The organism is Paraburkholderia mimosarum LMG 23256 = NBRC 106338 (assembly GCF_000739815.1).
Taxonomy (GTDB): Bacteria; Pseudomonadota; Gammaproteobacteria; order Burkholderiales; family Burkholderiaceae; genus Paraburkholderia; species Paraburkholderia mimosarum.
The window spans coordinates 1-43,616 of sequence record NZ_BBJJ01000058.1 but is presented as its reverse complement, the minus strand read 5'-3'; the positions used below and the strand labels follow the sequence as shown (position 1 = coordinate 43,616).

Below are 43,616 nucleotides of genomic sequence, written 5' to 3'. Positions count from 1 at the left end.
CACATGGAGATGAATAAGTCAACCAATCCGTTATCCGAATCATTCGATCTGTAAACCGCATTCGACCAACATGTCAGGTCTTCGTCGTGCGCGGACATCTGGAGATCGGGTGCGAGAAAGGGAGCGTAACTAATGCCTGGTTGTGCTGATCGAGCCCGTCAGGTTGATGGTGGATGTCTTGATCGACCAGGCCTGATTCTGATCGAAACGCACAGCCGGCCGCTCGTGCGTCAGCGGTGTTGTCCCGATAGAACAGTAAATGTAAAGCGAAGGACCTAAAAAAACTCGTTTCACGGTGCGAGCGCGTCAGACTAGATTCGATCACACCCATCCCGATCTCGTGCACCACGAAGACATGCCATGCCCAATCTCGACGTCCTTTTCAGTTCCTGCAAGCTGAACGGCCTCAGCCTGGCGAATCGCATCGTCATGGCGCCGATGACACGCTCCAGGTCTCCGGGCGGTGTGCCGACCGCGGAGGTCGCCAGCTACTATCGGCGCCGCGCCGAGAATGGCGTCGGTCTCATCATTACAGAGGCGGCCGGGATCGACCGTCCGGCTGCGCTGAACGAGCCTGATATGCCGCGCTTTCATGGCGAAGCGGCGCTCGCGCGCTGGAAGAACGTAGTGAACGAGGTGCACGGGGCAGGTGGGCGCATCGTGCCGCAGTTGGTTCATGTGGGACACAAGCTCTCTAACCTCACCCCGTTTTGGAAACCATCCGCACCTTACGAAAGCCCCTCGGGAATTTCCGTGGTGGGCGAGCGCATCAGTCAGCCGATGAGTGACGCTGATGTGGCTCATGCCATCGACGCCTTCGCGCGCGCAGCGTCGGATGCCGAGCGGCTCAAAAGACTTCAGTGCCCGACTTGCAGAAACGCCGAAGGCGCTGGAACAGTGGCTTGCCGTGCTCGTCGAAGCGGGCGCGGACGCTTTCCATCTCTCGCAGCCAAAATTCTGGCAGCCGGCCTTCCCCGAGATCGATGGTGAACTGAACCTTGCCGGCTGGGCAAAGAAGCTCACAGGTGTCACCGCGATAACCGTCGGCGCTGTCGGTCTGTCGGGTGACGTCTACGAATCCTTCGGGGGCAAGATCGCGCAACGGACGCCGCTCGACGAACTGCTCAAGCGGCTGGAGCGCGACGAGTTCGATCTGGTGGCGGTCGGACGCCCGTTGCTGCAGGACCCCGCCTGGCTCGAGAAGGTACGGCAAAATCGCGTCGAGCAGATTGCCGACTTCACGCCCGGCGCGTTTGCCACCATGAGTTAATCATCACTGTGGGCGCGCCCAGGGTGACGATTGCCAAGGAGCTCGACCAGCCGTGTCTCGCATTCTGAAAACGAGTACCCGCGCCGGTGCGAGATCATGAACGTGAGGGGGCGCATGTGCCATGCGCGCCGTTGGAGTTCGACAAGAGTTCCCTTCGCGAGATCTTCCTCAACCATATGGCGCGGCATGTGCCCCCAGCACAAGCCTCCCCTGAGCAGATCATGCTTCGCGCCGAGGTCATTCACCCACCACTGGCGCTCGCTGGCGACCCCCTGTTGCGTCTTTTCGGCATCGGGCTGATTGTCGGTTACGACGAGCTGGATGTGCCGGCCAAATTCTTCCCGCGGGATCTGCCCCGCGATTGCGGCCAGCGGATGCGATGGCGCACAGACGGTCACCATGTGGGCGTCACATAAATGCTGCCTTTCCATGGTGGCTGGGCTCAACTCCGACACGTCCGTGATCGTCACCGCCAACGCACACGTGCCTTCGATCACCAGACGCTCGCCGCCCTGCATGGTCGTCATGCGCAGATTGATTGCCACCGTCGGAAAGTCCGCCTGCAGGGTGCGCAGGCATTCGATGAGGTGCGCACGCGGAAAGTAGGTATCCACGGCAATCGAGACCTGTGGGACCCCGGCTTCAGCAATCGAAACCGCGCGCATCTTCATTTCCTCGGTGCGCGAAATCACCCCACGAGCATCGGGCAGGAGGCTGCGGCCCGCGGCCGTAAGCGTCGCTTTGCGGGTGTTGCGCTCGAACAGCACTACATCGAAGGCACTCTCGAGCGCGTTGATCGCGTGACTGATCGCCGACTGTGCGCGCCTCAGCTCCCGTGCAGCCCCGGAAAAGCTTCCTTGGTCACACACGGCGACGAAGGCCCGCAGTTGATTGATGGTGACGTTGTCGAGCATAGGTATCTAAAGAGTAGATCGCAGACATACATCTTTCGTCAATTGGCTTCATGAATCAAGAGATCCACAATCTTCCTTGTCGACTTTTGTTTCGAAGGATGCATGCCATGAACAGACTCAATGGAAAGACCGCCGTGATCACAGGTGGCGGCACGGGTATCGGCCGCGCCGCCGCCAGGCGTTTCATCGAGGAGGGCGCCTTCGTCTTCATCTTCGGCCGCCGGCAGAAATCGCTCGACGCCGCTATGGCCGACCTCGGGCCGAACGCCCGCGCAGTGAACGGCTCGGTCTCCAACCTGGCCGACCTCGACCGGCTCTACACGGCGGTCAAGGCCGAGCGCGGAAGCCTCGACATCGTCTTCGCCAATGCTGGGACGGGAAGCCCGCTTCCTCTCGGCCAGATCACCGCTGCGCACATTGATGACACCTTCGACACCAATGTGAAGGGGACGATCTTTACGGTCCAGCAGGCGCTGCCGCTGATGGGAAGAGGCGGATCGATCATCCTGACCGGATCGAGCGCCGGCACCACGGGAGCCCCTGGATTCTCGGCCTACAGCGCGAGCAAGGCAGCGGTGCGCAACCTCGCCCGGACCTGGGCGGAGGACCTGAAGGGCACCGGCATCCGGGTCAACGTGCTGTCGCCCGGGGCGACGGCGACCGAACTAGCCAGGGAGGCGCTGGGCGAAGAGGGCCAGAAGGCCTACGGTGCGATGACGCCGCTTCAGCGTATGGCCGAACCGGCGGAGATCGGGGCGGTCGCCGCCTTTCTCGCGTCGTCGGACAGCAGCTTCATGACCGCCAGCGAGGTCGCCGTTGACGGTGGCCTGGCACAACTCTGAGGAGAAAGATCAAATGACACAATCGCTACAGGGCAAAACAGCGCTCGTTACCGGGGCATCACGGGGCATTGGCCGCGCCATCGCAGAACGTCTTGCAAAGGACGGTGCGACTGTCGCGCTCACGTACAACGCCAGCAAATCCAGCGCCCAGGAGGCGATCGCGGCCATCGAGAAAGCGGGGGGCACCGCGTTCGCGATCCATGCGGATCTCGTTGATCCGGTGACCGTCCCGGCCTTGTTCGAGAGACTCGACGACGAGTTCACCAAGCGCAACGGAAGCAAAGCCCTCGACATTCTGGTCAACAACGCTGGCAATTCCGGCTGGGTTGGCTTCAAGGACGCGACGCCGGAGAGTTGGGACACCCTGATGGCGGTCTACGCCCGCGCGCCCTTCTTCATCATTCAGGCCGCTCTCGATCGTCTCGCCGATGGTGGACGCATCATCAACATTTCTTCCGCTGCCGCCACGAAGCCCGTGACGGCGGCGCCCGTCTACTCGATGGCGAAAGCGGCCATCAACACCCTGACCCATACGCTCGCAATCGAGCTGGGGCCGCGTGGCATCACCGCGAACGCCGTAGCGCCGGGATTCACGCGGACGGATGCGAACGCCGATTTTCGGCAGAATCCCGAACTCGTCAAGGCGGCCGAGGCCCAAATCGCACTGGGCCGCTTTGGCGAGCCTTCGGAAATCGCCGCCGTCGTGGCGTTCCTGGCCTCCGATGACGGCCATTGGGTGACCGGCCAAACGATTGAAGCGAGCGGCGGTTACAAGCTCTGACCGCGCCGGGAAACGAAGGAGAAACCTATGAACTACGCCATCGTTGGCTTCGGCAAGATCGGCCACGCGCTTGCCAAGGCGTTCGCCCGCAACGGCATCGAAGTGGCCGTTGCAACTACGCGCGACCCCGAGAGCTTTGCAGCCGATGCGGCCGCGATCGGACCTACGATCATTCCCAAAACCCTGGCGGAAGCCGTCAAGGCGGACATCATCTTTTTGGCAGTCCGTTTCGAGTCGCACCCGGAGGTCGCAAAAGCACTGCACAACTGGAAGGGGAAGACCGTCATCGACGCGATGAACACGCAGGCCCCGCTCGAGCAACTGGGCGGTCGCCCGTCCTCTGCTTTCATCGCGAAGGTGTTCACCGGAGCCAGAGTGGTGAAAGGCTTCAACCATCTGGTCGCTGCCGTCCTTGGCCAGGACCCGGCCGTACACGGTGGCAGGAGGGTGGTGTTCCTGGCGAGCGACGATGACGACGCTGCAGCGGAGATTGGTACGCTTGCGGAAAAGCTCGGTTTCGCGCACATCCAACTCGGCAGGCTTTCTGAAGGCGGACTCCTGGTGCATGCGCGCGGGAAAAGCTGGGGTCACCTGATCTTCAAGGACTTGATCGCGTTCGACCGATGAATGGTAGTGTTCGCGGTGCGGCTGGGTGGCGCGAAGCGTACCAAACGCGCGCGGGCGGTGTTTATGCGGGTTCTTCGATGGCGAGCTCGAAGCCTTCGTCGAGCCAGCCCGTTATGCCGCCGATCATCAACTTTACGGGTCTCCCGAGCTGCGCGAGGCGAATCGCACCGCGCGTCGCGCCATTGCAATGCGGCCCGGCACAGTACGTCACGAATAACGTCTCGGCGGGATAAGCGGCGAGTTTCGATGCAACGATCTTGCCATGTGGCAGGTTGACTGCGCCCGGTAGGTGGCCGCTCGCATAGAGCGCAGGGCTGCGCACGTCGAGTAGCACGAAGTCCGCGGGCTCTGGGCCTGTGATTGCGGAATGGACGTCGGCGCAGTCGGTTTCGAAGTGCAGCGATGCGGTGAAATGCGCGAGTGCATCGGTGCTTTCGGCAGCGGGAACGGTGAATACCGGCGACATGATCTGGCTCCTGAGTGTCGTTTAACAGAGTCCTTATTGTGCGAGGCATGCCGCACGCCATGCCACCGGCGCGATTGCCAATATCCGGTAACATCGCGCCATGAACGAATCGACCACACATCTAGTTGCGGCGCTTGCCTACGACAAGCTTTGCACCTTTGAATTCGGCTGCGTGACGGAGTTCTTCGCACTCGAGCGGCCGGAACTGGGCGTCGACTGGTATCGCTTCGCGGTGTGCGCAGCGGAGCGGGGACCCCTGCGGGCAGCGGGTGGAATCACGCTGCAAGCGCCCTATACGCTCGCCATGCTCGACCGGGCGCAAACCATCGTCATACCGGGCTGGCGCGATCCGGACGAGAGCCCGCCCGCGCCGCTGCTCAGGAAGCTGCGCGCCGCTTACGCGCGCGGGGCGCGTCTGTGCTCGATCTGTTCTGGCGTATTCGTGCTCGCGGCTGCGGGCGTGCTTGACGGCAAGCGTGCAACGACCCACTGGCGCTATGCGGAGCGCTTGCAACAGCGCTATCCAGACGTTCGCGTTGAGCCGTACGCGCTCTATGTCGATGAGGGGCAGATTCTGACTTCGGCGGGGTCCGCCGCCGGGCTCGATATGCTGCTGCACCTCGTGCGGCGCGATCATGGGGGCGCGGTGGCCAACCGCGTGGCGCAGCGGCTCGTGGTTGCGCCGCATCGAGAGGGTGGTCAGGCGCAATTCGTGCCGCGTCCCATGCCGCGCGACGAAGGCAGCCGCCTCGCGCGGCTGATGGATTGGGTGCGCGCGAATCCGCGCCGCGCGCACAGTATCGAATCGCTGGCGGCCAGGGCGGCGATGAGTCCACGCACGCTGCAACGCCAGTTTCGCGAGGCGACCGGCATGGGGCCGTATGAATGGGTCCTGCGCGAACGCGTGGCCGTGGCGCGCGATCTGCTGGAGTCTCGGCCGCGCCTTACCATCGCACGTGTGGCCGAGCTTGCGGGCTTTGGGTCCGAGGAATCGATGCGGCGGCACTTCAGGCGGATTGCACTCACCAGCCCAACGGCGTATCGGGCGAAGTTCGGCAGCAGCGACGGTTGAGGAGCGGCCTGCGGATCGCACCGCGGGTCGAAAAAAAAGCTTGACCTGGAGTGCACTCGAAGTCTCAACATCCTTCACGTCGATGAGGAGAAGCGCATGAAGATTGGCGAACTGGCCGCGCTCACGGGCCTTTCGGCCCACACGATCCGCTATTACGAGCGCATCGGGCTGATTCCCTATGCCGTGCGCGACGAGACGGGCCAGCGCGCCTACGACCGCTCGGTGCTCGACTGGATCGGTTTCCTGGGACGCCTGAAAACCACGGGCATGCCGATCCAGGGCATGCTGCGCTACGCGCAACTGCGCGCGGCGGGCCCGGCAACCGAGCGCGAGCGTGGCGAATTGCTGGCTGCGCATCGCGACGCGGTGCGTGCGCAAGTGGCCGAACTGGAGGCGTGTCTTCTCGTCCTCGACAAAAAGATCGAAGGTTATGTCCACGCCATGCAAAGGAACGAGAATGCACGAAACGACGAAAGCGGCCAGCGCCGCCCAGCAGGAAAGCCGCCTCGCAAGAGGCCGGCGCATGTTGTCGGCGATTGACGGCCGCGCCGGCGAGAACGTGATTCAGTCGCTTGCCGACATTGCGCCGGATTTCGCCCAGTATTTGCTCGAGTTTGGCTTTGGCGACATCTACGCGAGGCCCGGCCTCGACTTGCGCTCGCGCGAAATCGCCACCATCGCGGCGCTCACGGCCATCGGCCACGCGCAGCCGCAGCTCAAGGTGCATCTTGCCGCAGGCCTGAATGTGGGGCTCACGCGCGAGGAGATCGTCGAGACGATCATGCAGATGGCCCTGTACGCGGGATTTCCCGCTGCGCTCAACGGCCTGTTCGCGGCGCGCGAGGTGTTCGCCCGCGAGCCCTGAAGCCTGGGCGCGCGGCAGATACGTGTCCTCCATCAGGAAACGCAAAACGCCTGCTGTCACGATTGAGGTCACGCGTGAGGCGACGATTGGGAGGAGCGCCAGCGCCCGGCGCTCCGTATCGGCTCGGTGCGGTGCAATGCGCCTCAGTGCCCGGCGATCTGGCCGCCGTCCACGTGGAGGATCTCGCCCGTCACGAACGGTGCCGAATCGAGGTAGAGGATGGCGTTCACGATATCGCTCATCTCGCCCATATGGCCCATCGGATGCAGCGCGCCAAGCGCCGCATGGGTTTCGGGCGCGTGCATCGGCGACTTGATGATGCCGGGAGAAACCGCGTTTGCACGAATGCCGCGCTTTGCGTACTCGATGGCAAGCGAGCGCGTTGCGGCCGCGAGACCGCCCTTGGTCAGCGAGGCCAGCACCGACGGCACGCCGTCGATCGCGTGATCGACGAGCGTCGTCGTGATCGTGACGACGTGTCCGCTCTGCTGCTTTTCCATTTCGGCAATGGCGAGCTGCGTGATATGGAAGAAACCGCCGAGATTGATGCCCGTGATCGTGGCGTAGTCTTCCGCCGTGTATTGCGTGAACGGCTTTGCCACGAAGATGCCAGCGTTGTTGACGAGAGTATCGACGCGGCCAAAGCGCGACACGGCCGTCTCGATCACACGGCGAGCCGTGGCCGGGTCGGCGATGTCGCCGGCCACGGCCACGAGATTTTCATCGTCGGTCTGCTTGATGTTGCGCGACGTCGCGACCACGTTGTAGCCCAGTGTGCGGAATGCCCTGGCAGTTTCCGCGCCGATGCCTTGCGATGCGCCCGTGACGACGACGACTTTGGATGAGTTGCTCATATCGAACCTCGAAGTAAGTTGGACCTGCGATCTGATCGGGCTGCTTGCTGCACCGATGACGGTCAATCTACGCATCCGCGCTCCGGTTTTGAATACCAGGCGCGGACAAACAGTTGTGACGCGAGGGAACAAGTCGAGCGCCATGACGCCTGGAAGTCAGAAGAGCGCCAGTTCGGGGATCGAAGCTCCTTTGCCTGCGTGCGCGGCGCGCACGAAACGCTCGATATTGGCCGTCGATGACGAGGGGAATTCAAATGGCGGCCATGCGAGCCTTGAGCCGTGGCGACATGTAATCGAGAAACGCGCGCAGCTTCAACGGCAGGGGCGCTTGTCCGGCATGCACGAGACTGACGGGCAGCGGCGCCGCTTCGAATGCGTCGAGCACGACGCGAAGCTCGTTGGCACGCACGGCGTCCGCAACCTGGTAGGAGAGCACACGTATCAGCCCCACGCCGAGAATCGCGGCGTTGATGGCGGCGTCCGCCGTATTGACGGCGAGTCGCGAATGAACCGGCACGGACTGCGCCGACTTCCCGGAGCCGAAAGACCACGCGCGCACGGACGCCAGGGCCTCGAAGGCAATGCACGGGTGACCGGCGACATCCGCGGGGACGGCGGGGGTGCCATGCGCCGCGAGATAGGCGGGGCTTGCGCAGATGACCCGGCGGACCGCGCCGACTCGCGTCGCGACCAGCGTGCTATCGGGCAACTCGCCAATGCGGATCGCGACGTCCGCGTGCTCATCCATCAGGTGAACTACACGATCGGTAAGCACGAGATTGATGTCGATCTCGGGATAGTGCGCGAGAAACTCCGCGATCACCGGCACCGCATGCAAGCGGCCAAACGCGATGGGCGCGGTGACCACGAGTTCTCCCCTGGGCGCGGCGTATTCGCCCGTTGCGGCGCGCTCGGCTTCACCGATGTCTTCGAGAATGCGCCGGCAGGCGGCCACGTAAGCGCTCCCGGCCTCCGTCAATGAAAGCTTTCGGGTCGTGCGGTGAAAGAGGCGCGTCTTGAGGTGCGATTCCAGTTCTCCCACCTTGCGGCTGACCGTTGCGAGCGGCATGTCGAGGCGCCGTGCGGCAGCCGAGAGACTGCCCGCATCGGCGACCGAAACGAGGACGGCCATGGCTTCCAGGCGGTTCATGGACCCTGCCGGATAGTGGAAGAATGAATCTCGATCGTGGGCGATTCTCCTGGTAAATGCAAGCGCGTAACGCTTAGATGCGGTACGTCGTTAGCGACGCAACTGCTCCTCGACCGTTTTCGCCATCGGCGACTCGATGTCGCCCGTATGCTTCGTCTGCACCGGCTCGATCAGCACGATCCAGCATTCGTCCTGGGCCACCGGGTTGTGCAGCGTGCCGCGAGGCACCACGTGCATCGAACCTGCCGGCAATTCGACCGCACGACCGTGTTCGTATTCGATTTTCAGATGGCCGCGAACGACGAAGAACAATTCATCTTCGTGCGCATGATCGTGCCACACGAACTGGCCGCGCACTTTCGCGATCTTTACGTATTGATCGTTGACCTGGGCCACGACTTTCGGTGACCAATATTCGTTCACGTCGCTGAATGCGGCTTCGAGATTGAATGATTCGGCAAATGGATTCATCGCTGCACCCTTCTCCACAGGTTAGTTCGCGCGCCATAGTCGACGTGCATCATCTACGGCCACAGATTCACCCCCATGGTCAACGATGCTGCGCCAAGCGGGTAGCACGCGCGACGCCATGGAGGACTGCGACCAGGCCGAGGCTACGCGCAACGGCCGCGCGCGTCTTGAACGATCGTGATGGCGCGCCGATTCGCACTTGGCGTTCGGACACGGTCCCGCCGGCCTTGCGAACGGCCACTCAAAATCCGCGACCGCGCATTTTCCGCCAGGATGGATGTGCCCCACGCGGGAAGCGTGCCGCATGAACGATTCACGTCGGCGCGAATGCGTGGAACGGTTGTTGCCAAAGCCGTCACAGGAGCGCAAGCATGAATGCAAACGATATGAAAAATTGGATCGTCGCGATGTTGGTGGGGGGCATCGCTGTCTGCGCGACGTTCGCGAACGCACAAACCGGCACCGGTGCGTCTGACGCTGCATCCGCGCAGGCCGAGCCGGCCGCGGCGGCTTCGCAGGCGAGCCGCCCGGATAGTGCGCTGGTGCGTGATGTCCGCCGGGCCTTCACGCGCACGACCGGGCTCAATTCGTCGAACATTCACGTCACGGCACGCGACGGCGTCGTGACGTTGACGGGATCGGTGCCGCGTGAATCGCAAATTCAGCGGGCCGGCGACGCAGCACAGTCGGTCCGCGGAGTCACGGAAGTGTCGAACAAACTCACGCTGCGAACGAGTCGGGGCAGCGGGCCTTGAGCGAGCGGGCTCGCTGATGGCAAACAGGATTCACGGCGCTCGCGCGAGGCGCAGGATCAAGCCGCCGTGTTTCGAAGGATCCCGGTGGCGCGCGCGCCGTTCAGGATGCGCAGCCAGCGCGCGGGCGCGATGCCGAAGGTCTTCGTGAAGTGGCGCGTCATGTGGCTCTGGTCGGTGAACCCCGCGCTGGCCGCGACCTGGGCGAGCGCCACGCCGCGCAGCATCATCGCGCGCGCGGCGTCGAGCCGCCGCTGTGTCAGGTAGCGATAGGGGCTCGTGCCGTAGAACACGCGAAAGTCGCGCGACAGGCTCCAGCGGTCGCGTCCCACGGCAAGCTCGAGCGATTCGAGCGAGACCGCTTGATGGCATTGCGCGTCGAGGTACTCGCGGGCGCGTCGCACGCTTGCGAAGTCCCCTGTCGAGCGCGCCGGCGCCGTGCCCGCGACCGCGGCGAGCGCGTGCGCCAGTTCCGCGAGCGCGTCGCCCTGCTCGAAAGGATCGAGGCCTTGCGAGATCTGCTGCAACAGCGCATCGGTTGCCGCCCACAGACGCGGGTCACCCGTCACGCCGCCCTCGATGAACGGGAGCGCGCGCCCGCCCAGCACCTCCTGGAACAACGCGGGCTGCACATAGATCATGCGGTAGCGAAAACCTTCGCCGGTTCCCGCGTGGCCGTCGTGCGGCTCGTCGGGGTGCAGCACCATCGTCTGGCCGGGCAGGCTGTGGGTCGTGCTGCGCCGGTAATTGAAGCTCTGGACGCCGGCCAGCGTGCGGCCGATCGCATAGGTGTCGTGGCGATGCATCGCATACGCCTTGCCCTGGAAGAAGGCTTCGATTCGTTCGACGCCTTCAACGGGTTCGGCTCGCAGCAGCCAGTCGTTGCGGTGCTGGGGATCGATCGGATTCATGGCAGTGGACTCGGTGCGGCGCCGCGCGGCAGGAGCCGGCTGCGGCGGCTCCGGGATTGTGGCACAGCCGCGTCGCGCCCGCCGGCATCGCGTGGGGCGATATGGCCGATGCAATCGCTTGCGGGCGCTGAACGTCGTTCTGCCCGAGTGGCCAAGCGACTGCAAGTGCTAGCATCACGTTAGCGAAATTCTTCGGTAGACAGGCCGGGCCGGTGAGCGAACGCATGGAAGAGGCGATCATGCGCGGGGCGTCCTCGATGCCCGGCACATCGGCGGGTCACCTTCAGCAATCGGCGAGTGGCGACCGCCTGCCGTTATTCGCCGCACGGCGGCACGGAGGCAAACGATGGAGAACGGCAGACCGCCGCCGCGGCGGGTGACGTACGAGAGGGGGATCAGGATGGGCGGCGCCGGATGGTTCGGGCGATTGCTGGCTGCGGCTGTGGGCGTGATCGCGCTCGTGGCAGCCGCGATGCTTTCGATCGTGCTGCTCGCCGTGCTGTTCGGGCTGGGTACGGTCGTCGCCGGCTATGTTTGGTGGAAGCTGCGCGCCCTGCGTCGGGAGGCCCGTGCGTTCGGTGACGACGGCCGGACCATCGACGTCGAGGTGGTTCACAAAGACATGCCCAGCGACGACTCCGCGAAGCGCTGACGGTCGATCCCACGTGCGGATGCAGTCTTCGCCTTGGCGGCTCGGCACCGTCGAACCGCCATTTTCCGCGCCAAAACAGGGTTGCCACGGAGCATGAATGTGAACGCTGCGAACTGCAAGATCGGCGCGATCCTGGCGATGATCGTCATAAGTAGTGGCTCGAACCATGCGAACGCCCAAACGAGCATGAACACATGGGCCGGGGCGACGGCGCAAACGGTGGCCTACTCGACGTCGCGCCTCCAGAACAGGCCCGACAGTGCGGTGACTCGCGATGTCCGCAGCGCCCTCTGGCGCACACCGAACCTGGATGCATCGGGGATTCGGGTCAGGGCTCGTCTGGGAACGGTTACCCTCACAGGCTGGGTGCCCGAGCGCAGGCAAATCTCGCTGGCTGGCCACGCGGCAAGATCCGTGCGCGGAGTCAGGTCGGTGTCGAACCAGTTGCTATTGCGTAACAGCCGTTAAACGACGCCACGTTCGCGACGATGCCGCAGCCGATTCAGGATCTGCGGCGGCCCGCGCCGAAAACACCTCTGCGGCCAGGATCGTATTTCGGACTCCCGAGCGATTGGTTGGCCGCGTCATGTGGCTTTTTCATTACCGTCGTATTTTTTCGCACCAAATGAGTGCGGTCTCTGCGATTGCGTGCGCTACGAATCCGCCCGTTCTGGCCGGACTTGTGGGCCACGGCTTTTCCCTTTCACGAATGTAATAAAAAACCCGCAAGACACCCGGCGATTTGTATGAAGAAATAAATAGTATTGCCGATAACCCGATTACAAGCAGTGCTGCGTTTCGCGCTACGCGATGGCTCGTCGCTGCAAACAGGTGCCGCCTTCGGAGGTTCAGAGCGAAGGATGGGTTGCATGCGCTCATCAACGAGAAGTGTTGAATCTGCTTTTCCGTTCTGGTTCTTTCATCCTCACCAAAGCGAACTATGAATCTCGGCAATATGAAACTCGGCACCAAGCTGATCAGTGCTTTCATCCTGGTTTCGGTCATCAGCGCCATCGTAAGCGGAATCGGTCTGCACAACATGGCGCAGATCAGCGCGAATGCGGACAAGACCTACCGGCAGGATCTTGTCGGGCTGAACCTGATCCAGCAGGCTAACGCCGACGTGCTGCGGGTCGGCACCTATCTGCGCAACGCTGTTCTGGCGACGACCGCCGAGCAGCGCGCCGGCTCGCTGGGGCAAGCCGACAAGGCGCTCGCTTCCGCACGCGAACACCTCGATCAGGCGGAGCCGCTCGTCTATACCGACAAAGGGAAGGCTACGTTCGCGGATCTCGATCAGGGCTGGCAGGATTACATTCAGGCCTTCAACGAAATGAAAGGGAAGATCAATGCTTCCGGGCCACAGGATCGCGATAGCCTGACCGAATACATGCTGGGCGAATACCACCGCAAGGGTTTCAAGACGCTCGTGCTGATGGGCAACCTGGTCGCGCTCAAACAGGGCGACGCGCAAGCAACCGCCCAAGCCAACGACGCCGTATACGACGAAGGGCGCAATCTGATGCTGGTGCTCGTGGCGTTGTCCGTGTCGATCGGGTTGGGTATCGGCATCTGGATGATGCGCAGCGTAACGCGGCAACTGGGTTCGGAGCCGGCGACGGCCGCTGCCGTGGCCAGGAGCGTGGCCGCCGGCGACCTGAACATTCGCATCGACCTGCGGCCCGGCGACACGAACAGCCTCATGGCATCGCTGAAAACCATGTGCGATGCGCTGATTCGGGTCGTGTCGGACGTGCGCGAGAATGCCGAGGGCGTCGCGGCTGCGAGCGCGCAGATCGCCCAAGGCAACCTCGATCTGTCGAGCCGCACGGAGGAACAGGCGGCGTCGCTCGAAGAAACGGCTTCCAGCATGGAAGAACTGACGGCCGCGGTCCGCCACAACACGGACAATGCAAGGCAGGCGGCCACGCTGGCGGGTACGGCCTCGGGCGTCGCGGAACGTGGCGGCGAAATCGTGGGTCGCGTGGTCGGCACAATGCGGGAAATCTCGACGAGTTCGACCAGAATGTCCGAGATCATCGGTGTCATCGAGGGCATCGCTTTTCAAACCAACATCCTCGCGCTGAACGCAGCAGTCGAGGCCGCGCGCGCAGGCGAACAGGGACGCGGCTTCGCTGTCGTCGCGGGTGAAGTCCGCACGCTCGCGCAGCGCAGCGCTACCGCCGCGAAGGAAATCAAGGAGTTGATCTCCGACTCCGTCAGCCGGGTGGGAGCGGGCTCGGCGCTCGTCGAAGAAGCCGGCGGCGCCATCAAGGAGATCGTGCAGTCGGTGAAACGCGTGACCGACATCGTGGGCGAAATTTCATCGGCGTCAGGCGAGCAAAGCACGGGTATCGAGCAGGTCAATCAGGCGGTCAATCAGATGGACCAGGTCACGCAGCAGAACGCGGCACTGGTCGAAGAAGCTTCGGCGGCAGCCCAGACGATGGCCCAGCAAGCAGAAAGCCTGCGCAAAGCCGTCGCTTTTTTCAGCGTCAACGGCGAGAAGGCAAGCTCATCGCGCGCGACAACGCCGGCGGCGGATTCGTACCGTCCCGTTTCCTCTCGTGCAACGCCGGCAAAGGTTGAGAAGATGCCAGCCGCGTCTTCGAACAGAATTCCGGTGGTCGTTGCAACAGCGGAAACGTCGGACTGGCAGACGTTTTGAACGGTTCCGGCTGATCGATGTAACGATCGATGCCGTAGCCGCGCATCAGAGCAGAAGGCTTCGAGCGGACGGCGATCCGCGATACTCGGAACAGCCAGCGACGTGTGATTGTGGACGGAGACGCCCGTACCCGCAGATCGAGCGGGTTCGAGGAAATAGCGCGATGCCCGACTGCGGGTGGCATGCAGCGCGCTAAAGGTTGTCTCGCCGTCTCCACAACACGGAGCTGCGGCCGGGTTGCCTCGTGTAGATCCCGAATGCAGCGTGTGAATTCCAGTTGGGTGGCGGTGAGATTCGATTAACGGTATCTCGTGAGATCGTAACCAACACTATGGGATCAAACGCTTCGCTCAATGTTTCCAAAATGGTTGTGAAGTCATTGGAGTCCGCCGGAATCGATCACGTGTTCCTTGTCCCGGGAAAGCTGATCTACCCGCTGCTGGATGCAATCGACGATACGCCTTCGATTCGCGGAATCGTCGGCGCTCATGAGACGGGGAGTGCTTTCATGGCTGACGGCTATGCCCGCGCGAGCCGGAAGTTCGGTGTTTGCGCCGGAATCTCCGGCCCGGGCACCATGAATTTCGTGCCCGGCATGGCAGCCGCCCAGGCAGACCGGATACCCATGCTCTATATCGCGGGAGGAATTTCGTCGCGAGCGGAGGGGAAGGGGGCATTCCAGGATGCCACGGCGGGCGGAATATTCGAAAGCGGTGTGGTCAGCAGTCTGGTGAAGGACGTCATCGAACTGAAGAACAAGGACAATGTCCAGGCCGAGATGCGCCGTGCAACGGATGGATTGAACTGGATGCGTCGCGGTCAGTCGTTCATGAGTATTCCTGTCGATATTCAGAAGCAGGAAGTACTTTCCAGCCAGGACGTCGCGCGCCAACCCTACGATCAGGGTGAATTCAACGCGTGTGAAGTACCCGCGAACCGCGCCGCTTTGGAGGCCCTGTGTGATCGGTATCTGCTCCAGTCGAAGAAGGTCGCGTTTCTGATTGGCAGTCGCGGCAACGATGCGGAAACGGCAAAGGTTCTTCTCGAGGTCGCCGAAAAATTCCGGGTGCCGGTCGCAACGACACTGTCGGGAAAGGGAGCGTTTCCGGAAGATCATGTCCTTGCGCTGGGCGTGTATGGATTCTCGAGCCATTCTCGCGCGGCGCGCGTCATCAATTCGGACGAACTCGACGTTCTCGTCGTGTTCGGTAGCGATCTTAACCAGCGCGACAGCATGAACTGGAGCCGGGAGCTGACGGAGGGGAAGGAACTGCTCATCTTCGATGACAGCTTCGACCTGCCGGCGATGGGGCACATCGAGCGTCAAAGAATCTTCTCCGGAATACGCGCGAGCTTCCGCTTGCTGGCGAAGCACGCGGACACCCACCCCGTGGACCTGGCCGCACTGGCAACAAGAAGGGCATGGGCTGCCGAGGTCCACCGGCTCCCGCTCTACGACCACCAGTTCGAGCAACTGGCGGCACGCGTTTCCGACGACGATCCGTCGCTCTATCCCGGCGACGTAGTGAAGCGCTTGTGCCGGCTGCTGCCGAAGAACAGCAACATCGTGGTGGATTCGGGAGCCCACCGTATCTACATGGCCCACTACTGGCTCTCATCCGGTATGGGCAACTATTTTTCGTCGAGTTCCCTTGCGCCGATGGGATGGGCGATCGCAGCCGGAATCGGCGTCAAGCTCGCTGCCCCGGAACGTCCTTGTGTCGTCGTGACCGGCGACGGATGCATGATGATGCACGGAATGGAAATTCAAACCGCGGCCCGCTACCGCGTGAAGATCATCTACGTGGTACTAAATAACTCCGCGCACGGTGCAATCCATATCGACGCGATCAGCAACGGTTCGATCTCCGAGCAGTTCACCCGCCTCCCTCGTCATAGCTGGACGGCGTTTGCTTCCTCACTCGGCGTGACGGCGCGCAGGGTCGAGCGTCTCGATGACCTCGATGATGTCCTCGAAGAGGCGTCGCAACGCGACGGCCCGTTCCTGATCGAGGTGATGACCGGGGTCTTTCCCACACCGAATCGCTACTACGCCGAAGCTGCGGCCTCTTTTTGACAGTGACACCCCGCGCAGCCGCAATTGCGCTCGGATTCCTCGACGGCGATGAATACGACCGCCTCGTCGATCCTGCTGTGCTCGCCGCGGGTGACGCGTCAAAGCGTTGATTCGGCCCGCGCCGAGCTGTGACGGGTGAATCCGCGCGCTTCGTTCGATCTGACAAACTCGGGAATCGACAGTACGACCAGCCGCTGGAATGGCGGCTCTGCACGACAGATGACCGGCAGCACAAGGCCGAGAGCACCAGTTCGACGAGTTCTGCACGGTACTCCTCCGTCCGCGCGAAACCGGCCAATTTCCGCCTCTCGCCTGAGTCGTAGGGTGGCTACTCGAACGGCCGGTTCAGTTCGAACTTTGCCAATCAGGGATCGTGCGTGGCAACATGGGAAGCGATCGGTCAAGACGCGCGAATTGCTCTGCCTGTCGTAGGCATCGCCAGCGGTCCCCATCGACTGTTGCACACCGGCTTCGCGGCAGCGCCGCCCGGTTGAATCCGCCCTGACTCCCCTGGTCCGAGTGCAGGATGACGCCTTCATGGCTTCGCTGCAGCAACGCCATGTCCAGTGCGCGCAGCATCAGTTCGGGTACAAATGGATCGACATTACCAGCCGAAAGGTAGCGAAAGTTATGAGCTTCCGCAGCTAGATCGACGTTCTGAGGCAACACCAGCGGCGTATAAGCTATAAAAAATAAAAAACGGGCGCATCTTGTCATCGCGCCCGTTTCATCGCTTATCGCGCCATATAACCGGTGCCGGTGTCAGACTGTCTTATTGCCAGTCTCATCAGTGCGAGTGCCCGTCCGTTGGCCTTCCACGCGCTCCACCTCGACCTCAGTACCGCGGACTGTATCGTCTATGGTTTCTGTGCGATGGCTTGATTCCTTACCCACAACAACCTCTTCGACAACTCGGGCGGTCTTGGCCACGACCGCCTGCTCGGCAGTTTCGCGAATCTCCACAGCCCCTTCCTTCAGGTCGGACGCTGTCGCGGGACGATCCACTGCTCTGCGTTCGACCGTCGCGTGCTCTTCGCGCAGATCCACCGACTCACTAACCGGTGTTTCCCGCACCCGCGAATAGACGCGCACTCCTCCTGTGTTCACTTCGCGCTTGCCAACCTCCAGCGATTCTTCAACCACTGGGAACGCCTTGCGCTCGGCTGCCACCTCTTCGTCGGTGTACGGCGGTGCATTACGATCATATCCGGCGTAACCGGCGTTGCGCCAGGCGGCGACGCGCGAGTCGATGTCCACAGCACCGGCGGCTTCCAAGGTGCTTCGGATCTTGTCAGCCGACAACTCGTCGGCGACATCCACAGATAACAAAGCGCCGCCGCGACGTACCGCTTCCTGGTAATGACCCGTTTCCTCCGGCTGATCGTCGTCGCCGAAGATCCGCTTGAAGAAGTGTTCGATGCGGCCAACCACGCCCTCGTGGTCGTGACGGTGTGGTGCGCCCGGCGTCGCGCCTACCGCCGACGTGTCGAGGTCCGCGGCCGTACCACCGCTTGTTCCAGTATCTGCGTCACGCGCATACACGTTGATGTCGGAGGGTGCAACGCCTTCGGATTCAAGCCGGCTTTTTGCGTTCTGCGCCTGAAGGTACGAGTCGAAAACAGCAACGAGAGTTTGAGTCATCCCAGATCTCCAAGAGTTCGAATATCGGACTGCGCATGCCGTCATCGCGCATGCACGGCCTCTTGCGCAACAGTCGTTCCAGGCATCACTAACTATCTTTATGCTCTGCCTGCCAGTCTCCGTCCTGCCCTTCCCGACGCTCGACCACCAGTTCTTCGGCACTTAGGGTTACGGCACGAACCACCTGCTGCACTGATTCGGTAGTCGTCACGTGCACCTCTTCTTTCAACATCAATTGCATTCTTACTACCGGCACATACTCGAAGACCGGGATGATCAGTGTGTCGCCTTCCTGACGCGGTGGCTCGCGCTCGTCCACAGCACGGTTAATGCTCACGCGTCGCACTTCGACATGCTGTTCACGCAGCGTCACCCCGAGCGGTTGTTCCTTCTGGTGAATCACCTTCCGGACCCGTACGCCGCCGGTGTCGACCTTCCTAATCGCGACCTCGAGCTCTTCCTGCACGGCGGCTACCTGATCGGCGGGGGCCGACCGCGCCGCAGGCTCATCAGCGTCTCGCTCGGGGTCAGTGGACTCAGGAGAGTTCATGTTTGTCTCCGAAACTGAACACGCTTCCGGGCGCAAGGCGCATGCCGTTGTCGTCGATCGCTTGAGGCGGCAACCGTTCTCTCGACACGACCTTCTTGCCATCGTATTGCAGCCGAATACACCAACTGCCCGGCGCCGCGCTACGACAGCAGGTACTGACGCCATAGAAGGCGAAGAAAAAGGCGATCGCGGCGCTGATGCCGGGTGCGGCGCTTACGCCCCCGCAGAACAGGGATCGGACGTCTTCTTGAGGTCAGCGCCTCGCGCCACGGTGACGCGTCGCCCCCCGTAGGCGACGTACGGAAGCCTGACTGCGCAAGCGAGCCGCTCGGCCCTATGCCGCACGCTTCGATATCTGCCGATTGGCAGGTCGCAGCCCGATGCTGTCCGCCGGAACGCAACCCGTGGAATGCCGCTTGCGGTTGTCCGGTCGCCGGATTTCCCGGCGAAATCCTTAGCACAGCAAATATGGAGATCGACCATGCGACTTCTAGCAACGCAGGATGGACTGCCACGCGTTTCGTGGGGCGCGGTGTTTACGGGCGTCGTTATCTCGCTCGTGATTTATCTGGTGATGAGCGTACTCGGTACTGCAATCGGTGCATCGCTGCTCAGTCCTTTGTCCCAGCCAGATCCCACCCGCGGATTCGGCGTTGAGTCAGGCGTCTGGCTGATTCTGACAACCGTTACCGCGGTGTTCGGCGGAGCCTATTTTGCGGGTCGATGCGCGCCCGTACTTGGCTGGTTGCATGGCCTTCTGGCATGGGCTGTCATGATTCTCTTTGTTGTTTTTCAAATGGCGACACTGATTGGCGGCGCAGTCAGCGTTGCGGGCAACGTGGCGTCGGCCGGCGCGACAGCAGGCGCCGCCGCGAGTCAGTCCGGTGCGAAGGATCACACAGTCACTTCCCTGACGCAACAGGCGCGAAGCGCTATCGCATCCGCCACAGCTGCGGCATCCAGTCCGCAAGCAGAAGCAGACGCGCGACAGGCGGCTGACACCGCGGCACGGGTTGTGGCCCGTGCAAGCTGGTTCTCCGTGGCCGCACTGGTCGTTGGGGCCATCATCGCACTCGTTGCAGGAGGCCTCGGGTTCCGGCACCAGCCGGCGGTTGAAAGCGGCGTCGCCGCACGATCGACGGACGCAGCAGGGGGGGCGCGCTTCACCGATGAGCCGGACGACGCGATGCGGCGACGGGCGCGCTAGCCGGGGCTCTGGCCAGTTTCGCACCGGCGTAGAACGGACACGCGGAGACGGGCCGCCTCGGATTCCTGTTTACGGACAGACCGCCGTGCCCGTACAAGACCGTTCTTCGCGCCACTTCCCGTAGCCTTTATGGCGCGATTTGTCAAAAGCCGACGTCGCATGAGAGTCGGCGACTAGCGTCGGAGGAACGCCCGATGCTGCTGCTTCAAAAGTGAAAAGCCCTCATTGGGCTTGCCCTGGCCGGCTCGCATTGGCCGGGCACCGATACGGAGCCGTGCCAAGAAATCGATCGCGGATGGAGGCCACATGAACTCGAGCTACCCGACCTGGTATCAGTCGCTTTGTGCTACGGCGTGCCGCGCCGTATCCTCGGGCCTCGTGGCGGGGCTGTGCGCAGCCGGCACGGCCGCCGCGCGATCGGTCAACGAAGGTAGCACCGCATTTGCGCCATTGAATGCGGTCACCCATTGCCTGTGGCCGCGCAGCGCATTCCGGCAAGAGCGCTTCAGCTTGCGCCACACCGTGACCGGTTTTGCCATCCACGAGGTGTCCGCGATCTTCTGGGGGATGTTGTTTGAGACGCTGATCGACCGCATGCCCGACGCGCGCCAGAGGCAGCAGCCGTTCGCGACCGCAACGGCGGCGGCAGCAACAGCGGCGACCGCGTATGCGGTCGACTACAAGGTCGTGCCGCGGCGCCTCACGCCGGGGTTCGAAGCGCACCTTTCCGGCAAATCGCTGGCCGCCGTTTACGTGGCGCTGGGCGCCGGACTGTTTGCGGTCGCAATGCTGCGGCGGCCGGCGTGCTAGCGGGTCGCCCAATCATTGACGCGCTCTCTTCATTGGCTTTCCGCAGGGCAATGGGAAGCGACCGCCACCTTGGCGACAACATTCCGAAGAACATTACGCCGAAGACGGAGAGGCCGAAGTCGACCGAGCCACAAGAGCCACTGGGAGGCATGCGCCGACGGGCCCGTATAGAGTCGAAAAGAGACATTCGGCAAATCCGCTTTCGATTTTTTGCTGCGGTCTCCGGCAGTGGACAGGCAAGTGGAAAATGACGACTGCGGAGAGGCTTGGGCGACTTCTGCGGGACGCCGAAGCCAGGCTACCCGGTTCAGATATGCTGGATTCTTGTGTCGCGCATATGGGACTCCGCAGGTCCGGAGCAACCTAGTCAATGTGAAACACTTTGTCCATCATTGCCCAATGCTCGCCCTGTTTTCGCGACTCAAGGGGCACTTGACATGGGGCGGTCAATTTCCACCACCTTTGTGTTTCTGGATCGGCCGCAATCGCGGCCATATCCGCCTCGAAGTCTGCCCCGACGTATTCCCAGTATCCGAAAAGAAGATTTTCCGGCTCCTTGAGAAATATCGAGTAATTGGTGATATTGGAACGCCGGATCCGCTCGACAATCGCTGGCCACGGAGCCGCGTGCAGCGCCTTGTATTCGTCGATCTTCTCGGGCTTGATGTGGATGACCATTCCCATTCGTTGCATTGAGTGTTCTCCGTGTCTCGCTTGCGTACTCGAGTGGCGATCTGTCGGGTGCGCATATTTGTCGTGCTTAGGCTGCGGCCTTCGTAGCGGCGTATTCGTCCCCAACCATCATCTTGACTACCGATTCGCCGTCGGTTTCACTCACCCGCTTTTCTCCCACGGCCTCGCCACGTCGAAGAACGAAGATGCGATCCGACACACTGAAAATATCGAGCAGATTGTGCGAGATCAGAATGACCGAGACACCTTTTTTCTTCAGCCCAAGAATCAGTTCCATCACCTTTCGCTGCTCTGGCACACCCAAAGCAGCCGTGGGCTCGTCCATGATCAGCACCCGCGCATTCCAGTAAATCGCGCGTCCGATTGCGATCGCCTGGCGCTGGCCGCCAGAGAGCATCTTGACCGGACCGTGGATCTTCTTCTCCGGAATGACGATGTCGAGCTGATCCAGCACCTCGCGTGCGACGCCAGCCATGCGCGCGCGGTCGATGGTACTGACGCCAAAGCGACGGTTCACCGGCTCACGTCCCAGAAAGATGTTGCTGCCCACATCGAGGTTGTCAGCAAGCGCAAGATCCTGGTAAATCGTTTCAATGCCTCTCGCGCGAGCGTCGTGAGGGTCGCGCATGTCGAGAGGTTGACCGTCGAAAAGCACCTCGCCTTCACTCGGTTGATAAACGCCCGAGATGATCTTGATCAACGTCGACTTACCTGCACCGTTGTCACCACACAATGCGACGACCTCGCCGGGGTAGACTTTCATCGACACTCTTTTGAGCGCCTCGACGCCTCCGAAGCGGATTGATACGTTGCGCACTTCAAGTAGCGGTTGGTTCATAATCAGACTCCGAGACGTTCCTTGTACTGGTCGATCAGCACCGACACGATGATCACGACGCCAACTGCGATGAACTGCCAGAATGCATCGACGTTGATGAATACCAGACCAAACTCGATCACAGCGATGATCAGGGCGCCGATCAACGTGCCGATCAGGTTGCCGGTACCGCCAAACAGGCTTGCGCCTCCGATTACGACCGCGGCAATGGAGTTGAGCAGCATCGGTTCGCCAGCCGTGGCCGATCCGGCAGAGAATCGAGCCGTATAGACGATGCCGCCTACTGCCGCGAACGCGGCCGCAAGCATATAGATCACGATCTTGTGCCGACGTACGTTAATGCCTGCTCTGGCAGCAGACTGCTCATTGCCACCAACCGCATAGGTATATTGGCCGAAGCGGGTGCGCGAAAGGATGAAGTGCATGACGGCCAGCAGGATCACCGTGACAATGACGGGATTCCACCCGGAGCCGAGCCATTGCAGGCCCGGGTTGTCCACTGATACAGTCATGCCGCTGCCTGCAGCGAGGAAGCCGGCACCGCGGGCAATACCGTACATCCCAAGCGTCCCAATAAATGCCGGGACACGATATCGCGCAACGAGCGTGCCGTTAATAGCGCCTGGAATGACTGATACAGCAATGGTCAGCGGCACAGAGAGGCCGAGCGCCCACGGGGATGAGCCTCCGAGCAAAGTGAACTGGGCAGCGCACACCGCTGCAAGGCCCATGACGAATCCGACGGACAGATCGATGCCCGCAGTGATGATCACGAACGTCTGACCAATCGCGAGAAGCATCGGTGCGCTTGCCGCAAGTGCTATCGACTGCAGGTTGTAGGCATTGAAAACGAAGGACCTCTGCTGGATCACCTGCGACCAGATTTCAAAGAAGAGGCAGAGCACAGCCAGGAATAGCCAGGGCCAGAAACGGCCAACCAGGGCCTTGTAGTCGATCGTCCTGGGAGCGGACGATGTGCCTGTCGCTCGTGGCTGACCAGAAAGTAAAGAGGCCTTTTGCATTGCAATGTCTCCAGATAGCTCTTGCAAATCACCGACGGCGGTTTCGAGCCGCCGCTGGCAAAAATCAGTTGGAGTAGATGTATTGCTTGACGTCAGTGTTGTCGATGTTCGACTTGTCCATGACGACGAAACCGGTGCTTTTCTCCTTCGGGACCGGCTTTCCGCGGATTGCGTCGACTGCATACTTGACGCCGTAGTAACCCATGTCGGCTGGCCGCTGGGCAATTGCGTAGTCGACCAGGCCGCTCTTAATATCCTTGTCGATGCCCGGTACGGCGTCGAACACGATCAGCTTGACTTTGCCGCTCTTCCCGGCCATGTGGATCGCCTGCGCCACACCTTTGCCGGAAAAGGTATTCGTGCCGAATACGCCGGATAGACCAGGCTCGCGCGCCATCACACCCGATACATCCGAAACAGCCTTGTTCGCGTCGTCTTCGCTATACAGCGTCGGCAGCACCTTGATGTTCGGATACTTCTTCATTTCTTCCTGGAAGCCCTGCACCCGCGCATCGGTGCTCGAGACGCCAGGTTTGAGGCTTTCGCAGAAGACAGTGCCCTTTTCACCGATCGCCTTCGCCAGCGTTCGCGCTGCAATACGGCCGCCTTCCTTATTGTCAGACGCCACGAACGAAAGCGGGAAATCCGCGTTTCCGCTGCCCGTCTGATACCGGCCGGTGCCGACGTAGGTGTCGACAGTGATGACCTTGATTCCCGCGTTCTTTGCTTCCGTCAGGGGCTCGATCAGTTGCTGTGCATCCACGGGAGAAACCAGGATCGCATCCGGACGCTTGGCAATGAATGCCTTGAGAATCGGCACCTGCTCCGTTGTGTTCCAGCTTTTCGGAAGCTGGAAAAGCAGCTGGGTGTTGTCCTCCGCCGCCGCCTTCTGGGCACCGCGGTACATCGTGAAATAGAAGGGATCGACCACTCCGGGCAACAGGGCCACAACGGGGTGCTCCTTGTCTGCATGGGCCGGGGGTGCGGCAAGCGCCGAGAGCATAAGCGCGCCCATTACTGCACTGATCAAACGACGGCGTGTACGCACGGGATGTGTTGTACACAGCGGTTTCGTCAAGCTGTCCATGTCTGTCTCCTGTCTCTTTCCGGGTTTGAAAGCTCAGCGGGGTGCCGGGTTTTCCGGCGAAACGTTTAGCGAAACGTTTCGTTGAATCTAAGACCTCTTGTGCACGAAGTCAATTAACCTCGGGTAAACATGAACAGATCGGAGCGAAAAGCGGCTAGTAGGACGCCGAATTTTTGACTTGCGTGGTGGAAACCCGGATGTCTCTCTCGACCCGTGCTTGCTATAAATCACTCAAACGAAACGTTTCGCTAAACGTTTCGCCAGCTAACGAAATTGACGGAGACGCGACTCATGTACACGAGGCAGGCGATGCATGAACTGGATATCGAAGACACGTTGGCCAGCGAGCAGCTGAAGGAGCTCGACGAGAATGGATTTTTCGTCGTCGAAGATGTGCTGAGCCCGGACGAGTGCCGTTCGATGGCCCGCGAATTTGAGCGGCTCCATGAAGCCGAGCGCCTCACGGGCGGACATGAAGTTCACGTCGAGCCCGGCGCGCGGCGCGTGTCTAACATCTTCAACAAGACGTCAGTGTTCGACAAGTGCCTGGAACTGCAGCCGGTGCTGGCCGCAGCACATAAGCTGCTGGGGGAGATCAAGGTGCACGGCGCCAATCTCCGCGATCCGGTGCAAGGGTTCGGTCACCAGCAATTGCACGTCGACGTGCCAAAGTACTTCGAAGATGACTGGTGGGTCGTTAATGCCGTCATCCTGTTTGACGACATGACGCTGGATAACGGCCCGACACGGGTTGTGCCCGGGTCGCACAAATGGGCACCGATTAACGTGCCTGTTGTCAACCAGGGCGACTGGGAGCCAGGCCCCATTTCCGAAGCAGATCGCAAACGGATTCCCGCCGATCTGGACGCGCCGTATCCAGGTGAGGTCTATCTGACCGGTCGGGCTGGCACCGTTTTCATCATGAACGCGTCGGGCTGGCACAGCGGTACACTCAAAAAGAACGACGCAAACCGCCGGGTACTGCATCTAACGTATACTCGGCGCGACCTCCCGCAGCAGCTCGTCCAGATCGACCATCTCACCCCGGAACTGTACGAGCGGATGTCACCTGCACAGCGGTTCCTGCTCGAAATCGAGCCGCCCCGCACGGCGGACGGCATCTTGCGGCAGCCGAAGCGCGAGCATGCGGGATGGTGGAACTGAACGGGCAGGAAGCTCGGGGCACAACTGCGCAGCGGGAAAATCATGGCAACAATGAAGGATGTCGCACGTCTTGCGGAAGTAAGTCTGGCGACCGTCTCGGCGGTCCTGTCGGGATCGACCTACGTGAGTCCCGACCTCACGGAGCGAGTGCGCGTCGCTGTCAAGGCGTTGGGTTACGCTCCGAACACAGTCGCAAGCAGCCTGAAAAAGGGGACCACCAAGCTATTGGGCTTGGTCGTCCCTGACATCACTAACCCATTCTTCACCGAGTTCGTGCATTCCATTCAGAAACGCGCTCATGTCCAAGGCTACTCTGTACTGTTATTCGACAGCGATCGGGATGTTGAGCACGAGCTCGCCTATCTTCGCATGCTCCGCGCCCATCTGGCCGTCGGCACGATCCTCTGTGCATCGGCACCGGAAGAAGCCTACGAAAAGGTTTGTTCCGAGATCGGCATCATGCCTGTCGTAGCGGTCGACCACGTGGTGTGCCCCAACGAATGGGATTCGGTTGCTCTCGATAACGTTGCCGCAGCACGCCTTGCAGTTCAGCACATCCTGGAATTTGGCCATCGGCGCGTCGCAATCATCTCCGGTCCGCAGAACCTTCTGCCTGGTCGTGATCGCTTGCGCGGCTTCACCCAGGCGCTCGCAGCCGCGAATCTGCCGGTCAATCCCGACTACGTGAGACAGGGTGCATTCGGTGAGCACGACGCCTATACCGCAGCGCTTGAGCTAATGGATCTCCCGGAGCCGCCGTCAGCCATCTTCGTGGCCAATAATCAGATGCTGATTGGCACGATGCGCGCATTGGCGGAAAAGCGTTTGGCGTGTCCCAAGGACATATCAGTCACCGCGATCGACGATTTTCCATGGGCGAACGCTTTCTCCCCCGCACTGACCACAGTCCGGCAGCCCGTTGACGCGATGGCCGAAGCGGCGCTCAACATGCTGCTCGAGCGCATCAGGGGAGACGAGCGAAGCCCTCGGCATATGGTCTTTCCGCCGGAACTGGTCGTGCGTCAATCGTGTAGCAGTCCAGCGGCGTTCGGCGAAACGGAAAGTCAGGGGGCCGGCCGGACTGCAAGCGCGACGGCACGCGACAGTTCCAACAAAAAGTCGCGCGTGAAGAAAACGGATTTAGCGGGAACGGAAGAAAACATCGTTCTTCCGACGGCTGCCCGCTGACTGTCATACATATTCACGCCTGGCACTCCAGTCAAAGCTGACGGCTGAGTTTGATCAGCGCATTACATATGCGATATCCAGATGATTAGGATGCCAAATTGGTAATGTCATCATTTAACTCTCGAGTCAATCGACGCACTAATGGTAAAAGGAGCCGTCATGAAGGTTGATGCACATCAGCACTTCTGGACGACTGCGCGAAGCGACTATGGCTGGCTCACCCCTGATCTCGCTCCACTATGGCGAGACTTTTTGCCATCGGACCTTGCGCCACTTGCGCCACTTGCGCAGGCGAGCAAGTTCTCCGGCATGGTGACAGAGGCGCCACCGGGTTATGCCGACGATGCTTTCTCGCCCTACTTCGCTTTCCTGCTCTCGCGATCTGGCGCTCAGCGCCTGATGTGGGGGAGCGACTGGCCGGTCCTGAATCTGAACGGCGATTACGTGTCGTGGCACGCATGCGTCGAACGACTGTCCTCCAGTCTCGTCGAGGAAGACCGGGCGGCAATCTTTGGCGAAACAGCCCGCTCGTTTTACCGGCTGTGAGATCACGCCCACGCCGGTGAGACTGGAATCAGCGGGCAGCGTGCTATGCGCAATCCCTCGGTCAAGGATCATCTGCACTTGCCTTGCGTTCAGCGCGGCGAATCGAATGCGAAGGAGACAAAATGGAAATCCAGAAACGACTGTTCCGGCCAGCAAATGGCGGTGCTTTCCCCAACCCGATCGGCTTCGGAGGCGCGCCTCTCGGCAACCTCTTTTCAGTCGTGCCCGACCAGCTTGCTGAGGAGACGATACGGGCCGCGTGGGACAGCGGAGTCAGATATTTCGACACGGCACCCTTCTATGGCACCGGCCTGTCAGAGCGGCGTATGGGGCAGATACTCCGTGAGATGCCGCGCGATGACTTTGTTCTGTCGACGAAAGTCGGCAGACGGCTCATCCGTGATGAATCGGTGCCGTCGACGCAGCATGGCTACGTCCATGGCCTGCCTTTTCGCGTCGAGTACGACTACTCATCCGACGGTGCGTTTCGTTCCATTGAGGATAGCCTGAACCGCCTGGGCGTTGACCGGCTCGACGTCGTGTACATCCACGATATAGCCGAAGACACGCACGGCCCCGATTGGGAAAGGCAATACCGCACTGCTATCAACGGCGCAGCCCGGGCGCTTTCCGATATGCGCGCACAAGGCTTGATCCAGTCGTGGGGCCTTGGCGTCAACCGGGTTGAACCGTGTGTCAGGGCTCTGGCTGACTCGGACCCCGACATCTTCCTGCTCGCGGGGCGTTACACCTTGCTGGATACAACGGCCCTGAACAGTCTGATCCCCGCGTGTATGCGGTGCGACGCGAAACTGGTGATCGGCGGCCCCTATAACTCCGGGCTCCTTGCTGGTGGCACAACGTTTGAATACAGCACCGCGCCAAGGGAAATGGTTGAAAAGGCATCCCGGATGGCAGTGCGCTGCGCTGAGTTTGGCGTGAGCCTCAAGGCCGCAGCGTTGCAATTCTGCAGCGCCCCCGAGCCTGTTTGCGCGGTAATTGCAGGGGCACGAAATCCTGACGAAGTTCATGAGAATGTGAAACAGATGTCCGTGCGCATCCCACGAGGTCTCTGGCAAGCGTTGAAACACGATGGCCTGATCCCGGAGCACGCGCCCGAACCCACGCCGCGATAGACGCATCGGCGCGCGCCGCACTACAAGTATCAGACGATCGGAGGCAGTATGAAGACCTCAACAGCAGACGCAGATGTCACCGTGCGACTGCATCCCGATGACGATGTGATCATCGCGCTGCAGCAGCTTGTGGGTGGCACAACGGTGGACGGTGGCCGCGTAACCGTCCGGGGGCTGGTGGCCCCTGGTCACAAGGTCGCCTCACGTGCCATCCAGCAAGGCGAGCCGGTTCGACGGTACGGGCAGATCATCGGCTTTGCCTCGTGCGACATCGCATGCGGCGACCACGTCCACACGCATAACCTGTCGATGGGCAGCTTCGACCGCGACTATGCGTTTGGAAAGGACGCAAAGCCAGCGCCCGTCGCGAGCCGTGCGAGCTTCATGGGTATCGTCCGTCCTGATGGACGCGTCGCGACGCGCAACTACATCGGCATTCTTACGTCAGTGAACTGCTCTGCGACCGTCGCACGTGCCATTGCAGACCACTTCAAACCTGGAGTGCTACGCGACTATCCAAACGTGGACGGGGTCGTCGCACTCACGCATGGCCAGGGTTGCGCGATCGACTCACAAGGAGAAGGCCTGGCACTGATCCGTCGAACGCTCGGTGGGTACGCACGACATCCTAATTTCGCGGCGGTGCTCATCGTCGGACTCGGGTGCGAGACCAACCAGATTGGGGGCCTGCTCGAAAGTCAGGGTCTTGAGGCGGGCAACACGCTGAAGGTCATGACCATTCAGGCTACCGGTGGCACGTCGCGCACAGTGGCGGCTGGCATCGACGCTGTGCAGGCGCTGCTGCCAGAGGCCAATCGCGTGAAGCGGGAGGCAGTCGACGCAAGTAATCTCGTGGTTGGTTTGCAGTGCGGCGGGTCCGACGGCTATTCGGGTATCTCGGCGAATCCGGCGCTTGGTGCTGCGGTCGACCGTCTTGTTGCCCACGGCGGCGTTGCCATTCTGTCCGAGACACCGGAAATATACGGCGCGGAGCACCTGCTCACCCGCCGCGCCATTTCACGCGCGGTCGGAGAAAAGCTGATCGAGCGCATTCACTGGTGGGAAACTTATTGTGCACGCATGGGCGCAGACCTGAATAACAACCCGTCGGCGGGTAATAAGGCAGGTGGCCTGACGACAATTCTCGAGAAGTCGTTGGGCGCTGTGGCCAAAGGCGGCACGACGAACCTGATTGCTGTTTATCGCTATGCGGAGCCGGTATCGGCACACGGTCTGGTTTTCATGGACACCCCGGGCTATGACCCCGTCTCGGCAACCGGCCAGGTAGCAGGCGGAGCCAACCTGATCTGCTTTACAACGGGGCGCGGCTCTGCATACGGCTGCGCGCCTTCGCCCTCGCTGAAACTGGGCACCAACAGCGAACTATGGCGCAGACAGGAAGAAGATATCGACCTGAACTGCGGAGAGATCCTCGACGGAACGAGGAGCGTCGACGAAATGGGCCAGGAGATTTTCGAGCTCATGCTGGCAACCGCATCGGGTATGCGATCAAAGAGTGAGCTTCACGGCTACGGACAAAATGAGTTCGTACCCTGGCAGATCGGCGCGATCACCTGACCTTCACACAGAGACATCATGAATGCATCAACCCAGCCCAACTGGCTGCCGTTTGATCTGGACTCAGCGCGCCTCGTCGGCCGCATGTGGCGACATACCGAAGCGGGAGAAGGCCCATGTGTGATCGCTATCCGTAGGGGAGAGGTCTTTGACATTACGGAGTCCGCAACGACGATGGCGGACCTGCTCGATCGCGCTGACCGCGTGCAAATCGCCAGCCAGGCGCCAGGGGAAGCTCTTGGGCCCGTCACAGAACTCCTGACGCAGACCCGCGCGGCCCGCGCTTGCGGCAAGCAATATATTCTCGCGCCATGCGACCTGCAGGCTATCAAGGCATGCGGCGTTACCTTCGCAGTTAGTCTCATCGAACGCGTGATCGAGGAAGAGGCTGGCGGCGACCGCGACAAAGCGGCTAGTGTGCGAGAAAACATCACCGCACTGATCGGCACGGATCTGTCGAAAATCTGCCCAGGTTCTGATGCCGCGGCAAGACTGAAGGAAGAGTTGTTGCGCCGTGGCGCGTGGTCGCAATACATGGAAGTCGGTCTTGGGCCGGACGCTGAGGTCTTCACCAAGTCGCAACCGATGTCGGCCGTGGGCTTCGGTGCCCCAATCGGATTGTTGGCTTCGTCGGGCTGGAACAACCCCGAGCCTGAAATCGTTCTGGCCGTCGACAGCAGGGGCGAGCCAGTAGGCGCCACGCTTGGTAACGACGTCAACCTGCGCGATATCGAAGGACGCTCTGCGTTGCTGCTCGGCAAATGCAAGGACAACAACGCCTCCTGCGCGATCGGCCCATTCATCCGCCTCTTCGATGGCGACTTCACTCTGGACACTGTTCGACAGACGAGCGTGTCTCTGCGCGTGGAAGGCGCTGATGATGATTTCGTGCTGGAAGGTGTGAGTCACATGAGTCAGATCAGCCGCGACCCGGCAGATCTCGTCGCGCAAACCCATGGCGATCACCACCAGTATCCAGATGGATTCATGCTCTTTCTCGGCACGATGTTTTCGCCGATCATGGATCGTGATGCCCCGGGATCGGGCTTTACCCACCACCTCGGTGACCTCGTGACAATCTCGGCTCCGCCCCTTGGTGCTCTGGTCAACACCGTCGGTTTATGCACGGAAATCGCTCCGTGGACCTTCGGTGTTCGTGCGCTGTATCGCAATCTCAGCAGCCGGGGACTAACAGGTCTTTGACCGGCATCGTAGCGCCCGTCGGCCTTCACATTGGCACCCGATTATTCTGGGAGCACAGACATGACTCGATTTGATAATTTCATTGGTGGGGAGTGGGCAACATCCATTGCATACTCCCGCAATATCAACCCATCCGATACAGACGACGTGGTCGGTGAATTCGCCCAGGCTGACGCGAAGCAAATGCACGCCGCAATCGGCGCGGCCCGGCAAGCGTTTCCGAAGTGGTCGCAAACGACGCCCCAGCAACGTTTTGATGTTCTCGATCAGGCGGGTACGACCATCCTCGCCCGCAAGCAGGAACTCGGGAACTTGCTCGCGCGCGAAGAGGGCAAGACGTTAGCGGAAGCCGTCGGTGAGGTAACGCGCGCAGGACAGATCTTCAAATTTTTCGCCGGCGAGGCCCTGCGTGTCGGCGGTGAAATCCTCCCGTCAGTGCGCCCCGGCTTGACCGTGGAAGTGACGCGCGAGCCCGTCGGCGTAGTTGGTTTTGTCACACCATGGAATTTTCCTATCGCAATACCGGCGTGGAAAATGGCGCCGGCTCTCGCTTTCGGCAATTGCGTCAGGTTCGCCACACCGGGTGGCAGGCCGGCTTCACAAACCGCTCAAGGATGCATCTCAGTTAGAGATGTCTCGAACGCGTCGTGATGCCGCACGCATTCGTTGGCACTTCTGTTTTTCCAACCATTTCAGCGATTCCTGCACGACCTCGGTAGGAACGTCATTGAATGACGCGCCGCGAAGCAGCGCCTCGCTTGCTGCAATGTCGTTGAACTGCCCCAGCTTGTTCTGCACGGACGTCAACTCCTTGATGGTACGGCCGTGCCCACCTTTGATGATGGGTTGAAAAAACTCGAGCAGGTACCTCAGCTTTTTGCCGGCTTTTCTAACGTCGTGGAGACCTTCCTCATCGGCCGACTCGCTACGTGCTGCGCGTTTGCATCGCTTTTGAAGCGTGCGCTGCGCGAGGCGGACGCGCTTCTCGGCGAACGCCCGAATGGGTCGATCGCTGCAACTCGACTGCAGTGTGGTCTGCGCGCGAAGGAGGGCATCGTTCAGAAACGCCTCGACATCGTCGCTCTTGATCATCGTCTGGCTGTGCGCCACCGCCTGCGCACGTTTCTCGCGTGCTGCGGCCACAAGGAGTTCGACCGAGGCGCCGGACTCCTGGGCGGTTCGGAGTAGATCGCCTGCAATGTCCCAATCGCGCGTGCAGCCAGCCACCTCCGCAAGACGCTTGAATTCTGCCGTGGCTTGCACGGTTGCTTCCTCTCCGATGTAAGGGGAGTACGCCCAATACAACGCGCGAAGCTTTCTGAAAGCGACTCGAAGCTGATGAAACCCTTCCGGGTCGCGCTCCGTGGAGAGGTCTCGCGCTCTTTGCACTGCTTCGGCAGCCACCGGCGCTGCCAGAGACGAGAACGTGCTGGCGATGGAGCTTGCTTTTGAGAGTGACGAACCAGCCGTCCGGCGTTTGACCTTGAAGAGAGTGTTCGGCTTTGGTAACGACCAGTCACCATCCATATCCATTGAAGCCTCGAGGCGGACAGAAAATAGACGTCCCCAGACGTTACCACATCGAACTTCGAACGTCGAAATTGTGACACGTTGATGAAAGACTTCAAGATGCCGCCGGCTATCCCCGCTTCATAGCACCACCAGTTTGTGCTGTTCTGTATTAGGATACGAAGCTACGTCCAGTTACCGCCCGATACGCTGCCACGTCGTGCGCGCCCCGAGAATATCTGGGGCACAAGTAGGAGTCCGGTTTGAAGAAGCGCGCCACCGTCATCTGCCGCAGAGGTAAGCGAATCCTCCTTGTCGCACGTAGTCAATCGAAGTGGGCGTTGCCAGGCGGGATCCTCAAGCGCGGAGAAGATCGCACGGACGCCGCGCTTCGGGAACTCAAAGAAGAAACCCAACTAGCCGGGAAGTCAGCCAAACACCTCTTTGACTTCCATGGGAAGCAGAAGCACCATCACGTGTTTTCCTGCGAAATCTCACAACGCGCCAAAGCTCGTCCAGGTAACGAAATCTCCAGGTGTCGCTGGGTCCACCTGGACGACATTCCTCGCCTCATCACAAGCGGCCCCACGACAGATATCGTGAAGCTGATTAGTCAGCGACGCAGGAAGTAGCCCAGGTACGAGCTACATATCCGATGTCCTGCGTACTACCCATTAGCGTGTTGCACGCTTGCCGGATCGACGTTCCCGGCGAAGCGATGGAAGACGGCGAACCAGATTTTTGAAAGAAGTACACGCGTGCCAGGATACCGGGTGAGGCCTTGCGCCACTACTGCCGCAGCAATGCGCAGTCGATTAAGCTGGAAGGCAAGAAGGAGTTGTGGCTCGGACAGGTCACTGGCGCTATCGACTCGACGTAAATGATGCACGGCATGACCTCGCGTTACCGTGCACTACGGATGTTGCGGATGTTCAAGGAAAAAGCGGAGCATTTCACCACTCGCATCCGGCCCGCTCGTGTCCGTATAACTCCCGCGCGCACTGCCGCCTGCCCAGGCGTGCGGCGCGCCGTGAATGGTCCACAACTCGGCATCCACGCCGTCGCGGGAAACCAGCCGCGCTACCGTGCAGTCACGCCGGCCAGCCCCGCTACGACGCTCTTCGTCGACGCCATCGTGTTGTCGTTCGAAGCCGCGTACGATTCGGGCGGCATTCGACGGGTGAACCGTGGCATCGGCATCACCATGAAAAACGATCATGGGCCGTTGCGGCACAAACGAATGGCGTTGCGCGCGTCGCGCCTCTGCGGGATGCGTGCCGCCTTTCATCGCGGCAAGCGCAGTGGGTAAGTCATGCGCGCAATGCGCAGCGAGACCGGAATGTACGCCGGCCGCGGCGTACAGTTCGGGATACTCGCTAATCATGATTGCCGCCATTGCACCGCCCGCGGATAGGCCCGCCACGTACACACGTGAAGGGTCGACATTGTGCGCGGCAATAATCTCCCGCGTGATTCCCGCGATCAGGGACGGCTCGCCGCGTTCGCGCGACTGATCACTCGGCCGGAACCAGTTCCAGCACTTTGACGGGTTGGCCTGCTTCGGCTGTACCGGATACGCGACAAGAAACCGGTGACGCTCGGCGAGCGCATCCATCTGAGTACCGGCTGCAAAGTCATCAGCGTCCTGGGTACAGCCGTGCAGCATTACAACGAGCGGCATCGGTGTGCTCGCGGTCCCTGCGGGCACATAGAGCCGATATTGCCGGCGACCAGCAGCGTTCGAATACCGGTGCACGCTGAAATGCCCGCGATCTTCCACATCTGTACGTACCCGTTCCGTCGCATGCGGAGGGACGTCGTATCTGTTCGTCCGGTAAAGCGGGGCGCCCACGGGACTGGATACCGTTACATCCGACATGTCGTTCGCCGCCGGATTGCCTTCGCCGCGCAACGCGCGTTGTATTGCCGCCGTCGCTTCGGCGGGGCCGCGTGTACGCAGCAAGGTCATCGCTTCGTGCATCGAGTTCAGAAAGCCTTCATTCAGTTTCATGGTGTGGTCCGGTGAGCAGGGTAGATGTCGGGTGGGGCGGCGTGGGTTACCGGATACGGTCGGCGAGCGCTGCCTTGACGGCAGGCGTTGCGTGAAATGCCCCCAGCACCGCGATACTTCCAATAGTTGCGCGCGCAAGTTCCGGTGAGACGTCAGCCGCAATGCTTGCCAGCCCGAGCACCTGGATGTCGAGGCGCTCGCGCGCCGCGCGTACTGCCTCAAGGTCCTGTCTGGAAAAATGCTGCATGCCGAGCACTAGCGCGCGGCGTGTGACCGTCTCCTGAACGACCTGGGCGTGCAGTGCAAGCTGGTTGCGGATGGCCGTCCGTATCAGGTCGGTACGGTTCGAATAGAACCCTTCTTCAACGAGAAGATCGATCTGACCAAGGTCTACCGGGACAAGATTGATCGTGATTTTTTCGGACTCTCCGCCTTTGGCGCGAGGTGTCTCGCGAATCGCTGCTTTTTTCATCTTCCATCCAGTTGCCATCCATGTGGATGGTTATAGGATGGATTTTGCTGCTATGCAAGATTCTTAGCTTCGGCTGAAATCGTGCCAGGTGCGCTTCCGGCAGCGGCGCGCCAATCGCAGTCCGGCCACGCCTCGGCACACGCGCGTCTTCCATTGGGTCGCCAGGTATGCGGAAGGGTGCGATTGGGTCACCATCAAGCGTTGCAATGCCCCGTTGCCATACCGCTACGGCATGGCGACCGTGTCTATAGTGGAGGCAGCCCCCTTTTCTGCGAGCCCCATGCCATGCTTTTTCGCAGGACAGTTCTCCCTGTGCTCATAACGATCTGCGCGATTGTCGTGCTGCTTTTTGTGCCACTACCCTGGCAGCCGATGACGCAAATTCACAGCGAGGTCATGATCCAGCGAGCGCCTGAAGAAGTGTTCGAATATGTGTCGACACCCGCAAACTGGCCGGCATGGCATCCATCGTCGCTGGCAGTGCGTGGCGCCACCGATCATTCGCTGCAAGTTGGAGAAAAGGTGACCGAGGACTTCAGGGTGGCGGGCCGCAATGGAACGGTCGTCTGGACGGTGGCGGGACGCCGCGCTCCGACATTCTGGAGCATTGACGGCGACATCGATGGGAGGAAAGCAGGAACCGTCACATACACGCTGACGCCGGTCGGCGCCGGCACGCGGTTCGAGCGCGATTTTACCTACCGGGCGCCAACTCTGCTGTTCTCGCTGCTCAACTGGGCGGCTCTGCGCAAGCAGATCGATGCCGAATCGGCTGAAGCGGTGCGGCGCCTCAAGGTCAAGCTCGATGGCGGCGCATAGATGGATTGCCGCGACTCGCCGCCCGCGACGCAAAAATGCGCACGCAGACCCGCAGCAGCCGCCACGAAATGAGTCATCTTGCTGGTGAATCGTCGCACGCGACGCTGCTCACTTATTCTTTGCCTTCAAGACGCTTTATTTCCTGTTGAGCTACGTGCGCCACCATGGCCATCGCCGCTCTCTGAATGGCGATGCCCCCGGGGCTGGCGACAAGTGTGGCGATCCGCTGAATCGCCACACCCAGCAGAATATCCAGCTCGGGCCCCCAGGGCGGAATATGAACGATATGTCCGCCCACGATCTGGTCCCCGCCGCCGTCCTGAATGATGCCGTCTAGAATCTGGGCAACCTGCCCGTACAGACCGGGCGGAATCGTGACCCGCGCATGGGCCTGCACAATGTCGGTCCAGAGTTCCTGAATACCGGTCCGCGTATCTGTCCAGAGCGGATAGAACCCCCGAGTGCTGGCGTCCAGCCCGAAGTAATCGCCGATAAACGTGACGTTAGAATCTCCATGAGACCACGGCGCGTCGATGGCCGGATCCCAAGGCTGGTCAGTCACGGTAGCCCGACTGAACGAAGCCCCACCGTCAACGGACTGGGCGATGATCACATCGATGAGCGGCGTGGACGGTTTGGGGCCAAACTCATAAAAGGCACACCCGATCACGCCACCGGGATCGAAGACGATCTGCGGGTGAAAGTGTTGCAAACTGGTGCTTATCGGTTCCGCCAGTAATGGCTTTCCGGACAGGCCGGTGGGCCAGCTGGCTCCGCCGTCAGTCGACACTGCGCAGTAGATGCGGGACACACCTTCGCGGAAGTCGGCCCATGCCACGGCGATCGTGCTCCCGAACACACTGGCTGATGGAATCGTCAGCACGCGAAAGGTTCCGCCGGGAAACACCGGCCACCCATGCGGCGCCGGCAATCCTGCGTCGAGCGTCGTAACCCCTGTGGCAGGCGATGTGGCGGGCGAAAAACTGTCACCTCCGTCCGTCGAGACGATCATCTTGATCTCGTTTCCCGCGATCCAGACGATATAGATGTCGCCGTTAGCGGCGACGTTGATCTCCGGCGAAAACGAATCGTTGACGAGTACCGTACCCGCCGGGGTGGCGCCCACGCCTGTGCCGACCCAGGTCGCGCCATGGTCTGTGGTGCGTGCAAAACGCATGTCGGATCCGTCGTCCCATACCGCGTAGACGCGGCCATGAAACGGACTCGCCGGATTCGCATCGCCTGCCGCCCACTGCTTGTCGTCGCCAGCGCTGTTGTGGATCGGCTTCGGCGCACTCCAGGTCTGCCCGCCGTCCGTTGACCCGTAGATCACGATGCCAACGGTATCGAAGGTCGGCGGATTGTTCCCTGACAGACCAACTAGATAAACGTTTCCGACGTCGTCCCATGCGAGGGCAGGGTCAGTGAGAAGCGTAAAACCAGATAGCGTAAAGGCAGCAGAATCATGCCACGAGAGACCGCCATCCGTGGAGTATTCGGTTGCCAGAATAAAGTCGTAGTTGTGAATGTCCTTGAACTTCTTGGAACCCGCGACGATCTGTTTCGGGTTGTTGGGATTGACGACGATATTGCTTTCGCTTCTAGCGTTGTTTACGCTCGAATCGTGCGTGACCTGGATATTCGACATGATCCCCCCTGTCGGTGAGAGTGCGCCGCAAATCCTCCGTTCATGGTTCTGGTCACGAAGACGTGACCAGAACCATGGAAAGGACACCGATGGTACCGCCTGTTGGGGCTCTGCACCCCAGCTTGATCAATCCGTCTGCCGAAGGAGTTTTGCAATTGCATCAGTACAGAACGGCGTAGGCAGGCCGGTCTTATGAATTGCATTCAATGAACACGAAAAGTTGAGTCGTGCGTGGTGTCATCGCCCCTTTTTGCGCGTCGAAGAATCACGTTTTTTAGGGTCGTGGTTCGCGTGGTTAGCGTGAGCGCGAACAAGTTCCAGGATGGCGCTGCCGGTCATGACATGGCTGTCGTTGTGCTGGAATAGGGTCACTTTGGCCGGCGCATCGAGATCGAAATTTTCTGGAATCCTGACCGATAACTTTAGCCGGAGCATCTGCCCTGGCTCAATCGCAAAGCCGACTCCAGCCACTCGATGGGTCAGGTTCCAATGCTTGCCAGCAAGCTTGGCGCCATGCATGTGGTTCCTGTCAGGTACAGATGGTTTCTCCCCCTTCCTGGGCGGAAGCTGTTCGAGAATCATCGGCACGTCATCGAGCCGGTTGTCCTTGTGGACGATAACCTCGATCAGCCTTGCGTGACTGTACGGGCTGCCGATGATGAAGGGAAACTCGACCAGGCTCTCGGCCTTGGCGAAGACATGTGCGTATGACAGGTTGCGTTGACAGACGTTGTTGTCACCCCAGAAGTAGCTGCCGTAATCGCACGTACCGGGCGCGACCAGCACTGGCGCTGCATTGAGCCCACCCGCAGAGTCATTGTTGTTTCCACGGGACTCGGCCAGAAGGCATGGGTGCCATGTGCCCTCCTGAGGAATTTGCGCGGCCGGCCAGCGAATGGGGCCGAAGATACGCGTAGCGCCCACCGCGAGATTCAGCGGTGCACCCTCACCCAGATACAGGTGCCTCTGCTGGACCGCCGCCGTCTGCCAGTCGCCCGGATACCAATCCTGCGGGTAACGAAACTCCAATCCGGGCAGCGCATCGAGCGCGGGATAGTTGCCTACGGTGACCGCAAGCGTGACGTTCTCCGCGGGATTGGGCCCAAGGTTCGTTATCTTGCCGTAGATGAAATGATCCGTTACACCGTCCCGCAACAGATCCTGATCGATCCAGACAGTATTCCCGTCCTGCTGCCGGCGTACGATCAGGTCCGGTGCTTCCCAATGATAGCCGGGTGACGGGACCATTCCCGTATCGCTTGAGGAGTCACGGATGTAGACGTTCGCGGGGCGGACCGCGACACGTGCGGTAAACATTTCCTGGGTTCCGGTACGCGTATCCAACCAGAACGGGAAGAAGCCAAGCGGACTCGCCGCGAGACCGAAGTAATCACCAATGAAGGTGACGTTGGGATCTCCGTGCGCCCAAACGGCATCGACTGTCGGGTCCCAAGGCATCTCCGTCACCGTAACCCGGTCCACGAAAGTTGCCGCGTTGTCGGCGGACACTGTCAGGACCACGTCGATCAGCGGCGTCGTTCCGCCTCCCTTAGGCCCGAAGAGATAGAAATCGCAGCCAACGTCTCCCTGAGGCGTGCAGGCGAGTTGAGGCTGGAACTCGTGCTGATCCGGCGCAGAGACAGCGCCACCGCTCATCAGCGGCATGCCGGAGCCGCTGCCCGCCTGCCAGGCGGCACCACCATTGTTGGATCGCGCATAGTAGATGCGTGCGACGCCCTGTCGATAGTCGGCCCAGGCAACAACCATGTCGCTCGCATTTGCTCCAACACAGGCCGTTGCGACCGTGGGCGTTCGGAACGTCCCCCCGGGTAGCTGGCCAGGTAAACCCGTGATGCCGCTCGCGACGGTAGTCGGGTTCGAGAACGAATCCCCACCATCGGTGGATTTGACAAACTCAATGTCGTTGCCAGCGATGAAGAAGATGTAGACGCTGCTGTCCGCAGCCACGACGACTTGAGGTCCGAAAGAGTCCGGAGCAAGGGACGTTCCGACCGGGTTCGCACCGGTGCCGCGCCAGCTGGCGCCGTAGTCGATCGTGCGCCCGAAGAGCATGCCACCCGGACCGTCCCAAGCGGCGTAAACACGGCCATGATAGGGGCTTCCCGGATTCGTATCGCCTGCGGCTGATTGCTTGTCATCGCCCGGCGCCGAGTGAATGAGGTTCGGAGGGGACCAGGTCAAACCACCGTCCGTAGACTTGTACACCGCGATGGCCATCGGCTCGGGTCCCTGAAACGGAAGAGCAACGAGATACGCACCTCCGACATCGTCGAAGGCGACCGTCGGATCTGAAACGCCGTCCCAGCCTGCGAGGAGCCCGAGGGGCGCCGCCTCCTGCCACGATCGGCCCGCGTCGAATGTCGAATACGTGGCAAGCGAGAACGCATAGGTGTGCGGGTCGGTGAATCGTTTGGACGACCCGACCATGTTGTACGGATTGGTCGGATTGACTTCTATCGTCGATTCACTTCGGTCGTTGCTTGGGCTGGCATCGCAGGTGACGCGGATGTTATATCGTGGTCCAAGAATGAGCGGGAGCATGGTTCCCTCCTGGGTAGCGGCATCGACAGTAGCCTCTCTGTTTTCTTATTCAACTCGGGAAAGCTTTGCGACCGTGGCCGGCACTCGCAGACGGATTGGACTACGAACCTCCATATTTGCTGGCTCGAAGACGAACTGGTTCGGCTAGCTCGGAACGCGATTGGACGTTTGATGAAGTCTAGGTAGCCCGAGCAGGTCTAGCAAGGTAACCTATCTTCAAGCGACGTCACGGCAAGCTCAAAGATACTGGTGACGACGCTGGGCCTGTAGAGCGACTCAAGGAGCTCTCCCGGAACCCTCCGGGAGACATCCCCTCTGTGGTCAATGTCCGCTTTCTCGCGTCCAATCCGAATCCCGGGATGACCGCATTGGGTCGAAAATACAAGGACGGCATCCGAGACACCGGTCACTCGCGACCCGGGAACTCGATAATGTCAGGAAAGCGATCTATCCACGCTCGACCTTCGCCGATACTCGAACGACGGGAATGGATGAAATGACCTCATAGGGCGTCCGGCAGGTTTCGGAGCGAATCAGTCCTTTGAATATGCACCCCTGGGTGCATATGGGGCGCCGGGTACCTATGTCTACCAGTCCTATCCACCGCCAGTCGTGCATGGGCCACCGGTGGTCGGCGGCTATGGTCAGTGCCAGGGCGGTGGTTGCCACAAGGGTTGGGAACACCACCACTGGCACAACGGTGGGTGACGTAGGACCGCTTGACGCCGCGCTCATCAAATCCCACTCACTACATGCGCTAGCGGTGCTGGCCGACGGTCGACTCGCATAACGCAAAGATAGCCAAACTGCATCGCTGGGCGGTGGGTGGCATCTCTTCATGCGTTGCAGTTCAATGAAGGCGCGGAAGGGAACGCCTCGGTTCGGTGCGAAAGCGAATGGGTCATATCGACCCGTTGCAGACATCCGGCCACGCGGGATCAACGTCGGCTTCTTATCGCAAAACAGCCATTTAAAGCTACCGAACCGAGTCTTGCGGAAAACGCGGAAACCAGGGGGAATGTCGTCGCTCGAGCCCAACGGCACAATATCTCTACCGCAAAAGCTCGACTATCACGACATCGGTGTCGTCTCGCGCAACCAACGTAAGCTGCGCTTCATCGCTGACGACGACGCCATCGCGCGGCGCGAGCCGGACGGGTCCCACGTCAACCCGACCATGATCGGCAACCAGATACGCCGAACCTGGCGTCGACAACATGTGATGCACCATCGTGCCTTCGCGTAGCGTGGCGATGCGCACGCGCACGTCGGCATTAACGGGAAGCGCCCCCGCACGTACATCTTCTGGATCGCCACTCGCCAGCGTGACGAAGCGACCTTCGCGACAACCGCGCGAACAGATACGCGCCGCCCAACGTGACGTGCCACCCTGCGTGCGCGGATGCAGCCAGATCTGGGAATAGCCGCGCTGGCACATTTTCCTGGTTGCGCTCGGTATGATGGATCGCGGCGCCCGCACTGATCGTCTGCACGGAATCGGCGACGAGCCGCGCGCGATTGCCCGCGTCGTCTTCATACGTGATCGCACCCGAACGCACCCACGTCACGATCTCCACGCAGCGGTGAGCATGCAGGTCGAAGCCCGAGTGCGGCGCGAATGCATCGTCGTTCCACACATAGAGCGCGCCGAGCGGCGCATGGTCGGCGCGTCCGCATTCGCCGAGGCGAAAATGCAGTCGCGTATCGAGCCAGTCGCGCCTGACTGCGCCAAGCGAAAGGTAAGGACGATGTTCGAACATGACGTGCATCCGCTCAAGACGCGCGTACGCGTCGGGCGTGGATGCGATCGGCGAAGACCGCATCCACGCGCCCGGCCTGCGCTTAGATCTGCTGCTGCCCGCCATCGACGAACAGTTCGATGCCGTTCACGAAGCTCGCGTCGTCAGAGGCCAGGAACAGCGCCGCGCTCGCGATCTCGCCGGGCTCGCCGAGGCGCCCCATCGGGATCTGGGCAGCCAGGTAATCGGCAAGACCCTGGCGTTGGGCGGCATCGTCACCGGCGAGGTCGAGCAAGCCGGGCGTGCGCGTCGCGCCCGGGCTGATTGTATTCACGCGGACGCGGCGATCCTTCAGATCGAGAATCCAGCTGCGTACGAAGGCGCGCACCGCGGCTTTCGAAGCCGAATACACGCTGAATGCAGCCGTGCCCGCGCTGCCTGCCGTTGAACCGGTAAGAATCACCGACGCCCCCTCGGCGAGCAGCGGCAACGCTTTTTGCACCGTGAATAGCACGCCCTTCACATTGCGATCGAAGGTGTCGTCGTAGTGTTCTTCGGTGATGCTGCCAAGCGGCAGCATCGAACCGCCGCCGGCGTTCGCGAACAGCACGTCGAGATGCCCCTGTTCTTCCTTGATCTGCGCATACAGCGCGTCGAGCTCACCCAGCTTTGTGGAATCGACACGTACCCCCGTCGCGTTGCCGCCTGCTTCGCGGATGCCGTTCACTGCGGCATCGAGTTCGGCCTGACGGCGGCCGGTGAGGTAGACGTGCGCGCCTTCTGCCGCGAAACGCTGTGCGGTGGCGAGGCCGATGCCGCTGGTTGCGCCGGTAACGAGTGCAATCTTGTTGTCGAGCTTGCGTGCCATGGTGCTTCTCCTTTCGTTCGGTAAGTGGATGACCGCGTTCGGTGTTGCGTGCTGCGATGTGAGGAGAATATCGACGCCCAAGCCTTTTCGAAATAGAATTGATTGAAATCAATCGTTGCAAAAATGAAAAGATGAGGGGAAATGGCGAAGCTGCCTGATTTCGAAGGACTTGCTATGTTCGCGAAGGTCGCCGAGGAAGGATCGTTCGCGGCCGCGGCGCGCGCGATGGGCGTGTCGGTGGCGACGGTCTCGCGCGGCGTCGCCCGTCTCGAAGACCGGCTGGGCGCGCGGCTCTTCAACCGCACGTCGCGCCAGCTCTCGCTCACCGAGTTCGGCCGGACGATCTGCGAGAAGGCCGGAGAGATCTACCGTCAGGCCGAAGAAGCAGAAAGCGCCGCGCGCGAGATGTCGGTGCAGCCGCGCGGACTGGTGCGCCTGGCTGTACCGATGTCGTTCGGGCTGCGCTGGGTCGCGCCGCTGCTGCCCGCGTTCTTGCGCGCGTACCCGGAGGTGTCGATCGACCTGCATCTTTCGGATGCGTCAGTCGATCTGGTTGCCGATGGGTTTGACGCCGCACTGCGCATTGCCGCGCTGCCTGATTCGTCACTGGTGGCACGACGCCTGTGCCCGGTCACACAATTCGTGGTGGCGTCGCCGGCGTACCTGAAGCGCGAAGGGCGGCCCGCGCATCCGCGCGAACTGGCGGACCGGCCATGCCTTTCATACGCGTATCGCGCGCGCAGCGATTTGTGGCGCTTCACGAACGCTGCGGGCGAGGAGGAGCCGGTCAAGCCGACCGGCCCGTTGCGCGTGACGAATTCCGATGCGCTGCTGCCCACGCTGCTCGACGGCCTCGCAATTGCCGAGTTGCCCGAATTCATCGCCGGCGAATATCTTGCCGATGGCCGCCTCGAAGCGATCCTCACCGACTGGTCGTTGACAAAGGGCGGTCG

Annotated in this window: 44 protein-coding genes and 2 pseudogenes; 25 read left to right on the top strand and 21 right to left on the bottom strand. The window is 61.1% G+C overall.

Annotation, left to right across the window (positions count from 1 at the left end; all coding sequences use genetic code 11):
- Positions 1 to 360: 360 nt before the first annotated feature.
- Positions 361 to 780, top strand: a pseudogene (locus BMI01S_RS43260) (oxidoreductase); the annotation flags it as partial.
- 13 nt (positions 781 to 793) lie between these two features.
- Entirely contained in the window at positions 794 to 1,270 is a 477-nt protein-coding gene (locus BMI01S_RS43255) for a beta/alpha barrel domain-containing protein (RefSeq protein WP_238328093.1), read from the top strand.
- On the opposite strand, the gene BMI01S_RS28490 is transcribed toward BMI01S_RS43255, so the two are convergent.
- Complete coding sequence (locus BMI01S_RS28490) at positions 1,267 to 2,184, bottom strand: LysR family transcriptional regulator (protein ID WP_028232083.1); 918 nt, start codon at positions 2,182 to 2,184, stop codon at positions 1,267 to 1,269. The two genes, BMI01S_RS43255 and BMI01S_RS28490, sit on opposite strands and share 4 nt — an antisense overlap.
- Positions 2,185 to 2,291: 107 nt before the next feature.
- On the opposite strand from BMI01S_RS28490, the gene BMI01S_RS28485 reads away from it, so the two are divergent.
- From BMI01S_RS28485 to BMI01S_RS28475, 3 genes are read left to right on the top strand one after another with little or no spacing between them, the layout of a single operon-like run.
- On the top strand, positions 2,292 to 3,026 hold the full coding sequence (locus BMI01S_RS28485; protein ID WP_028232084.1) for an SDR family NAD(P)-dependent oxidoreductase: 735 nt from the start codon (positions 2,292 to 2,294) through the stop codon (positions 3,024 to 3,026).
- A 13-nt stretch (positions 3,027 to 3,039) separates the two neighbouring features.
- Positions 3,040 to 3,807: an SDR family NAD(P)-dependent oxidoreductase gene (locus BMI01S_RS28480; RefSeq protein WP_028232085.1), complete on the top strand. Its 768-nt coding sequence runs from the start codon at positions 3,040 to 3,042 to the stop codon at positions 3,805 to 3,807.
- Positions 3,808 to 3,834: 27 nt separating this feature from the next.
- Positions 3,835 to 4,434, top strand: coding sequence for an NADPH-dependent F420 reductase (locus tag BMI01S_RS28475; protein WP_028232086.1), 600 nt, complete (start codon positions 3,835 to 3,837; stop codon positions 4,432 to 4,434).
- 61 nt (positions 4,435 to 4,495) lie between these two features.
- Here BMI01S_RS28475 and BMI01S_RS28470 read toward each other — a convergent pair whose 3' ends face one another.
- A complete protein-coding gene (locus BMI01S_RS28470; protein WP_028232087.1) occupies positions 4,496 to 4,900 on the bottom strand; it encodes a rhodanese-like domain-containing protein in 405 nt (134 codons plus the stop codon).
- Positions 4,901 to 5,000: 100 nt separating this feature from the next.
- On the opposite strand from BMI01S_RS28470, the gene ftrA reads away from it, so the two are divergent.
- The 3 genes from ftrA (at position 5,001) to BMI01S_RS28455 (ending at position 6,837) form a co-directional block, all read left to right on the top strand.
- Positions 5,001 to 5,972, top strand: a complete 972-nt coding sequence (ftrA, locus tag BMI01S_RS28465; protein WP_028214436.1) for a transcriptional regulator FtrA — start codon at positions 5,001 to 5,003, stop codon at positions 5,970 to 5,972.
- Positions 5,973 to 6,068: 96 nt separating this feature from the next.
- Positions 6,069 to 6,512, top strand: a complete 444-nt coding sequence (locus tag BMI01S_RS28460; protein ID WP_028214435.1) for a MerR family transcriptional regulator — start codon at positions 6,069 to 6,071, stop codon at positions 6,510 to 6,512.
- Positions 6,430 to 6,837 (top strand): carboxymuconolactone decarboxylase family protein, encoded by a 408-nt coding sequence (locus tag BMI01S_RS28455; protein ID WP_036020779.1) that lies wholly within the window; start codon positions 6,430 to 6,432, stop codon positions 6,835 to 6,837. Before BMI01S_RS28460 ends, BMI01S_RS28455 begins: the two co-directional genes overlap by 83 nt.
- Before the next feature lie 143 nt (positions 6,838 to 6,980).
- On the opposite strand, the gene BMI01S_RS28450 is transcribed toward BMI01S_RS28455, so the two are convergent.
- The 3 genes from BMI01S_RS28450 to BMI01S_RS28440 form a co-directional block, all read right to left on the bottom strand.
- On the bottom strand, positions 6,981 to 7,691 hold the full coding sequence (locus BMI01S_RS28450) for an SDR family NAD(P)-dependent oxidoreductase (protein WP_028214433.1): 711 nt from the start codon (positions 7,689 to 7,691) through the stop codon (positions 6,981 to 6,983).
- A 250-nt stretch (positions 7,692 to 7,941) separates the two neighbouring features.
- Entirely contained in the window at positions 7,942 to 8,841 is a 900-nt protein-coding gene (locus BMI01S_RS28445) for a LysR family transcriptional regulator (RefSeq protein ID WP_028232088.1), read from the bottom strand.
- A gap of 90 nt (positions 8,842 to 8,931) precedes the next feature.
- Positions 8,932 to 9,312, bottom strand: a complete 381-nt coding sequence (locus tag BMI01S_RS28440) for a cupin domain-containing protein (protein WP_036020775.1) — start codon at positions 9,310 to 9,312, stop codon at positions 8,932 to 8,934.
- 371 nt (positions 9,313 to 9,683) lie between these two features.
- Here BMI01S_RS28440 and BMI01S_RS28435 point away from each other — a divergent pair, with 371 nt between their 5' ends.
- Positions 9,684 to 10,067 carry a BON domain-containing protein gene (locus BMI01S_RS28435; RefSeq protein ID WP_028214430.1) on the top strand — a complete coding sequence of 128 codons (384 nt, stop codon included), beginning with the start codon at positions 9,684 to 9,686 and terminating at the stop codon, positions 10,065 to 10,067.
- A gap of 56 nt (positions 10,068 to 10,123) precedes the next feature.
- Here the strand turns inward: BMI01S_RS28435 and BMI01S_RS28430 are convergent, their stop codons facing one another.
- Positions 10,124 to 10,975 carry an AraC family transcriptional regulator gene (locus BMI01S_RS28430; protein WP_028214429.1) on the bottom strand — a complete coding sequence of 284 codons (852 nt, stop codon included), beginning with the start codon at positions 10,973 to 10,975 and terminating at the stop codon, positions 10,124 to 10,126.
- 346 nt (positions 10,976 to 11,321) lie between these two features.
- On the opposite strand from BMI01S_RS28430, the gene BMI01S_RS28425 reads away from it, so the two are divergent.
- The 4 genes from BMI01S_RS28425 (at position 11,322) to BMI01S_RS28410 (ending at position 16,372) form a co-directional block, all read left to right on the top strand.
- Positions 11,322 to 11,627 (top strand): hypothetical protein, encoded by a 306-nt coding sequence (locus BMI01S_RS28425; RefSeq protein ID WP_028232089.1) that lies wholly within the window; start codon positions 11,322 to 11,324, stop codon positions 11,625 to 11,627.
- 93 nt (positions 11,628 to 11,720) lie between these two features.
- The gene (locus BMI01S_RS28420) at positions 11,721 to 12,095 is read left to right on the top strand and encodes a BON domain-containing protein (protein ID WP_028232090.1); all 375 of its coding nucleotides are present in this window, start codon (positions 11,721 to 11,723) and stop codon (positions 12,093 to 12,095) included.
- A gap of 472 nt (positions 12,096 to 12,567) precedes the next feature.
- On the top strand, positions 12,568 to 14,295 hold the full coding sequence (locus BMI01S_RS28415; protein WP_028232091.1) for a methyl-accepting chemotaxis protein: 1,728 nt from the start codon (positions 12,568 to 12,570) through the stop codon (positions 14,293 to 14,295).
- Positions 14,296 to 14,659: 364 nt separating this feature from the next.
- A complete protein-coding gene (locus BMI01S_RS28410) occupies positions 14,660 to 16,372 on the top strand; it encodes a thiamine pyrophosphate-binding protein (RefSeq protein WP_244884672.1) in 1,713 nt (570 codons plus the stop codon).
- A 345-nt stretch (positions 16,373 to 16,717) separates the two neighbouring features.
- Here the strand turns inward: BMI01S_RS28410 and BMI01S_RS42080 are convergent, their stop codons facing one another.
- The 3 genes from BMI01S_RS42080 to BMI01S_RS28400 all read right to left on the bottom strand — a co-directional run bounded on the left by BMI01S_RS42080 (position 16,718) and on the right by BMI01S_RS28400 (position 18,563).
- Entirely contained in the window at positions 16,718 to 17,089 is a 372-nt protein-coding gene (locus tag BMI01S_RS42080; RefSeq protein ID WP_169745491.1) for a hypothetical protein, read from the bottom strand.
- A 45-nt stretch (positions 17,090 to 17,134) separates the two neighbouring features.
- Entirely contained in the window at positions 17,135 to 18,013 is an 879-nt protein-coding gene (locus BMI01S_RS28405) for a YsnF/AvaK domain-containing protein (protein WP_028215004.1), read from the bottom strand.
- A gap of 88 nt (positions 18,014 to 18,101) precedes the next feature.
- A complete protein-coding gene (locus BMI01S_RS28400; RefSeq protein ID WP_028215003.1) occupies positions 18,102 to 18,563 on the bottom strand; it encodes a YsnF/AvaK domain-containing protein in 462 nt (153 codons plus the stop codon).
- 481 nt (positions 18,564 to 19,044) lie between these two features.
- Between BMI01S_RS28400 and BMI01S_RS28395 the strand changes: the two genes are divergently transcribed.
- Positions 19,045 to 19,770, top strand: a complete 726-nt coding sequence (locus BMI01S_RS28395) for a hypothetical protein (protein ID WP_042291322.1) — start codon at positions 19,045 to 19,047, stop codon at positions 19,768 to 19,770.
- A 450-nt stretch (positions 19,771 to 20,220) separates the two neighbouring features.
- Positions 20,221 to 20,580 (top strand): hypothetical protein, encoded by a 360-nt coding sequence (locus BMI01S_RS28390; RefSeq protein WP_306303741.1) that lies wholly within the window; start codon positions 20,221 to 20,223, stop codon positions 20,578 to 20,580.
- 363 nt (positions 20,581 to 20,943) lie between these two features.
- Here the strand turns inward: BMI01S_RS28390 and BMI01S_RS28385 are convergent, their stop codons facing one another.
- The 4 genes from BMI01S_RS28385 to BMI01S_RS28370 all read right to left on the bottom strand — a co-directional run bounded on the left by BMI01S_RS28385 (position 20,944) and on the right by BMI01S_RS28370 (position 24,220).
- Positions 20,944 to 21,258, bottom strand: a complete 315-nt coding sequence (locus tag BMI01S_RS28385) for an L-rhamnose mutarotase (RefSeq protein ID WP_244145419.1) — start codon at positions 21,256 to 21,258, stop codon at positions 20,944 to 20,946.
- An 82-nt stretch (positions 21,259 to 21,340) separates the two neighbouring features.
- Positions 21,341 to 22,111, bottom strand: coding sequence for an ATP-binding cassette domain-containing protein (locus tag BMI01S_RS28380; RefSeq protein ID WP_028215000.1), 771 nt, complete (start codon positions 22,109 to 22,111; stop codon positions 21,341 to 21,343).
- Positions 22,112 to 22,113: 2 nt separating this feature from the next.
- Positions 22,114 to 23,133, bottom strand: coding sequence for an ABC transporter permease subunit (locus tag BMI01S_RS28375; RefSeq protein ID WP_051381500.1), 1,020 nt, complete (start codon positions 23,131 to 23,133; stop codon positions 22,114 to 22,116).
- Between the two features lie 64 nt (positions 23,134 to 23,197).
- Complete coding sequence (locus BMI01S_RS28370; protein ID WP_081723521.1) at positions 23,198 to 24,220, bottom strand: ABC transporter substrate-binding protein; 1,023 nt, start codon at positions 24,218 to 24,220, stop codon at positions 23,198 to 23,200.
- 291 nt (positions 24,221 to 24,511) lie between these two features.
- Between BMI01S_RS28370 and BMI01S_RS28365 the strand changes: the two genes are divergently transcribed.
- The 7 genes and pseudogenes from BMI01S_RS28365 to BMI01S_RS28335 all read left to right on the top strand — a co-directional run.
- Positions 24,512 to 25,384 (top strand): phytanoyl-CoA dioxygenase family protein, encoded by an 873-nt coding sequence (locus BMI01S_RS28365; protein WP_051381501.1) that lies wholly within the window; start codon positions 24,512 to 24,514, stop codon positions 25,382 to 25,384.
- Between the two features lie 42 nt (positions 25,385 to 25,426).
- Positions 25,427 to 26,572, top strand: coding sequence for a LacI family DNA-binding transcriptional regulator (locus tag BMI01S_RS28360; protein ID WP_051381502.1), 1,146 nt, complete (start codon positions 25,427 to 25,429; stop codon positions 26,570 to 26,572).
- 159 nt (positions 26,573 to 26,731) lie between these two features.
- A complete protein-coding gene (locus BMI01S_RS28355) occupies positions 26,732 to 27,118 on the top strand; it encodes an amidohydrolase family protein (protein WP_028232097.1) in 387 nt (128 codons plus the stop codon).
- A gap of 122 nt (positions 27,119 to 27,240) precedes the next feature.
- Positions 27,241 to 28,254 carry an aldo/keto reductase gene (locus BMI01S_RS28350; RefSeq protein ID WP_042291318.1) on the top strand — a complete coding sequence of 338 codons (1,014 nt, stop codon included), beginning with the start codon at positions 27,241 to 27,243 and terminating at the stop codon, positions 28,252 to 28,254.
- Positions 28,255 to 28,302: 48 nt separating this feature from the next.
- Complete coding sequence (locus tag BMI01S_RS28345) at positions 28,303 to 29,832, top strand: UxaA family hydrolase (protein WP_028232099.1); 1,530 nt, start codon at positions 28,303 to 28,305, stop codon at positions 29,830 to 29,832.
- An 18-nt stretch (positions 29,833 to 29,850) separates the two neighbouring features.
- Positions 29,851 to 31,035, top strand: coding sequence for a fumarylacetoacetate hydrolase family protein (locus tag BMI01S_RS28340; protein WP_028232100.1), 1,185 nt, complete (start codon positions 29,851 to 29,853; stop codon positions 31,033 to 31,035).
- A gap of 60 nt (positions 31,036 to 31,095) precedes the next feature.
- A pseudogene (locus BMI01S_RS28335) lies at positions 31,096 to 31,602 on the top strand (aldehyde dehydrogenase family protein); the annotation flags it as partial.
- Between the two features lie 54 nt (positions 31,603 to 31,656).
- Here BMI01S_RS28335 and BMI01S_RS28330 read toward each other — a convergent pair.
- On the bottom strand, positions 31,657 to 32,568 hold the full coding sequence (locus tag BMI01S_RS28330; protein WP_028232102.1) for a CHAD domain-containing protein: 912 nt from the start codon (positions 32,566 to 32,568) through the stop codon (positions 31,657 to 31,659).
- Positions 32,569 to 32,807: 239 nt separating this feature from the next.
- Here BMI01S_RS28330 and BMI01S_RS28325 point away from each other — a divergent pair, with 239 nt between their 5' ends.
- Positions 32,808 to 33,176: an NUDIX hydrolase gene (locus BMI01S_RS28325; RefSeq protein ID WP_028232103.1), complete on the top strand. Its 369-nt coding sequence runs from the start codon at positions 32,808 to 32,810 to the stop codon at positions 33,174 to 33,176.
- A gap of 281 nt (positions 33,177 to 33,457) precedes the next feature.
- Here BMI01S_RS28325 and BMI01S_RS28320 read toward each other — a convergent pair whose 3' ends face one another.
- Positions 33,458 to 34,555, bottom strand: coding sequence for an extracellular catalytic domain type 1 short-chain-length polyhydroxyalkanoate depolymerase (locus tag BMI01S_RS28320; RefSeq protein ID WP_028232104.1), 1,098 nt, complete (start codon positions 34,553 to 34,555; stop codon positions 33,458 to 33,460).
- A gap of 46 nt (positions 34,556 to 34,601) precedes the next feature.
- Positions 34,602 to 35,027 carry a CopG family transcriptional regulator gene (locus BMI01S_RS28315; RefSeq protein ID WP_028214992.1) on the bottom strand — a complete coding sequence of 142 codons (426 nt, stop codon included), beginning with the start codon at positions 35,025 to 35,027 and terminating at the stop codon, positions 34,602 to 34,604.
- Between the two features lie 312 nt (positions 35,028 to 35,339).
- Between BMI01S_RS28315 and BMI01S_RS28310 the strand changes: the two genes are divergently transcribed.
- Positions 35,340 to 35,846 (top strand): SRPBCC family protein, encoded by a 507-nt coding sequence (locus BMI01S_RS28310; RefSeq protein WP_036046118.1) that lies wholly within the window; start codon positions 35,340 to 35,342, stop codon positions 35,844 to 35,846.
- Between the two features lie 112 nt (positions 35,847 to 35,958).
- On the opposite strand, the gene BMI01S_RS28305 is transcribed toward BMI01S_RS28310, so the two are convergent.
- The 5 genes from BMI01S_RS28305 to BMI01S_RS28290 form a co-directional block, all read right to left on the bottom strand.
- Positions 35,959 to 37,494: a sialidase family protein gene (locus tag BMI01S_RS28305; RefSeq protein ID WP_028232106.1), complete on the bottom strand. Its 1,536-nt coding sequence runs from the start codon at positions 37,492 to 37,494 to the stop codon at positions 35,959 to 35,961.
- Positions 37,495 to 37,731: 237 nt separating this feature from the next.
- Positions 37,732 to 40,056, bottom strand: coding sequence for a sialidase family protein (locus BMI01S_RS28300; RefSeq protein WP_036046121.1), 2,325 nt, complete (start codon positions 40,054 to 40,056; stop codon positions 37,732 to 37,734).
- A gap of 1,051 nt (positions 40,057 to 41,107) precedes the next feature.
- A complete protein-coding gene (locus BMI01S_RS44445) occupies positions 41,108 to 41,317 on the bottom strand; it encodes a pirin family protein (protein ID WP_457920628.1) in 210 nt (69 codons plus the stop codon).
- Positions 41,318 to 41,330: 13 nt separating this feature from the next.
- The gene (locus tag BMI01S_RS28295; RefSeq protein WP_456088852.1) at positions 41,331 to 41,816 is read right to left on the bottom strand and encodes a pirin family protein; all 486 of its coding nucleotides are present in this window, start codon (positions 41,814 to 41,816) and stop codon (positions 41,331 to 41,333) included.
- An 82-nt stretch (positions 41,817 to 41,898) separates the two neighbouring features.
- Positions 41,899 to 42,663, bottom strand: coding sequence for an SDR family NAD(P)-dependent oxidoreductase (locus BMI01S_RS28290; protein WP_028215136.1), 765 nt, complete (start codon positions 42,661 to 42,663; stop codon positions 41,899 to 41,901).
- A 141-nt stretch (positions 42,664 to 42,804) separates the two neighbouring features.
- Here BMI01S_RS28290 and BMI01S_RS28285 point away from each other — a divergent pair.
- The coding region (locus BMI01S_RS28285; protein WP_042291313.1) for a LysR family transcriptional regulator at positions 42,805 to 43,616 on the top strand (812 nt) is incomplete at its 3' end.

Bases quoted from the DNA above. Each gene is read 5' to 3' on its own strand.
- BMI01S_RS43255 (WP_238328093.1), top strand. From the start codon at position 794: ATGTGGCTCATGCCATCGACGCCTTCGCGCGCGCAGCGTCGGATGCCG.
- BMI01S_RS28490 (WP_028232083.1), bottom strand. From the start codon at position 2,184: ATGCTCGACAACGTCACCATCAATCAACTGCGGGCCTTCGTCGCCGTG.
- BMI01S_RS28485 (WP_028232084.1), top strand. From the start codon at position 2,292: ATGAACAGACTCAATGGAAAGACCGCCGTGATCACAGGTGGCGGCACG.
- BMI01S_RS28480 (WP_028232085.1), top strand. From the start codon at position 3,040: ATGACACAATCGCTACAGGGCAAAACAGCGCTCGTTACCGGGGCATCA.
- BMI01S_RS28475 (WP_028232086.1), top strand. From the start codon at position 3,835: ATGAACTACGCCATCGTTGGCTTCGGCAAGATCGGCCACGCGCTTGCC.
- BMI01S_RS28470 (WP_028232087.1), bottom strand. From the start codon at position 4,900: ATGTCGCCGGTATTCACCGTTCCCGCTGCCGAAAGCACCGATGCACTC.
- ftrA (WP_028214436.1), top strand. From the start codon at position 5,001: ATGAACGAATCGACCACACATCTAGTTGCGGCGCTTGCCTACGACAAG.
- BMI01S_RS28460 (WP_028214435.1), top strand. From the start codon at position 6,069: ATGAAGATTGGCGAACTGGCCGCGCTCACGGGCCTTTCGGCCCACACG.
- BMI01S_RS28455 (WP_036020779.1), top strand. From the start codon at position 6,430: ATGCACGAAACGACGAAAGCGGCCAGCGCCGCCCAGCAGGAAAGCCGC.
- BMI01S_RS28450 (WP_028214433.1), bottom strand. From the start codon at position 7,691: ATGAGCAACTCATCCAAAGTCGTCGTCGTCACGGGCGCATCGCAAGGC.
- BMI01S_RS28445 (WP_028232088.1), bottom strand. From the start codon at position 8,841: ATGAACCGCCTGGAAGCCATGGCCGTCCTCGTTTCGGTCGCCGATGCG.
- BMI01S_RS28440 (WP_036020775.1), bottom strand. From the start codon at position 9,312: ATGAATCCATTTGCCGAATCATTCAATCTCGAAGCCGCATTCAGCGAC.
- BMI01S_RS28435 (WP_028214430.1), top strand. From the start codon at position 9,684: ATGAATGCAAACGATATGAAAAATTGGATCGTCGCGATGTTGGTGGGG.
- BMI01S_RS28430 (WP_028214429.1), bottom strand. From the start codon at position 10,975: ATGAATCCGATCGATCCCCAGCACCGCAACGACTGGCTGCTGCGAGCC.
- BMI01S_RS28425 (WP_028232089.1), top strand. From the start codon at position 11,322: ATGGAGAACGGCAGACCGCCGCCGCGGCGGGTGACGTACGAGAGGGGG.
- BMI01S_RS28420 (WP_028232090.1), top strand. From the start codon at position 11,721: ATGAATGTGAACGCTGCGAACTGCAAGATCGGCGCGATCCTGGCGATG.
- BMI01S_RS28415 (WP_028232091.1), top strand. From the start codon at position 12,568: ATGAATCTCGGCAATATGAAACTCGGCACCAAGCTGATCAGTGCTTTC.
- BMI01S_RS28410 (WP_244884672.1), top strand. From the start codon at position 14,660: ATGGTTGTGAAGTCATTGGAGTCCGCCGGAATCGATCACGTGTTCCTT.
- BMI01S_RS42080 (WP_169745491.1), bottom strand. From the start codon at position 17,089: ATGACAAGATGCGCCCGTTTTTTATTTTTTATAGCTTATACGCCGCTG.
- BMI01S_RS28405 (WP_028215004.1), bottom strand. From the start codon at position 18,013: ATGACTCAAACTCTCGTTGCTGTTTTCGACTCGTACCTTCAGGCGCAG.
- BMI01S_RS28400 (WP_028215003.1), bottom strand. From the start codon at position 18,563: ATGAACTCTCCTGAGTCCACTGACCCCGAGCGAGACGCTGATGAGCCT.
- BMI01S_RS28395 (WP_042291322.1), top strand. From the start codon at position 19,045: ATGCGACTTCTAGCAACGCAGGATGGACTGCCACGCGTTTCGTGGGGC.
- BMI01S_RS28385 (WP_244145419.1), bottom strand. From the start codon at position 21,258: ATGGTCATCCACATCAAGCCCGAGAAGATCGACGAATACAAGGCGCTG.
- BMI01S_RS28380 (WP_028215000.1), bottom strand. From the start codon at position 22,111: ATGAACCAACCGCTACTTGAAGTGCGCAACGTATCAATCCGCTTCGGA.
- BMI01S_RS28375 (WP_051381500.1), bottom strand. From the start codon at position 23,133: ATGCAAAAGGCCTCTTTACTTTCTGGTCAGCCACGAGCGACAGGCACA.
- BMI01S_RS28370 (WP_081723521.1), bottom strand. From the start codon at position 24,220: ATGGACAGCTTGACGAAACCGCTGTGTACAACACATCCCGTGCGTACA.
- BMI01S_RS28365 (WP_051381501.1), top strand. From the start codon at position 24,512: ATGTACACGAGGCAGGCGATGCATGAACTGGATATCGAAGACACGTTG.
- BMI01S_RS28360 (WP_051381502.1), top strand. From the start codon at position 25,427: ATGGCAACAATGAAGGATGTCGCACGTCTTGCGGAAGTAAGTCTGGCG.
- BMI01S_RS28355 (WP_028232097.1), top strand. From the start codon at position 26,732: ATGAAGGTTGATGCACATCAGCACTTCTGGACGACTGCGCGAAGCGAC.
- BMI01S_RS28350 (WP_042291318.1), top strand. From the start codon at position 27,241: ATGGAAATCCAGAAACGACTGTTCCGGCCAGCAAATGGCGGTGCTTTC.
- BMI01S_RS28345 (WP_028232099.1), top strand. From the start codon at position 28,303: ATGAAGACCTCAACAGCAGACGCAGATGTCACCGTGCGACTGCATCCC.
- BMI01S_RS28340 (WP_028232100.1), top strand. From the start codon at position 29,851: ATGAATGCATCAACCCAGCCCAACTGGCTGCCGTTTGATCTGGACTCA.
- BMI01S_RS28330 (WP_028232102.1), bottom strand. From the start codon at position 32,568: ATGGATATGGATGGTGACTGGTCGTTACCAAAGCCGAACACTCTCTTC.
- BMI01S_RS28320 (WP_028232104.1), bottom strand. From the start codon at position 34,555: ATGAAACTGAATGAAGGCTTTCTGAACTCGATGCACGAAGCGATGACC.
- BMI01S_RS28315 (WP_028214992.1), bottom strand. From the start codon at position 35,027: ATGAAAAAAGCAGCGATTCGCGAGACACCTCGCGCCAAAGGCGGAGAG.
- BMI01S_RS28305 (WP_028232106.1), bottom strand. From the start codon at position 37,494: ATGTCGAATATCCAGGTCACGCACGATTCGAGCGTAAACAACGCTAGA.
- BMI01S_RS28300 (WP_036046121.1), bottom strand. From the start codon at position 40,056: ATGCTCCCGCTCATTCTTGGACCACGATATAACATCCGCGTCACCTGC.
- BMI01S_RS28295 (WP_456088852.1), bottom strand. From the start codon at position 41,816: ATGTTCGAACATCGTCCTTACCTTTCGCTTGGCGCAGTCAGGCGCGAC.
- BMI01S_RS28290 (WP_028215136.1), bottom strand. From the start codon at position 42,663: ATGGCACGCAAGCTCGACAACAAGATTGCACTCGTTACCGGCGCAACC.